Annotated in this window: 59 protein-coding genes (1 of these 59 running past the window's edge); 36 read left to right on the forward strand and 23 right to left on the reverse strand. The window is 71.0% G+C overall.

What is annotated here, in order from left to right; translation table 11 throughout:
- Together ACWD5F_RS35875 and ACWD5F_RS35880 are read left to right on the forward strand one after the other, a co-directional pair.
- Window positions 1-281: the end of an enoyl-CoA hydratase/isomerase family protein gene (locus ACWD5F_RS35875; RefSeq protein WP_451260496.1), read on the forward strand. Its footprint begins 439 nt before the window's first position; the window shows 281 of its 720 coding nt (coding positions 440-720); its start codon lies beyond the left edge, outside the window; it ends in the stop codon at window positions 279-281.
- Window positions 282-649: 368 nt separating this feature from the next.
- Complete coding sequence (locus ACWD5F_RS35880; RefSeq protein WP_451260497.1) at window positions 650-1,537, forward strand: LLM class F420-dependent oxidoreductase; 888 nt, start codon at window positions 650-652, stop codon at window positions 1,535-1,537.
- 44 nt (window positions 1,538-1,581) lie between these two features.
- On the opposite strand, the gene ACWD5F_RS35885 is transcribed toward ACWD5F_RS35880, so the two are convergent.
- From ACWD5F_RS35885 to ACWD5F_RS35895, 3 genes are all read right to left on the reverse strand, one after another.
- On the reverse strand, window positions 1,582-2,340 hold the full coding sequence (locus ACWD5F_RS35885) for an SDR family NAD(P)-dependent oxidoreductase (RefSeq protein ID WP_451260498.1): 759 nt from the start codon (window positions 2,338-2,340) through the stop codon (window positions 1,582-1,584).
- Window positions 2,337-3,173 (reverse strand): TauD/TfdA dioxygenase family protein, encoded by an 837-nt coding sequence (locus tag ACWD5F_RS35890; protein ID WP_451260499.1) that lies wholly within the window; start codon window positions 3,171-3,173, stop codon window positions 2,337-2,339. The genes ACWD5F_RS35885 and ACWD5F_RS35890 overlap by 4 nt, the downstream gene beginning before the upstream one ends.
- Window positions 3,174-3,292: 119 nt before the next feature.
- Window positions 3,293-4,543, reverse strand: a complete 1,251-nt coding sequence (locus tag ACWD5F_RS35895; RefSeq protein ID WP_451260500.1) for an MFS transporter — start codon at window positions 4,541-4,543, stop codon at window positions 3,293-3,295.
- Window positions 4,544-4,724: 181 nt separating this feature from the next.
- Here ACWD5F_RS35895 and ACWD5F_RS35900 point away from each other — a divergent pair, with 181 nt between their 5' ends.
- Entirely contained in the window at window positions 4,725-5,645 is a 921-nt protein-coding gene (locus tag ACWD5F_RS35900; RefSeq protein WP_451260501.1) for a LysR family transcriptional regulator, read from the forward strand.
- A 39-nt stretch (window positions 5,646-5,684) separates the two neighbouring features.
- Here the strand turns inward: ACWD5F_RS35900 and ACWD5F_RS35905 are convergent, their stop codons facing one another.
- Window positions 5,685-6,899, reverse strand: a complete 1,215-nt coding sequence (locus tag ACWD5F_RS35905) for a CaiB/BaiF CoA transferase family protein (protein WP_451260502.1) — start codon at window positions 6,897-6,899, stop codon at window positions 5,685-5,687.
- 276 nt (window positions 6,900-7,175) lie between these two features.
- Here ACWD5F_RS35905 and ACWD5F_RS35910 point away from each other — a divergent pair, with 276 nt between their 5' ends.
- From ACWD5F_RS35910 to ACWD5F_RS35940, 7 genes are all read left to right on the forward strand, one after another.
- Window positions 7,176-8,036 carry a mycofactocin-coupled SDR family oxidoreductase gene (locus ACWD5F_RS35910; RefSeq protein ID WP_401711047.1) on the forward strand — a complete coding sequence of 287 codons (861 nt, stop codon included), beginning with the start codon at window positions 7,176-7,178 and terminating at the stop codon, window positions 8,034-8,036.
- A 53-nt stretch (window positions 8,037-8,089) separates the two neighbouring features.
- Window positions 8,090-8,281: a ferredoxin gene (locus ACWD5F_RS35915; protein WP_450352806.1), complete on the forward strand. Its 192-nt coding sequence runs from the start codon at window positions 8,090-8,092 to the stop codon at window positions 8,279-8,281.
- A gap of 16 nt (window positions 8,282-8,297) precedes the next feature.
- Entirely contained in the window at window positions 8,298-9,695 is a 1,398-nt protein-coding gene (locus ACWD5F_RS35920; RefSeq protein WP_451260503.1) for a cytochrome P450, read from the forward strand.
- Window positions 9,696-9,807: 112 nt separating this feature from the next.
- The gene (locus ACWD5F_RS35925; protein WP_451260504.1) at window positions 9,808-11,454 is read left to right on the forward strand and encodes a thiolase C-terminal domain-containing protein; all 1,647 of its coding nucleotides are present in this window, start codon (window positions 9,808-9,810) and stop codon (window positions 11,452-11,454) included.
- On the forward strand, window positions 11,451-12,383 hold the full coding sequence (locus tag ACWD5F_RS35930; protein WP_451260505.1) for an alpha/beta hydrolase: 933 nt from the start codon (window positions 11,451-11,453) through the stop codon (window positions 12,381-12,383). Before ACWD5F_RS35925 ends, ACWD5F_RS35930 begins: the two co-directional genes overlap by 4 nt.
- Window positions 12,380-12,925 carry a DoxX family protein gene (locus ACWD5F_RS35935; protein WP_451260506.1) on the forward strand — a complete coding sequence of 182 codons (546 nt, stop codon included), beginning with the start codon at window positions 12,380-12,382 and terminating at the stop codon, window positions 12,923-12,925. Before ACWD5F_RS35930 ends, ACWD5F_RS35935 begins: the two co-directional genes overlap by 4 nt.
- The gene (locus ACWD5F_RS35940) at window positions 12,925-13,755 is read left to right on the forward strand and encodes an NAD(P)-dependent oxidoreductase (protein ID WP_451260507.1); all 831 of its coding nucleotides are present in this window, start codon (window positions 12,925-12,927) and stop codon (window positions 13,753-13,755) included. Before ACWD5F_RS35935 ends, ACWD5F_RS35940 begins: the two co-directional genes overlap by 1 nt.
- Here the strand turns inward: ACWD5F_RS35940 and ACWD5F_RS35945 are convergent.
- The 3 genes from ACWD5F_RS35945 to ACWD5F_RS35955 all read right to left on the reverse strand — a co-directional run bounded on the left by ACWD5F_RS35945 (window position 13,748) and on the right by ACWD5F_RS35955 (window position 16,498).
- Window positions 13,748-14,566, reverse strand: a complete 819-nt coding sequence (locus tag ACWD5F_RS35945; protein ID WP_451260508.1) for an aldo/keto reductase — start codon at window positions 14,564-14,566, stop codon at window positions 13,748-13,750. The two genes, ACWD5F_RS35940 and ACWD5F_RS35945, sit on opposite strands and share 8 nt — an antisense overlap.
- 68 nt (window positions 14,567-14,634) lie before the next feature.
- Entirely contained in the window at window positions 14,635-15,849 is a 1,215-nt protein-coding gene (locus ACWD5F_RS35950; RefSeq protein WP_451260509.1) for an MFS transporter, read from the reverse strand.
- A 190-nt stretch (window positions 15,850-16,039) separates the two neighbouring features.
- Entirely contained in the window at window positions 16,040-16,498 is a 459-nt protein-coding gene (locus ACWD5F_RS35955; protein WP_401711025.1) for a MarR family winged helix-turn-helix transcriptional regulator, read from the reverse strand.
- Between the two features lie 143 nt (window positions 16,499-16,641).
- On the opposite strand from ACWD5F_RS35955, the gene ACWD5F_RS35960 reads away from it, so the two are divergent.
- Window positions 16,642-17,172, forward strand: coding sequence for a 2'-5' RNA ligase family protein (locus ACWD5F_RS35960; RefSeq protein ID WP_451260510.1), 531 nt, complete (start codon window positions 16,642-16,644; stop codon window positions 17,170-17,172).
- Window positions 17,173-17,211: 39 nt separating this feature from the next.
- Here ACWD5F_RS35960 and ACWD5F_RS35965 read toward each other — a convergent pair whose 3' ends face one another.
- Entirely contained in the window at window positions 17,212-18,213 is a 1,002-nt protein-coding gene (locus tag ACWD5F_RS35965; RefSeq protein ID WP_451260511.1) for a helix-turn-helix domain-containing protein, read from the reverse strand.
- 139 nt (window positions 18,214-18,352) lie between these two features.
- The gene (locus tag ACWD5F_RS35970) at window positions 18,353-19,327 is read right to left on the reverse strand and encodes an alpha/beta hydrolase (protein WP_451260512.1); all 975 of its coding nucleotides are present in this window, start codon (window positions 19,325-19,327) and stop codon (window positions 18,353-18,355) included.
- A gap of 214 nt (window positions 19,328-19,541) precedes the next feature.
- Between ACWD5F_RS35970 and ACWD5F_RS35975 the strand changes: the two genes are divergently transcribed.
- Entirely contained in the window at window positions 19,542-20,513 is a 972-nt protein-coding gene (locus tag ACWD5F_RS35975) for a TerC family protein (RefSeq protein WP_451260513.1), read from the forward strand.
- Window positions 20,514-20,626: 113 nt separating this feature from the next.
- On the forward strand, window positions 20,627-21,508 hold the full coding sequence (locus tag ACWD5F_RS35980) for an LLM class F420-dependent oxidoreductase (RefSeq protein WP_451260514.1): 882 nt from the start codon (window positions 20,627-20,629) through the stop codon (window positions 21,506-21,508).
- On the opposite strand, the gene ACWD5F_RS35985 is transcribed toward ACWD5F_RS35980, so the two are convergent.
- The gene (locus tag ACWD5F_RS35985) at window positions 21,484-21,702 is read right to left on the reverse strand and encodes a hypothetical protein (RefSeq protein WP_451260515.1); all 219 of its coding nucleotides are present in this window, start codon (window positions 21,700-21,702) and stop codon (window positions 21,484-21,486) included. The genes ACWD5F_RS35980 and ACWD5F_RS35985 overlap by 25 nt on opposite strands.
- Before the next feature lie 114 nt (window positions 21,703-21,816).
- On the opposite strand from ACWD5F_RS35985, the gene ACWD5F_RS35990 reads away from it, so the two are divergent.
- Window positions 21,817-22,722 carry a LysR family transcriptional regulator gene (locus ACWD5F_RS35990; RefSeq protein WP_451260516.1) on the forward strand — a complete coding sequence of 302 codons (906 nt, stop codon included), beginning with the start codon at window positions 21,817-21,819 and terminating at the stop codon, window positions 22,720-22,722.
- Between the two features lie 134 nt (window positions 22,723-22,856).
- Entirely contained in the window at window positions 22,857-23,639 is a 783-nt protein-coding gene (locus ACWD5F_RS35995; protein ID WP_451260517.1) for a DUF899 family protein, read from the forward strand.
- A 51-nt stretch (window positions 23,640-23,690) separates the two neighbouring features.
- Here the strand turns inward: ACWD5F_RS35995 and ACWD5F_RS36000 are convergent, their stop codons facing one another.
- Window positions 23,691-24,254, reverse strand: coding sequence for an NAD(P)H-dependent oxidoreductase (locus ACWD5F_RS36000; protein ID WP_123996413.1), 564 nt, complete (start codon window positions 24,252-24,254; stop codon window positions 23,691-23,693).
- A gap of 103 nt (window positions 24,255-24,357) precedes the next feature.
- On the opposite strand from ACWD5F_RS36000, the gene ACWD5F_RS36005 reads away from it, so the two are divergent.
- On the forward strand, window positions 24,358-25,038 hold the full coding sequence (locus ACWD5F_RS36005) for a TetR/AcrR family transcriptional regulator (protein ID WP_451260518.1): 681 nt from the start codon (window positions 24,358-24,360) through the stop codon (window positions 25,036-25,038).
- Between the two features lie 7 nt (window positions 25,039-25,045).
- On the opposite strand, the gene ACWD5F_RS36010 is transcribed toward ACWD5F_RS36005, so the two are convergent.
- Complete coding sequence (locus tag ACWD5F_RS36010; RefSeq protein ID WP_451260519.1) at window positions 25,046-26,185, reverse strand: FAD-dependent oxidoreductase; 1,140 nt, start codon at window positions 26,183-26,185, stop codon at window positions 25,046-25,048.
- Between the two features lie 67 nt (window positions 26,186-26,252).
- On the reverse strand, window positions 26,253-26,924 hold the full coding sequence (locus ACWD5F_RS36015) for a TetR/AcrR family transcriptional regulator (protein WP_451260520.1): 672 nt from the start codon (window positions 26,922-26,924) through the stop codon (window positions 26,253-26,255).
- Between the two features lie 107 nt (window positions 26,925-27,031).
- Between ACWD5F_RS36015 and ACWD5F_RS36020 the strand changes: the two genes are divergently transcribed.
- Together ACWD5F_RS36020 and ACWD5F_RS36025 are read left to right on the forward strand one after the other, a co-directional pair.
- Window positions 27,032-28,066, forward strand: a complete 1,035-nt coding sequence (locus ACWD5F_RS36020) for a LacI family DNA-binding transcriptional regulator (protein WP_451260521.1) — start codon at window positions 27,032-27,034, stop codon at window positions 28,064-28,066.
- Between the two features lie 17 nt (window positions 28,067-28,083).
- Window positions 28,084-29,262 (forward strand): 4-hydroxybenzoate 3-monooxygenase, encoded by a 1,179-nt coding sequence (locus ACWD5F_RS36025; protein ID WP_451260522.1) that lies wholly within the window; start codon window positions 28,084-28,086, stop codon window positions 29,260-29,262.
- 3 nt (window positions 29,263-29,265) lie between these two features.
- Here the strand turns inward: ACWD5F_RS36025 and trxA are convergent, their stop codons facing one another.
- Window positions 29,266-29,652 carry a thioredoxin gene (trxA, locus tag ACWD5F_RS36030; protein WP_123996407.1) on the reverse strand — a complete coding sequence of 129 codons (387 nt, stop codon included), beginning with the start codon at window positions 29,650-29,652 and terminating at the stop codon, window positions 29,266-29,268.
- Between the two features lie 121 nt (window positions 29,653-29,773).
- Between trxA and ACWD5F_RS36035 the strand changes: the two genes are divergently transcribed.
- Complete coding sequence (locus tag ACWD5F_RS36035; RefSeq protein ID WP_451260523.1) at window positions 29,774-31,207, forward strand: dihydrolipoyl dehydrogenase family protein; 1,434 nt, start codon at window positions 29,774-29,776, stop codon at window positions 31,205-31,207.
- A gap of 83 nt (window positions 31,208-31,290) precedes the next feature.
- Here ACWD5F_RS36035 and ACWD5F_RS36040 read toward each other — a convergent pair whose 3' ends face one another.
- Window positions 31,291-31,935: a peptide deformylase gene (locus tag ACWD5F_RS36040; protein WP_451260524.1), complete on the reverse strand. Its 645-nt coding sequence runs from the start codon at window positions 31,933-31,935 to the stop codon at window positions 31,291-31,293.
- Between the two features lie 145 nt (window positions 31,936-32,080).
- On the opposite strand from ACWD5F_RS36040, the gene ACWD5F_RS36045 reads away from it, so the two are divergent.
- Window positions 32,081-33,475, forward strand: a complete 1,395-nt coding sequence (locus ACWD5F_RS36045; protein WP_451260525.1) for a PepSY-associated TM helix domain-containing protein — start codon at window positions 32,081-32,083, stop codon at window positions 33,473-33,475.
- 61 nt (window positions 33,476-33,536) lie between these two features.
- Here the strand turns inward: ACWD5F_RS36045 and ACWD5F_RS36050 are convergent, their stop codons facing one another.
- The 3 genes from ACWD5F_RS36050 to ACWD5F_RS36060 form a co-directional block, all read right to left on the reverse strand.
- Window positions 33,537-33,884 (reverse strand): tetratricopeptide repeat protein, encoded by a 348-nt coding sequence (locus ACWD5F_RS36050; protein ID WP_451260526.1) that lies wholly within the window; start codon window positions 33,882-33,884, stop codon window positions 33,537-33,539.
- A gap of 94 nt (window positions 33,885-33,978) precedes the next feature.
- Window positions 33,979-34,416, reverse strand: coding sequence for a MarR family transcriptional regulator (locus ACWD5F_RS36055; RefSeq protein WP_451260527.1), 438 nt, complete (start codon window positions 34,414-34,416; stop codon window positions 33,979-33,981).
- Complete coding sequence (locus tag ACWD5F_RS36060) at window positions 34,413-34,952, reverse strand: MarR family winged helix-turn-helix transcriptional regulator (protein WP_451260528.1); 540 nt, start codon at window positions 34,950-34,952, stop codon at window positions 34,413-34,415. Before ACWD5F_RS36060 ends, ACWD5F_RS36055 begins: the two co-directional genes overlap by 4 nt.
- Before the next feature lie 88 nt (window positions 34,953-35,040).
- Here ACWD5F_RS36060 and ACWD5F_RS36065 point away from each other — a divergent pair, with 88 nt between their 5' ends.
- Complete coding sequence (locus ACWD5F_RS36065; protein ID WP_451260529.1) at window positions 35,041-36,006, forward strand: pirin family protein; 966 nt, start codon at window positions 35,041-35,043, stop codon at window positions 36,004-36,006.
- Between the two features lie 73 nt (window positions 36,007-36,079).
- Here ACWD5F_RS36065 and ACWD5F_RS36070 read toward each other — a convergent pair whose 3' ends face one another.
- Together ACWD5F_RS36070 and ACWD5F_RS36075 are read right to left on the reverse strand one after the other, a co-directional pair.
- Window positions 36,080-36,550: a DUF3618 domain-containing protein gene (locus ACWD5F_RS36070; protein WP_451260530.1), complete on the reverse strand. Its 471-nt coding sequence runs from the start codon at window positions 36,548-36,550 to the stop codon at window positions 36,080-36,082.
- Window positions 36,547-36,966, reverse strand: a complete 420-nt coding sequence (locus ACWD5F_RS36075; protein ID WP_401710970.1) for a phage holin family protein — start codon at window positions 36,964-36,966, stop codon at window positions 36,547-36,549. Before ACWD5F_RS36075 ends, ACWD5F_RS36070 begins: the two co-directional genes overlap by 4 nt.
- Window positions 36,967-37,455: 489 nt before the next feature.
- Here ACWD5F_RS36075 and ACWD5F_RS36080 point away from each other — a divergent pair, with 489 nt between their 5' ends.
- Complete coding sequence (locus ACWD5F_RS36080) at window positions 37,456-37,806, forward strand: PRC-barrel domain containing protein (RefSeq protein WP_451260531.1); 351 nt, start codon at window positions 37,456-37,458, stop codon at window positions 37,804-37,806.
- A gap of 94 nt (window positions 37,807-37,900) precedes the next feature.
- Window positions 37,901-38,248, forward strand: a complete 348-nt coding sequence (locus tag ACWD5F_RS36085; protein WP_451260532.1) for a hypothetical protein — start codon at window positions 37,901-37,903, stop codon at window positions 38,246-38,248.
- Between the two features lie 40 nt (window positions 38,249-38,288).
- Here the strand turns inward: ACWD5F_RS36085 and ACWD5F_RS36090 are convergent, their stop codons facing one another.
- On the reverse strand, window positions 38,289-38,519 hold the full coding sequence (locus ACWD5F_RS36090) for a DUF5133 domain-containing protein (RefSeq protein ID WP_451260533.1): 231 nt from the start codon (window positions 38,517-38,519) through the stop codon (window positions 38,289-38,291).
- 290 nt (window positions 38,520-38,809) lie between these two features.
- Here ACWD5F_RS36090 and ACWD5F_RS36095 point away from each other — a divergent pair, with 290 nt between their 5' ends.
- Window positions 38,810-40,261 (forward strand): condensation domain-containing protein, encoded by a 1,452-nt coding sequence (locus ACWD5F_RS36095; RefSeq protein ID WP_451260534.1) that lies wholly within the window; start codon window positions 38,810-38,812, stop codon window positions 40,259-40,261.
- Window positions 40,262-40,325: 64 nt separating this feature from the next.
- Here ACWD5F_RS36095 and ACWD5F_RS36100 read toward each other — a convergent pair whose 3' ends face one another.
- The gene (locus tag ACWD5F_RS36100) at window positions 40,326-40,868 is read right to left on the reverse strand and encodes a GNAT family N-acetyltransferase (RefSeq protein ID WP_451260535.1); all 543 of its coding nucleotides are present in this window, start codon (window positions 40,866-40,868) and stop codon (window positions 40,326-40,328) included.
- Window positions 40,869-41,033: 165 nt separating this feature from the next.
- On the opposite strand from ACWD5F_RS36100, the gene ACWD5F_RS36105 reads away from it, so the two are divergent.
- From ACWD5F_RS36105 to ACWD5F_RS36140, 8 genes are all read left to right on the forward strand, one after another.
- On the forward strand, window positions 41,034-41,234 hold the full coding sequence (locus tag ACWD5F_RS36105; protein WP_451260536.1) for a hypothetical protein: 201 nt from the start codon (window positions 41,034-41,036) through the stop codon (window positions 41,232-41,234).
- A 137-nt stretch (window positions 41,235-41,371) separates the two neighbouring features.
- Complete coding sequence (locus tag ACWD5F_RS36110; RefSeq protein WP_451260537.1) at window positions 41,372-42,409, forward strand: LacI family DNA-binding transcriptional regulator; 1,038 nt, start codon at window positions 41,372-41,374, stop codon at window positions 42,407-42,409.
- 104 nt (window positions 42,410-42,513) lie between these two features.
- A complete protein-coding gene (locus tag ACWD5F_RS36115) occupies window positions 42,514-43,743 on the forward strand; it encodes a sugar ABC transporter substrate-binding protein (protein WP_451260538.1) in 1,230 nt (409 codons plus the stop codon).
- On the forward strand, window positions 43,736-44,716 hold the full coding sequence (locus ACWD5F_RS36120) for a carbohydrate ABC transporter permease (RefSeq protein WP_451260539.1): 981 nt from the start codon (window positions 43,736-43,738) through the stop codon (window positions 44,714-44,716). Before ACWD5F_RS36115 ends, ACWD5F_RS36120 begins: the two co-directional genes overlap by 8 nt.
- A gap of 7 nt (window positions 44,717-44,723) precedes the next feature.
- Window positions 44,724-45,590, forward strand: a complete 867-nt coding sequence (locus ACWD5F_RS36125) for a carbohydrate ABC transporter permease (RefSeq protein WP_451260540.1) — start codon at window positions 44,724-44,726, stop codon at window positions 45,588-45,590.
- A gap of 41 nt (window positions 45,591-45,631) precedes the next feature.
- Window positions 45,632-46,420: a ThuA domain-containing protein gene (locus tag ACWD5F_RS36130; RefSeq protein WP_451260541.1), complete on the forward strand. Its 789-nt coding sequence runs from the start codon at window positions 45,632-45,634 to the stop codon at window positions 46,418-46,420.
- Window positions 46,417-47,559 (forward strand): Gfo/Idh/MocA family protein, encoded by a 1,143-nt coding sequence (locus ACWD5F_RS36135; protein WP_451260542.1) that lies wholly within the window; start codon window positions 46,417-46,419, stop codon window positions 47,557-47,559. Before ACWD5F_RS36130 ends, ACWD5F_RS36135 begins: the two co-directional genes overlap by 4 nt.
- 77 nt (window positions 47,560-47,636) lie before the next feature.
- A complete protein-coding gene (locus ACWD5F_RS36140; RefSeq protein ID WP_401712857.1) occupies window positions 47,637-48,782 on the forward strand; it encodes a Gfo/Idh/MocA family protein in 1,146 nt (381 codons plus the stop codon).
- Window positions 48,783-48,885: 103 nt separating this feature from the next.
- On the opposite strand, the gene ACWD5F_RS36145 is transcribed toward ACWD5F_RS36140, so the two are convergent.
- Complete coding sequence (locus tag ACWD5F_RS36145) at window positions 48,886-49,692, reverse strand: ArsR/SmtB family transcription factor (RefSeq protein WP_451260543.1); 807 nt, start codon at window positions 49,690-49,692, stop codon at window positions 48,886-48,888.
- A gap of 322 nt (window positions 49,693-50,014) precedes the next feature.
- Between ACWD5F_RS36145 and ACWD5F_RS36150 the strand changes: the two genes are divergently transcribed.
- The 4 genes from ACWD5F_RS36150 (at window position 50,015) to ACWD5F_RS36165 (ending at window position 53,621) form a co-directional block, all read left to right on the forward strand.
- Window positions 50,015-51,346: a competence protein CoiA family protein gene (locus ACWD5F_RS36150; RefSeq protein WP_451260544.1), complete on the forward strand. Its 1,332-nt coding sequence runs from the start codon at window positions 50,015-50,017 to the stop codon at window positions 51,344-51,346.
- 141 nt (window positions 51,347-51,487) lie between these two features.
- Entirely contained in the window at window positions 51,488-52,189 is a 702-nt protein-coding gene (locus ACWD5F_RS36155) for a helix-turn-helix transcriptional regulator (RefSeq protein ID WP_451260545.1), read from the forward strand.
- On the forward strand, window positions 52,186-53,157 hold the full coding sequence (locus tag ACWD5F_RS36160) for a pyridoxal-phosphate dependent enzyme (protein WP_451260546.1): 972 nt from the start codon (window positions 52,186-52,188) through the stop codon (window positions 53,155-53,157). Before ACWD5F_RS36155 ends, ACWD5F_RS36160 begins: the two co-directional genes overlap by 4 nt.
- Before the next feature lie 101 nt (window positions 53,158-53,258).
- The gene (locus ACWD5F_RS36165; protein WP_401710921.1) at window positions 53,259-53,621 is read left to right on the forward strand and encodes a cupin domain-containing protein; all 363 of its coding nucleotides are present in this window, start codon (window positions 53,259-53,261) and stop codon (window positions 53,619-53,621) included.
- Window positions 53,622-53,697: the final 76 nt, after the last annotated feature.

Genomic DNA, 53,697 nt, shown 5'->3' on the forward strand with positions numbered 1-53,697 from the left:
TCGGCAGGGGGCGCGCCCTGATGCTCGCGGGTTCCGGCATGGTTCTCGACGCCGTCGAGGCACGGCAACTCGGCCTGATCGACCGCGTGTTGCCACGGCCCGCCTTCGAGGAGGGCTGGCGCGCACTGGCCCGGTCCCTGGCGACCGGCCCGGCCGGCGAGGTCAAACGCGTGGTCGGAGAGGGCGGTTCGGCGGACGACGCGGTGCGCGCGTTCGCGCGGCTGTGGGCGTCCGACGCCCACTGGGCGGCGGCGGAGCGGCTCACGGCCCGCCGGAGGTGAACGATCGGAAGCGGGCAGATAGGCAACCTCTTGCCGGGCGTACGGAACCGGCCGAGGCGGCACGGGCCATCGCCGTCGGAGCCCTGAGGAGATCGGACCGCGGTCCGACGGTCTGCGCCGTCCGCTTCAACGGCCTCGACACTCCCTGGTGTCACGCCGCCATCATCGACGTCGAGACGGGTGGGCGCGATGCCCTGGACGGGGTGATTGTGCTCGGCTGCGACGGCTGGGAGGCCGTCGATCGAGTCAAGTCCCCCTGGCCGACGCGGTGTTCGCCCCCGCAGTGGATGAATTTCCGGCAGCCCGCGAGAGCATGGACCCTCCACAAAGCGTCGCTCGCACCCGCCGAGCGGCCACGGAGGTGACCGATGCGCTTCATCTTCCACTACCCGGAGACGACCGGAACCGACGGAGACGTGCTCGACGCCGGCCCCCTGCACCAGGTCGCCGCCGCGGCCGAGCGGGCCGGCTTCGACGGGCTGTCGCTCAGCGAACACCCCGTGCCCGGCGCCCGCTGGCTCGCCAACGGCGGCCACCAGACCCTCGACCCGTTCGTCGCGCTCGCCTATGCGGCCGCCGCGACCGAACGCCTGCGCCTGCTCACGTACTTGGCGGTCGCCCCGTACCGCAACCCCTTCCTGCTCGCCAAAGCCGCCGCCACCCTCGACAAGCTCTCCGGCGGGCGCCTGATCCTCGGGCTCGGCGCGGGCTACCAGAAGAGCGAGTTCCACGCCCTGGGGGTCGACATGGACGAACGCAACGCCTTGTTCGACGAGGTCCTGGACGTCCTCCCGCTGCACTGGAGCGGTGAGCAGTTCAGCTACCAGGGGCGACACTTCAGCGCCCGTGACGTGATCGCCCGGCCGCGGCCCGTGCAGCAGCCGATCCCGGTCTGGATCGGCGGCAACTCGAAGCTGAGCCGGCGCCGGGTCGCCGAACGGGCGCAGGGCTGGATGCCGATGTCCGGAGGGGCGCAACTGAGCGCGACGGCACGGACGCCGGTGCTCGGGACGGTGGCCGAACTGGCCGTGCAGATCGCCGAGTTGCGTGAAGCGGCGGCCGGGCGCTCCGACGGGATCGACGTCGTCCACTCCTACGGCGACGTCGAACCGGCCGTCGAGCCCGACCGGCACCGGGAGGCGTTCGCCGAGTTGGAGAAGGCCGGCGTCACGTGGACAGTGGTGTCGTGCCCGGCGCGGGCGGCCTCGTTCACGCTGGAGTTCCTGGAGGGCTTCGGCTCGACCTGTCTGCGGTGACCTCGAAGCCCCGAACCTCCGAAGCCCCGAACCTCCGCTGAACGTCAGGTGTTGCGCCCGCCGTTGACGCCGAGCACCTGACCGGTGATGTAGCCGGCCTCCTCCGACACCAGGAACGAGCACGCGGCGGCGATGTCCTCCGGTCGCCCCGGTCGCCGTACCGGCGTGCGCTCCGCGTGGTGGTCCACCGAGCCGCCCAGCAGACCCCGTTCCTCGGAGGCGCGCAGCATCGGGGTGTCGACGAAGCCGGGCGGAATGGTGTTCACGGTGATGCCCGCCGGACCGAGCTCCAGCGCGAGGGACTTGGTGAAGCCGACCAGACCGGCCTTGGACGCCACGTAGTGCGTCATGAACTGCTGCCCCGAATGGGCGCTGGACGAGGAGATGTTCACGATCCGCCCCCACCCGGCTTCCTTCATGTCCGGCACGACCGCCTGGCAGCAGTAGAACGGGCCGTTGAGGTTCACGGCCATGATCCGGTCCCAGGTCGCGTCGGCGATCTTCAGGAACGGGTCGAAGCCGCTCACCCCGGCGTTGTTGACCAGCACGACCACCGGACCGCCCAGGGTTTCCCGCACCCGTTGCACCGCCGCGTTCACCTGCGCACGGTCGGACACGTCGACACCCCCGAAGGCGACCGACTCGCCCCCCTTCTGCCGCGACTCCTCGGCGACCCGCTCGGCCGAGTCCTCGTTCAGGTCCAGTACGGCGGTGGCGAAACCGTCCTCGGCGAGCCGCTGCGCGATCGCGCGCCCGATGCCCGACCCGCCGCCCGTGACGATCGCGGTGCGTCGCTCGCTCATGCCACCTCCTCCTCGCCCGCCAGGGAGGTGCGGTGCATCAGCCGGGCGGAGGCCTCTCCATAGGGCAAGGCCCGGTGCAGCATGCCGGTGTTGTCCCAGATGACGAGGTCGCCCTGGCGCCAGCGATGGCGGAGGGTGAACTCCGGCCGGGTGGCCCAGTCGAGGAGCCGGTCCAGCAACTCCCGGCCCTCCTTCGCCGCGCGGCCGACCACCTCGCCGGCCGTGGCCCCGATCAGCAGGGACTTGCGGCCGCTGCGCCGGGTCCAGACGAGGGGGTGCTCGCGGGCCGGGTTGCGGTCCCAGGCGGCCCGTTCCTTCGGCGAGGGGTCCGGGGTGACCAGCAATTGCGAGGCGGCGAAGCTGTGCACGACCCGCACGCCGTCCAGCTCCTTCCGCTCTGTCTCGGACAATGCCTCGTACGCGGCGAAGGTGTTGGCGAACGCGGTGTCGCCCCCGCCGTCGTCCGCGATCCGACGTGCCGTCAACAGCGTCGCCCTGTTGGGCACTTCCTCCGTCGTTCCGTCGATGTGCCAGTGGAAGGTCGACTCGCGGTAGGCGGCCAGCGGGCTCTTGGACGGGTCGCGGGTGATCCGCTGGATCTCCGGGTGGGTGGCGTGGCCGCCCATCGGCAGCGGGACGACCTCGCCCAACAGGCCGCTGAACGCGACCAGTTCGTCGTCGTCGACGTCGGCCTCGCGGTAGATCACCACCCCGCGCCGCTCCAGGGCGGACCGGCACTCCGCCGCGACCCCCGGGTCGACCAGCCGGCTCCCGGACAGGCCCGAGATCTCCACGCCGGTGGTGGGGGTGAGTTCGGTGACGGTGACTGCCATCGCTGAGGCCCTTCTCTCGAATTCGCCAGGGAGATTCTCTGAGATGGAGAACGACGTTTCCGAAGCGTCAGATTACCCCGAGGGCGCCCAGCCGCGCTATGCGCGCGTATCGACTCCTGTCACGGCGAAGCCGGCGCCGCCTCGGCCTCCCGCGCCGCCGGATCCCGGTCGACGCGCGGCAGCAACAGCGGTGTCGCCAGCAGCAGTACGCCGGCCAGCGCGATCGCGGGGCGGATACCGATGACGCCGGCCAGCAGCCCCCACACCGCGGTCATCGCCGCGATCGAGGCCTTGCTGGTGACCGACCAGGCGGAGAGCGTACGGGCGATCCGGTCGTTCGCCGTCCGTTCGAGGCGGAAGGTGGAGTACACCGGATTGAACACCGCCGAGCAGACGATCAGCCCGAACTCGACGGCCATGACGAGCGCCAGACCGGACACGCCGGGCCCGATGAAGGCCAGCCCGACCGGCCACAGGGCGCGCAGTGTCCCGGAGGTGAGCAGAACGCGCCGTCGGCCGTAGCGGGCGACGAGTCCGCGGGCCATCCGTGAGCCGAGGAGGCCGCCCAGACAGGGCACGGCGAAGGCCAGCCCGTACTGCCAGGGCGGGAACCCGAGGTCGCCGACCATCAGGACCGCGAGCAGCGGCGAGACCGCCATGATCAGACCGTTGTTGAGGACCGTGTTGAAGAACAGCGGGCGCAGATCGGGGTGGCCCAGGATGTACCGCCACCCGTCGAGCAGACCGCTTGCCGACGCCCTCCCGCCGGCCGACGCGGGCGGCTCCTCCTTGCCGCCGATCGCGCGGAGCCCCAGCGCCGACAGGAGAAAGCTGACCGCGTTCGTCAGCACCGTCAGCACCGGGCCGAACAACCCGATCGCGGCGCCGCCGAGCGGCGGGCCGAGCACGGTCGTGGTCCACATCGTCGCCTCGAAGCGGCTGTTGGCGACGAGCAGGTCCTCCGTCGGCACCAGGGCCTTCAGGTACGCCCCACTGGCCGCGGTGAAGCTGATGTCGGCCGCCGCGGTGAGGACCGCCACAACCAGAAGTTGTACGAAGGTGAGCGCACCGAACGCGTAGGCGGCCGGGACCGTGAGCAGCGCCCCGCACCGGACCAGGTCCATCGCGATCATCACCGGCCGCTTGCGCCGGAACTCCATCCAGGGCCCGAGCGGCACCGCGACCGCCGCCCCGACCGCCAGCCCGGCCGCCGCCAGGGTCGACACCTCCAGGGGTCCGGCATGCAGGACGAGCACCGCGATCAAGGCGAACGCGTCGAAGGCGAGCCAGGTGCCGAGCGAACTGACCGCATAGGCCCCCCACAACCACCTGAACCGCCGCCCCAGCGACCGTTTCTCCCCCGTGCCCACGAACAACCCCTCCCGCACCCGTTGCCGACCCGCACATCAAAGCGGGCAACCGGGAGCAGATCAAACAACCATCCTGCCCGGCACGCGACAACCGGTAGTTGTCACGCGCAGCCGCCCATGTGGGGCCGGCGAGCCCCGGAAGTGGCCGCCGAGCCCCGGAGTCGGCGGTAGAACTGACCCCGTGGATCTCGATGCCGTACGCACCTTCGTGGCCGTCGCCGACGCCGGACAGTTCCGGGAGGCCGCCCTCTCCCTGTCGATCACCCAGCAGGCGGTCTCCAAGCGGGTCGCCGCGCTGGAGCGGGAACTGGCCGTGCGGCTGTTCACCCGCACGGCGCGCGGAGCCGTCCTCACGGTGGACGGGCAGGTCCTCCTGCCGCACGCCCGCGACCTGCTGCGCGCCGAGGAGCGGGCCGCGGCCTCGGTGCAACCCGGCCGACGCGCGCTCCGCGTCGACGTGATCGGACGCCGGCTCGCACCCGCCGACCTTCTACGGGACTTCCACCGGGCCCACCCCGAGGCCGCCCTCGACGTCGTGACCCTCTTCGACGCCGAGGCGGCGATCGCCGCGGTCCGCTCGGGGACCGTCGACGCGTCGTTCCGCGCCCTCACCCGCCCCGCCCGGCAACTGCCCGACGGACTCTCGGCCGCCCGCGTCCACCACGAGCCGCTCCAACTGCTCACCGGCCCGCAGCACGCGCTCGCCGCCGCCCGCGAGGTGACTCCGGCACGGCTGGCCGGGCACCGGATCTGGATGCCCGGCAATGTCGCCGGCACCGAATGGGCCGTCTTCTACGACGACCTGGCCGCCGCCTTCGGACTCACCATCGAGGTGACGGGCCCCGACTTCGGCACCGAGCCGCTCCTCGACACGATCGCCGACTCCCCGCACCTGGCGACCCTCGTCGGTGAAGGAACGCGCATGGTCTGGCCCGCCGACCACGACCTGCGGCGCATCCCGCTGCACGGCCCGACACCGGCGTACCCGCACTCGCTCCTGTGGCGCGCCGACAACCCGCACCCCACGCTCGCCCTGCTCCGCGCCCACCTCGGCACCGCACGCTCGGGCGGCGACCTCTGGACGCCGAAGTGGGCCCGCTGACCCGCGCGTTGACAGCCGTACGGTGACGACGGCCGGTCACTAGGTGACGGCGCCCGCCGCCTTCAGCTCCAGGATCCGGTCCCAGTCCAGCCCCAGCTCCAGCAGGATCTCCTCGGTCTGCGCCGCGAACTCGGGTGCCGGGCCCAGGTGCGGGGCGGTGACGTCGAACTGCACCGGATTCGCCACGAGTTCGAGCTCGCCGGCCGGCAGGATGTACTCGTTCGCCCTGACCTGCGCGTCCACGCCCACCTGTACGGAATCCTGTACGGGCGCCCAGGGCCCGGCCAGAGTCGCGAGCCGCTCCGTCCACTCCGCGAGCGTGCGGGTGGCGAACACCTCGCGGAGGATCTTGACCGCCTCCTCGGTGTTGGCGGCGATCTGCTCGGCCGTCGCGAAGCGCGGGTCCTCGGCCAGTTCGGGCCGGTCGAGGTGACGGCACACGTCGGCCCAGAACTTGCCCGGCTGGAGCATCACCAGCGACAGATAGCGGCCGTCGGCCGTGCGGTACAGGCCCGTCAGCGGATTGGCGGGGGAGTTGTGGGCCCCGGGTGGCGAGGCGACCCAGCTCCGGTCGAGGTGGAGGGAGAGCGCGATGCCGTGGCCCATCGCCCACACGCCGCTGCCGAGCAACGACACGTCCACGACGGACGGTTCGCCGGTGCGCTCGCGCTTCAGCAGCGCCGCCGCGATGCCTCCGGCGAGGTTCGTGCCGGAGATGGTGTCCCCGTAGGCGGGCACGGGCGGCGTGATCATGCCTTCCGTGCCGGGCGGCGTCAGACTGGCCGCCGTGCCGGCCCGCGCCCAGAACGCCGTCATGTCGTACCCGCCCCGGTCCGACTCCCGGCCCCGCGGACCGAGCGCGCTGCCGCGGGCGTAGACGATGTCCGGGTTCACCTCGCGGATGTCGGCCACGTCGATGCCGAACTTCCGCCGGGCGGAGGGCAGGAAGCTGGTGAGGAAGACGTCCGCCCGCCGGGTCAGCTCGTACAGCACCTCCTTGCCCTCGGGCCTGGCCATGTCGAGGCCGATGCTGCGCTTGCCCCGATTGGCGTGCTCCACATTGGGGTTGGGGTCGCCCTCGACCTTGAACGTGCCGGTCTGCCGCAGCCCGCGCTGCGGATCGCCGGTGACCGCGTGCTCGACCTTGACCACGTCCGCGCCCCAGTCGGCGAGCACGGCACCGGCGGACGGCACGAAGCCGTACATCGCCACTTCCAGCACCCGGATCCCGGCGAGAGGCCCTTCACCGCTCATGCGATCACCTCTCCGAAGGTCTTGTGCTCCATGAACTCCTCCACGTCGTGTGGAAATGAGGTTCTCTCAGACTGAGATCGCGTGAGTATTCAGGCGAGAACCCTACCGTGGCGCCAGGGGTCCGTCACGACCCGAGCAGGGCATTTCCCAGGGCTGTCGCGCGATGACACAAAGTCCGGACACGGGCCTTCCGGCCGACGCATCGTTGAAAGTAAGGTTCTCGCATTCGGAAGGGTGATTCTTGCCCACTGCTACAGGACAGGAAAGGAACCCGCCATGGGACGAGTCGAGGGCAAGGTCGCGTTCATCACGGGCGCCGCGCGCGGACAGGGCCGCAGCCATGCCGTACGGCTGGCCGAGGAGGGCGCCGACATCATCGCGGTGGACATCTGCCGCGACTTCGAGACGGTCGGCTACCCCATGGCCACCCCCGAGGACCTGAAGGAGACGGCCCGGCTGGTGGAGGAGCGGGGCCGGCGGATCGTCGCCCGCCAGGCCGACGTGCGAGACGCGGCACAACTGCGCGAGGCGCTGGAGGCCGGACTCGCCGAACTCGGCGGCCTGGACATCGTGGTGGCCCAGGCGGGCATCGCCCCGCTGCACGGCGAACCCAAGCTGCAGGCGTGGTGCGACGCCGTCGACGTCGACCTGATCGGCACCATCAACGCCATCCAGGTCGCCCTGCCGCACCTGCGCGAGGGTGCCTCGGTCATCGCCACCGGCTCGACCGCCGCCCTCATGGAACACGGCATCGTCGACACCCCCGGCGCCAACCCCGGTGGCTCCGGCTACGCGTTCGCCAAGCGGGCCCTGTCGGAGTACGTGCACGAACTCGCCCGCAATCTTGCCCCGTTGAACCAGCGCGCCAACGTCGTCCACCCCACCAACGTCGACACCCGCATGCTGCAGAGCGACCCGATGTACAAGTCCTTCCGGCCCGACCTCGAACACCCCACCCGGCAGGACGCCGAGCCGGCCTTCTCCGTGCAGCAGGCCATGCCGGTCTCGTTCGTCGAACCGGTCGACATCAGCAACGCGGTGCTCTTCCTCGCCTCCGACGAGGCCCGCTACATCACCGGCACCCAACTGCGCGTCGACGCCGGCGGCTACCTCAAGTGGTACGACTGGCGCAAGTGAACCGACGCCGCCCGATGAAGCCAAGTCGCCCACGAACAGAAGGAGTTGAAGAAGTGAAGGTCCGGGTCGACCCGGAGCGCTGCCAGGGCCACACGCTCTGCGCCATGATCGCTCCGAAGGCGTTCGAGCTCGACGAGATCGACGGCCATTCCTCGGCCGTCAGCGAAGAAGTCCCGGCCGACCAGGAAGCGGAGGTGCGGGAAGCCGCGCACTCCTGCCCGGAACGAGCCATCCAGCTGTTCTGAAGGGAGGGCGGAACCCATGAGCGAGGCCGCCGACGACGAACGCGAGAACGCCAGCAGTCGCGAGCAGGACGACGAGCGCAAGAAGGACCGGGTGCATTTCGACCGGCACACCCCCGAATACCGCCACCGGTTCGAGGAGATCACCCACGAACTGCACGGCAAATGCCCGATCGCCTGGACCGACGCCCACGGCGGCCACTGGGTCGCCAGCGGCAACCGCGAGGTCTTCGAACTGGCGCGCTCCGCCGAGTACTTGTCCAACGACCACGACGTGCAGGGCATCCGGCGCGGCTACAAGGGCATCACCATCCCCTCGCCGCCCCGCGCCCGCGAAGTGCAGGGCGGATTCCTGGAGATGGACCCGCCCGAACAGCGCTACTACCGCCAGACGCTCAACCCCTACCTCTCACCGGCGGCCGTCGCCCGCTGGATCCCCGTCGTCGACGAGGTGGTCCGCGCCTGTCTCGACGCGAAGATCGAGGAAGGGCGCATCGACTTCGTCGACGACCTCGCCAACGTGGTGCCGGCCGTCCTCACGCTGGCCATGATGGGCATCCCGCTCAAGGACTGGACCGTCTACAACGAGCCCGCCCACGCCTCGGTCTACACCCCGCCCAACTCGCCGGACATGCCCCGGGTCGCGGACCTGAGCCGCGCCATGGGCCAGGCCCTGTACCTGTCCCTCGTGGAGATCCGCGAGCACCCCAGGCCCGGCCTGGTCGACGCGCTGGCGCGGGCCGAGATCAACGGGAAGACCCCGTCCGACCTGGAGTTGGTCGGCGTCCTCGCCCTGCTGATCGGCGGCGGCTTCGACACGACGACGGCGCTCACCGCGCACGCCCTGGAATGGCTGTCGGACAACCCCGGTGAGCGGAACCGGCTCAGCAGCGAGCGGGACACCCTGCTGGACCCGGCCACCGAGGAGTTCCTGCGCTTCTTCACGCCGGCGCCGGGCGACGGCCGTACGTTCTCCGCCGACTGCGAGATCGCAGGACAGGAGTTCAAGGAGGGTGAACGCCTGTGGCTGTCCTGGGCGATGGCCAACCGGGACCCGGCGGTCTTCCCCGACCCGGACCGGGTCGACCTGGAGCGCAAGGGCAACCGGCACAGCAGCTTCGGCCTCGGCATCCACCGCTGCATCGGCTCGAACGTCGCGCGCACCGTGTTCAAGCGGATGGTGACGGCCGTGCTGGACCGGATGCCCGACTTCAGCTGCGACCCGGCCGGCACCGTCCACTACGAGACCATCGGCATCATCCAGGGCATGCGCCACCTCCCGGCGACCTTCACCCCGGGCAAGCGGCTCGGCCCACCGCTCGACGAGACGCTGGAGATCCTCCAACGCGCCTGCGACGAACAGCGCTTGGCCGAGCCGGTGACCGTACGGGCGGGACAGGCGCGGATCGTCCGCTGATATGCGGGCCGAGAGACGAGTGCGCTGAGCCGCAGGCCGAGAGTCGCGTGCGCTGAGTCGCAGACCCAGAGACGCGTCCGCCGAGACACAGGTCAGAGACGAAGGAGTGCAGGTGGCCGGAGCCCCGGGACGTCCCGTCCCCCTGATCACCGACCAGAACGAGTTCTTCTGGACGTCGGGGGCGGACGGACGGCTGCGGATCCAGGAGTGCGCCTCGTGCGCCTCCCTGATCCATCCGCCCCAGCCCGTGTGCCGCTACTGCCGCGGCCACGACCTGGGCGTCCGGACCGTCTCCGGCCTCGCCACCCTCATCGGCTTCACCGTCAACCACCGCTTCGTCCTGCCAGGACTGCCACCGCCGTACGTCGTCGCCCAGGTCGCCCTCGAAGAGGACCCCCGGGTCCGGCTCACCACCAACGCCGTCGAGTGCGACCCCGACCAACTCGCCCTGGGCATGCGGATGGAGGTCGTCTTCGAGCCCGTCGACGACGACGTATGGCTGCCGCTGTTCCGCCCCGCGGCCGAACAGGGCGACCCGGCGCCGCTCCCCGAGGACGGGCCGCCGCCCAGGTCCCGGCCCATGGCCACCGTCGACAAGTTCGAGGACAAGGTCGCGATCACCGGCATCGGCAGTTCACGGCTCGGCCGCCGGCTGATGGTCCAGCCGATCTCGCTCACCGTCGAGGCCTGCGAGGCGGCGGTCGCCGACGCCGGACTCACCCTCGACGACATCGACGGCCTGTCCACCTACCCCGGAGCCGGGGCGTACGGCGGTTTCGCCGAAGGCGGTGTCACCGCGCTGGAGTCCGCCCTCGGCATCCGGCCGAGTTGGTACAACGGCGGTGGCGAGACCTTCGGCCCCGGCGGCTCGCTCATGGCCGCGATGCTGGCCGTGGCCGGCGGACTCGCACGGCACGTGCTCTGCTTCCGCACCGTATGGGAGTCCACGTACGGCGAGTTGGTGAAACAGGGCAGGATCCCGGCACCGAGCGGCTCCGACCCCGGCTGGCTCAAGCCCTTCGGTGCCGTCTCCGCCGCCCACACCCTCGCGCAGAACGCCCAACGCCACTTCCACCGCTACGGCACCACCCGCGAGACCCTCGGCTGGATCGCCCTCAACCAGCGCGCCAACGCGGCCCTCAACCCCAGCGCGATCTACCGCGACCCGATGACCATGGACGACTACCTCCAGGCCCGCCCCATCACCACACCCTTCGGGCTCTACGACTGTGACGTCCCCTGCGACGGATCCGTCGCCGTCGTCGTCTCGGCCGTCGACACCGCCCGCGACCTGGCCCGACCCCCCGTTCTCGTCGAGGCCGTCGGCACGCAGATCACCGAGCGCCTCGAGTGGGACCAGAGCACCCTCACCCATGAACCCCAGGTCATCGGCCAGTCCGCGCATCTGTGGACCCGCACCTCGCTGCGCCCCGCCGACGTCGACGTGGCCCAGCTCTACGACGGCTTCACCTTCAACTGCCTCTCCTGGATAGAGGCGTTGGGCTTCTGCGGGATCGGTGAGGCGAAGGACTTCCTGGACGGAGGAAAGAACATCGCACGGGACGGCGTACTGCCCCTCAACACCCACGGCGGCCAGCTCTCGCACGGACGCACCCACGGCATGGGCCTCGTCCACGAGGCGATCGTCCAACTCCGAGGAACGGCCGGAGTCCGCCAGGTCCCGGACGCCCGGGTCGCCGTCGTCAGCTCGGGCGGCCTCACACCCAGCGGGGTCATCCTCCTCAGGACGGACACGTGACCCGGCCGACGGCGGCGGACGGCGACCCGCGCGTCGTGCCCGGTGCCGTCGACATCGACGGCATCTCCCTCTCGTACCGGGCGAGTTGGATCCCCGAGCCGCGTGCCGTCGTCCTCGCGCTGCACGGCGGCGGGACCAGGTCGACGTACTTCGACTGCCCGGGACACCCGCGGCTCTCGCTGCTGCGCACCGGCGCCGTGCTCGGCTTCTCCGTCCTCGCCCTCGACCGCCCGGGCTACGGCGCCTCGTTGCCCGACGCGCGGCAACTCACCGACCCCGCCCGCCGGGTGGACCTCGCGTTCGGTGTCCTGGACCGGCTGCTGGCCACGCGCCCGCGCGGTGCCGGTGTCTTCGTCCTGGCCCACTCCGCGGGCAGCGAACTCGCCGTACGGATGGCCGCCGACGCGCGGGGCCGTGAACTCCTCGGCCTGGAGCTGGCCGGCACCGGCCGGCACCACCACCCCCGCTCCACCGGCTTCCTGGAGCTGAACGACGAGGAACTGCGTCCCGCCGGGCGGGCCCGGTCACTGCTGTGGAAGGTGCTGTGGGGGCCCAACCACCTCTACCCTGCGGACGTGTTGGGCGGCGCGAGCATCGCCGCCGCCTCTCCGGAGTACGAGTCGGCGGCGCGCGGCTGGCGTCATGAATTCCCCGAACTGGCCCCCCGCGTGAGGGTTCCCGTGCAGTTCAGCCTGGGCGACCACGAGGAGGTGTGGAGCTCCGGGCCCGAGGCGCTGGCCGACATCGCCTCCCTCTTCACCGCCGCACCCCGGGTCCGCACCAACGAACAGCCGGACAGCGGCCACAACTTGAGCCTCGGCCACTCGGCCCGCGCCTACCACCTGAAGGTGCTGTCGTTCGCCGAGGAGTGCGCCGTGGCCCACGAGACCGACATCGCCGCGCACTCACGGCAGGGGAGAGCCGGATGAGCCACGCCGACACCACCGCGCTGCTGCTGATCCGCCTGGTCCTGGGCGCCGTCATGATCGCGCACGGCCTCAACCACTGGCGCGGCGGCGGCCGCATCGAGGGCACCGCACGCTGGTTCACCGGCCTCGGCCTGCGCCACGGCACGCTCCAGGCGTGGGCCAGCGTGCTCACCGAAGTCGGCGCGGGGGTCCTGCTGTTGGCGGGCCTGGTCACCCCGTTGGCCTGCGCGGCCGTCATCTCCGTGATGCTGGTCGCCGGCCTCCTCGCCCACCGGCCCAACGGCTTCTTCGTCTTCAAGGAGGGCTACGAGTACGTCCTCACCCTCGCCGTCTTGTCCCTCGCCCTCGCGGTGCTGGGGCCGGGGGACGTCTCGGTGGACGAGGCGGCCGGCATCGCCGTGACCGGTTGGGCGGGAGGCGCCATCGCGCTGGGCGTGGCCCTGGCGGCGACCACCGGCCTGCTCGCCACGTGCTGGCGCCCGAACCCACCGGCACCGGAGCCGACCCCCACCCCCTCACCCCATGAACAGGAGACCCGCTGATGCGCGTCGGATTCATCGGCCTGGGCAGCCAGGGCGGTCCCATGGCCCGCCGTATCGTCGACGCGGGCTACGAGACCACCCTGTGGGCCCGCCGCCCCGCCACCCTGGTCCCCTTCGCCGACACCCCCGCCCAACGCGCCTCGTCCCCGGTGGAGTTGGCGGCCGACAGCGACCTGGTCTGCGTCTGTGTCGTGGACGACGCCGACGTGGAGGAGATCCTCACCGGCGAGCACGGGGTTCTCGCCGGCCTGCGCAAGGGCGGGGTGGTCGCCGTGCACAGCACCGTCCACCCGGACACCTGCCGGCGCCTCGCCGACCGGGCCCGGACCCACGGCGTCACACTGATCGACGCTCCCGTCAGCGGGGGCGGCCCTGCGGCGGCCGAGGGACGGCTGGTGGTGATGGCCGGGGGAGAGCCCGGCACGGTCGCCTACTGCCGTCCCGTGTTCGAGACCTACGCCGATCCCGTCGTCCACATGGGCCCGCTCGGCACCGGCCAGCTCGCCAAGCTCCTCAACAACGTGCTGTTCACGGCCAACCTGGCCACGGCCGCCGACACCCTCGCCCTCGGCCGGGACCTGTCCGTGGACGCCGACGCGCTCGCCCGGGTCGTCGCGCACGGCAGCGGCGCCAGCTTCGCCCTCACCAGGATCGCGTCGGCCGGCGGCACCCTGGACCGCATCGCCGCCCACGCCGGACCCCTGCTCCGCAAGGACGTCCGGCTGGTGACCGATGTGGCCGAGGCGGCGGGGGCCCGGCCGGACGTCGTCACCGCGGCCGCGAACGTGGCCCTGGATCTGATGAACCAGGGCCGCTCGACGGTCAGTTGAGGGTGTCGGGGTCCGGACCCGTGCGCAGCCCGCGGTCCAGCTCCGCGATCGCGGCCATCTCCTCGTCGGCGAGCACGAAGTCGAAGACGTCGATGTTCTCGCGGATACGGGCGGGCGTCACCGACTTCGGGATCACCACGTTGCCCAGCTGAAGGTGCCAGCGCAGCACGACCTGGGCCGGCGACTTGCCGTGCCGCCCGGCGATCTCGGTCAGCGCGGACTCGCCCAGCACCGCGCCCTGGGCCAGCGGGCTCCAGGCCTCGGTGACGATCCCGAACTCGGCGTGCAGCGCCCGCAGTTCGCTCTGCTGAAGGCCGGGGTGCAGCTCGATCTGGTTGACCGCGGGCGCCAGCGAGGAGTTGTCCACCAGCCGACGCAGGTGCGCGGGCTGGAAGTTGGAGACACCGGCGGCACGGATCCGGCCGTCGGCGGCCAGCTTCTCGATGGCGCTCCACGAGTCGAGGTACAGGTCCCGGGCCGGCGTCGGCCAGTGGATCAGGTACAGGTCGACGTACTCCAGGCCCAGCTTCGCGAGGCTCGCGTCGAACGCGCGGAGCGTGGCGTCGTGGCCCTGGTCCGCGTTCCACAGCTTGGTGGTCACGAAGAGGTCTTCGCGGGCGAGGTCCGAGGCGGCGAGGGCGGCGCCGACGCCGGCCTCGTTGCCGTAGATCGCGGCGGTGTCGATGCTGCGGTAGCCCGCCTGAAGGGCGTTGGTGACGGCGGCGGTGGTCTCGGCATCGGGGACCTGGAAGACGCCGAAGCCGAGCTGGGGGATCTCGACGCCGTTGTTGAGGGTGACGGTGGGGGTCATGTGCGCTGTTCCTTTGCGGTGTTGGCGGTGCGGGGTCGGTCGGTTCGGTGCCGGTCGGTTCGGTCGGTTCAGTGCCGGGCGGCGACGGGGATGTCGTCGGCCGGGGCGGACGCGGCCACGACATGGCCGGTGGCGGTGCGGGTACGGCGGTCCAGGGCCGCGGCCAGGAAGGACAGCAGCAGCGCGGAACCGGACAGCAGAGCGCCGATCCAGTTCGGCGACGTGTAGCCGAGCCCGGCGGAGATGACGACACCGCCCAGCCAGGCGGCCAGCGCGTTACCGAGGTTGAAGGCGCCGATGTTGACGGCCGAGGCGAGGGTCGGGGCGGCGGACGCCTGGTCGAGTACCCACTTCTGCAGCGGGGGAACGGTGGCGAAGCCGAGGGCGCCGATCAGCGTGAGCGTGATCGCGGCGAGGACCTTGTTGTGCGCGGTCGCCGTGAACAGCAGCAGCGTCGCGGACAGCGCGGCGAGCGCGGTGAACAGCATCGGCATCAGCGCGCGGTCCGCGAACCGGCCGCCCAGCAGGTTGCCCAGGAACATGCCGACCCCGAACAGCACCAGCAGCCACGTCACCGCGCCGGCCGAGTAGCCGGCCACCTCGGTCATCATCGGCGTGATGTAGGTGATCGCGGCGAAGACACCGCCGTAGCCGAGGACGGTCATCGCCAGCGCGAGCCAGACCTGGACGTTGCGGAAGGCGGCGAACTCGGCACGTACATCAGGGGACTTGGGCCGGCCCGCGTCGGGCACGAGCTTCGCCAGACCGAGCAGCCCGACGATGCCGAGCGAGGCGACGAGGACGAACGTGACGCGCCAGCCGGCGGCCTGGCCGATGTAGGTGCCCAGCGGAACGCCGACGATGTTCGCGACCGTGAGACCCATGAACATCAGGGAGATCGCGGAGGCCTTCTTCTCTGGGGCGACCAGGTCGGCGGCGACCACGGAGCCGATACCGAAGAACGCGCCGTGCGCCAGGGAGGCGATCACGCGGCCGATCAGCATCACGCCGAAGCTGGGGGCGAACGCGGACAGCGCGTTGCCGATCACGAAGAGCCCCATGAGGAACATGAGCATCTTCTTGCGGGAGACCTTGGTGCCCAGGACGGTCAGCAGGGGTGCGCCGGCGACGACACCGAGGGCATAGCCGGAGACCAGCCAGCCGGCGGTCGGGATGGAGACCCCGAAGTCACCCGCGACCTCGGGCAGCACGCCCATGATCACGAATTCCGTCGTGCCGATCCCGAAGGCCCCGATGGCGAGGGCCAGAAGGGCGAGAGGCATGGGAGGTACCTTCCAGGCGATTGCGTGTGTCGCTTACGAGCGTCGACAATAATTGCAGACGCGGGATAAATGCAAGTGCAGGGAAGGTCGGGGGCGGGTAGAGCGCGTCTGCAAGCATGTGGTCGAGCGAGAGCCCCCGCGGCGAAAGCACCTCGGGGGCTCGGCGTCAGAGGCGGAGGCGGGGCAGGGGTCAGGCGGCCACGCGGAGCGTCTCGACCGCCTTGACCAGCGGGGCGAGCTCGGGATTCGCCGCGGCCGAGTCGAGGGCCTCGCGCAGGGCGGCCTCGTTGGTCGGGCGGGCCGCCTCCAGCAGTGTGAAGCCGGACTCGGTGACGTTCGTATAGATGCCACGGCGGTCGGTGGGGCACAGGTAGCGGGTCAGCAGCCCGCGATCCTCTAGGCGCGTGACCAGCCGGGTCGTGGCGCTCTGGCTGAGTACGACCGCGTCGGCGACCTGCTTCATCTGCAGATGCCCGCCGTCGCCGTCGTGCTGCCGGCTCAGGACGTCCAGCAGCGAGTACTCGCGCACGCTCAGGTCGTGCGCCGCCTGCAGGGCACGCTCGATGTGGGCCTCGATCCTGCCGTGCAGCAGCGAGAGGGCGCACCAGCCCTGGGCGAGGGCGGTGAGTGCCGGGTCCGTCGCGGTCATGGCCTGGGTCCTCCGTCGCGTGATGACTGGGATCCAGGATAGGGGATCGGTGAAATTACCGGCGGAAGCATGTAGCGCGCGTATGCAACGAGTGACCGCCGGTGCGGGTCCGTGCCCGTCGGTGCGGCTGATATACACGTCGGGTGACGGACGACTCCCGCGGATTCCAGGCAGGACAGACAGGCCTCGTGGCGCTGATCCCGGAGGCCGAGCCGGTGGTCGGAACGTGGCGCGCGCGCCTCGATCCCGCCGCGCGCGCGGGCGTCCCGGCCCATGTCACCGTCCTCTTCCCGTTCCTGCACGCCGACGTCATCGACGACGGCACCCGCGCCGCCCTCGGCGAACTGGCCGCCCGGCAACCGGCCTTCGACCTCCGCTTCGAGCGCTGCGGCCGCTTCCCCGGCGTCCTGTACCTCGCTCCGGACCCGGACACCCCCTTCCGCCGCCTCACCGAGGCCGTCGTCGACCGCTGGCCGGAAGCCCCGCCGTACGGCGGCAAGTACGAGCCCGTACCCCATCTGACCGTCGGCCAGGTCCGGGACGAGGCGGCCCTGGACGAGGCGGAGGCGGACATCCGCCCGAACCTCCCTGTCACGGCTCATGTGTCGGCGGTCGACCTGGTGGTGTTCAGCGGCACGGAGTGGCGGCTTGAGGCGTCGTTCCCCCTCGGGTAGCCGGGCGGAACAGGGCAGGCGAGCGACGTCGGCTGACCGTTACGGACGCGCCAAGTGCCGCATCGCCAGCGCCAGTTGGAGCCTGAGTCGGCCCTGCGGTGTGCGAACCGGCCAGCCCAGGAGGTGCTCCGCCTGGGTCAACCGGTCCTGGAGCGTGGAGTGGTGGACGTTGATCTCGGCGGCGGCCGCCCGCTGACTCGCCGTCGCGGCCACGGCGTTGAGCGTGGCCAGCAGCCCGGGCACGGCAGCGGCGGCCGCCTCGATGGCGTGCACGTCGGCCGGTGGCTCGGCGCCCGGTGCGATCAGCCCGGCGAGCAGGGCGATGCCGCCCAGCTCATCGGCGTACACCACGCACGGGCCGGGGTCCTGCGCGGTGCCGTCGGCAGTGAACCGCAGGGCCGTGCGGGCCTCGGCCCAGGAGTGCGGCAGGTCGAGCACGGGGACGGCGGGGCCGACGCCGACGCGGCCGGCCGGGAGGCCCGCGCCGGCGGTCAGCAGGCGGGGTCTGCCGTCGGCCGGGGCGAGGGCGCGTACGCGGAGGGCAGGGTCGGCGGGATCGACGCCGATGAGCCGGGCCGCGTGCAGCCGGGCGTCCTGCGGGACCGTCGCGTCCAGCAGCGTCTCCACCAGGGCCGGGTCGTCGGCGAGCGAGGCGGGGGCGCGGCCCCGGGTGCGGTCCAGGACGAGCCGGACGGCGCCCGCGGCCCGTTCCACGATCACCGCGTCGACGACACTGGGCTGCCCGGCCGGACGCTCCAGCCACAGTGCCGGGACACCGCCCGGTTCCAGCGCGGCGGACGGCCAGGCGGGGTCCGGCGGGGTGTCGACGTCCTTTCGGGTGCCGTCGGGCTCGACCCGGACCCGTACGCGCCGGCTCCCGTCGACGAGCCGCGCCGGGCAGCCGGCCAGCACGGCGGCGCCCCGTACCAGGGTCTCCAGACCGGCCCTGGCCTCGGCCAGGTGATCGAAGTAGGAGATGACCTGCACCGCGGCTCCGGCGTCCGGATCCAGCGCGGTCAGTCGTCCGGCCAGCTCTTTCATACGTTCATGGTCCTGCATGGCGCCGATGCGGGGGAGTCCGCGTCGGCGCGGGATGTGGGGTCCTCGCCCGGGGAGTGGGATGTCGGCGCTTCGCCCGCGGTGGGGGAGGTCGGTTCCTCACCCCACCCGCCGGATCCCCTCACTCGCCGATGAGCCGCCGCAGCCAGTTCAGCCGTGCCGCCCCGGTCGCGCGGGACACCGCCGCCTGCGGCACGAAGCCGTCGTAGCCGTGGAAGCCGCCCGGCCATACGTGCAGCTCGGCGACTCCGCCGGACTGCCAGATCCGGGTGGCGTAGGCGACCGCCTCGTCGCGGAAGGTCTCCGCCGAGCCGACGTCGATGAAGGTGGGCGGCAGGTCGGTGACGTCGTGGGCGCGGGCGGGGGAGGCGTAGGGGGACACGTCGGGGCCGCCGCGCCGGTCGCCGAGCAGTGCCGTCCAGCCGGTCTCGTTGGCCGTGTGGTCCCAGACACCGAGGCCCGCCATCTGGTGGGAGGAGACGGTGTCGTTGCGGTCGTCGAGCATCGGGCACATCAGCACCTGGCCGATCGGCCGCGGACCCTTGCGGTCCCGGGTGAGCAGGCCCAGTGCCGCGGTCAGTCCACCGCCCGCGCTGGCGCCCGCAATCACGATCCGGTCCGCGTCGGCACCGAGTTCGGCCGCGTGTTCCGCCGTCCAGACCAGTCCGGCGTAGACGTCCTCGATCGGCGCCGGGTGCGGATGCTCCGGTGCCAGCCGGTACTCCACGGAGACGACGACCGCGTCCAGTTCCTTCGCCCAGTCGAGGGCCGCGGTCACGCCGATCCGGTTGTCGCCGATGACCATGCCGCCGCCGTGCACGTGGTAGAAGACGGGCCGCGGGCCGACGGTCGCGGGGGCGGTGGGACGGCAGATGAGCAGCGAGATGTCCGGCTCGCCGTCGGGACCCGGCACCGTACGGTCCTCGACCTCGAAGAACCCGTCGAGGGTCAGGTCGAGCTCGCCCAGGAAGTCGACCCCCATTCCCTCGCGCATCGTGGCGATGTCGTCCAGCGTGAGGCCGGGCGAGATCACATCCCTGACCAGCTCCAGCGCGGCGGCGAGCTCGGGGTCGAACGGGGGCGGAACCTGGGTCATGACGTCTCCTCACGCGGGGCGCGGCGGTTCTCGACAGCCATGGTCCGCGCGACGGCGCCGCCGGGCCCGCCGCCGTCCGGCGGAAGGTGCCCGCCGAATGGCGGGTGGACTCCCGAAACCGCCTCATTGCCCGTTGTTCACCTGTCCGTGGTGGAAGAGATCACACGTCCCGACAACGCTGACCGGACCCCCCACCGCACCAGGAGTCCCACCCGTGAACGTCTCCCTCACCGTCTGGCTGCTGACCGTACTGGCCCTGTGCCTGCTCGTCGCCGTCGACTTCTTCATCGGCCGCAAACCCCACGACGTGTCGGTCAGAGAAGCCGGGGTGTGGACGATCGTGTGGGTCGTCCTGGCCTGTCTCTTCGGGGTGGGCCTTCTCGTCTTCGGCGGGGCGGGGCCCACGGGCGAGTTCTTCGCCGGGTACGTCACCGAGAAGTCGCTCAGTGTCGACAACCTCTTCGTCTTCGTCCTGATCATGGCGAAGTTCGCGGTGCCCTCGCAGTACCAGCAGCGGGTGCTGATGGTCGGCGTCCTCGTGGCCCTGGTGCTGCGCGCCGGCTTCATCGCCGCCGGCGCGGCGATCATCTCCACCTTCTCCTGGGTGTTCTACCTCTTCGGCGCCTTCCTGATCTGGACCGCCTGGAAGCTCATCCAGGACGCGCGCAAGGAAGGGCACGAGGAGGACTACGAGGAGAGCAAGCTGCTGAAGGCGGTGGAGAAGCGGTTCGGCGTCGCCGACCGCTACCACGGCACCAAGCTCTGGGTCGAGCAGAACGGCAAGCGGGTCATGACCCCGATGCTGGTCGTGATGCTCGCGATCGGCTCCACGGACGTACTGTTCGCGCTCGACTCCATCCCGGCCATCTACGGGCTGACCCAGGACCCGTACATCGTGTTCACCGCCAACGCCTTCGCGCTGATGGGCCTGCGGCAGCTGTACTTCCTCATCGGCGGCCTGCTCAAGAAGCTGGTGCACCTCAGCTACGGCCTGTCGATCATCCTGGGCTTCATCGGCGTCAAGCTGGTGCTGCACGCACTGCACGAGTCCGGCGTGCACGTCCCGGAGATCTCCATCCCCTTCTCGCTGGGCTTCATCGTGCTGGTCCTGGCGGTCACGACGTTCACCAGCCTGCGGGCGTCGAAGAAGCAGGAAGCGCGTGAGGCGGCACGCCCCCCGGCGTGAAGCGGCACGCCCCAGGCGTGAAGCGGCGCGTCCTTGACTTCGAGAGTGCTCGAAGATCTAACGTCGCCGGGGTCGGCACGGATCGGTACGGGCCGGGGCGAACGGAGACGGACATGCGTGTGGGTGTGCACATCAACCGGTTCGACCACCGCGGGGGAGGCCCCGCCCTCGGGACCGAGCTCGCCGCGGCCGGCCGCGCGGCCGAGGCGGCCGGGGTCAGCTGGCTGTCGGTCATGGACCACTACTTCCAGATGGAGTTCAACGGCGGCGCCGAGGCGCCGATGCTGGAGGCCTACACGACCCTCGGCTACCTCGCGGGCCAGACCTCCACGGTGCAGCTCGGCGCGCTGGTCACCGGTGTGACGTACCGCCACCCCGGGCTGCTCGCCAAGATCGCCACCTCCCTCGACATCCTGTCCGGCGGCCGGGCCACCCTCGGCATCGGCGCGGCCTGGTACGGCCGCGAGCACGAGGGCCTCGGCGTGGCCTTCCCGCCGCTCGCGGAGCGCTTCGAGCGCCTGGAGGAGGCCCTGCGCGTCTGCCTCCAGATGTGGGACCCGGACAACAACGGCCCGTTCGAGGGCAAGCACTACCGGCTGGCCGAGACCCTGTGCGTACCGGCCCCGGTCAGCGCTCCCCGCCCCGAGATCATGATCGGCGGTGGCGGCGAGAAGAAGACGCTGCGCCTGGTCGCCCGCTACGGCGACGCGTGCAACCTCTTCACGACCTCCCCGGACGAGGTCCGCCACAAGCTCGACGTGCTCCGCGCCCACTGCGACACCGAGGGGCGCGACTACGACACGATCCGCAAGACCGTCGCCTACAGCGGAGAGGCGGTCAACGAGGGCGACCTCGACGCGGCCACCCGGGACATCGAGGGCTACACCGGGCTCGGCATCGACACGGTCATCCTCTCGCCGCGCCTCGGTGAGACCTCCGGCTGGATGGAGAGCTTCGTGGCACCGGCCGTTCAGCGGCTGGCCGGACTCGACTGAGCGGTGGCGGGGCGGCTGCGCGAGACGATCCGCACACCGCGGTCGTCCACGCTCCTGACCTGGAGCGAACCGCAGCCGCAGCGCGTCCAGAGGGTGAGGCCGCCGGCGGTGGCGTGCCGGGACAGCACCTGGAAGGGGTCGGCGGCGTCGGGCCATCCGCAGTGCGGGCAGGCGGCGCCGGTCGGGCCGGGCATGGGAACTCCTCGTATCTCGTGGCTGGTTGACCGTCGCGACACACCCAGCGTGCGGCCCGACCTCCGTACACGTCCAGGTTGACTTTCCGGACCCGACCTTGAAGCGTGGACTTCATGATTGATCTGCGCCGGCTCCACGTCCTGCGCGCGGTCGCGCACTACGGCACGGTCACCGCGGCCGCCCACGCCCTGCACTTCACCCCGTCCGCCGCCTCCCAGCAGATCCGCGGGCTCGCCCGCGAACTCGGCGTCGACCTGCTGGAGCCGCAAGGCCGCGGAGTACGCCTCACCCCGGCCGCCGAGAGTCTGCTCGCGCACGCCGACGCCATCGAGGCGCGCTGGGAACAGGCCGAGCTGGATCTCCGCGCCGAACACAGCGCCCCCGGCGGCCTGTTGCGGGTGAGCGGCTTCCCGACGGCCGTGTCGGTGCTGCTCGCGCCGATGGCGGCCCGGCTGAGGGAGCGGCATCCGCGGCTGTCGGTGCGCATCCGGGAGGCGGGCGTGCCGGACAGCTTCGACCAGCTCTTCGAGGGCGAGGCCGATCTGGCGGTCGTGGAGGCCACGCCGTTCAACCCGCCGCTGAGCGACGCCCGCTTCGACCAACAGCCTTTGCTGGACGACCCGTTCGACCTCGTCGTACCCGATGACCACCCGCTGGCGGGGCGTGAGCGCGTCGACCTCTCCGACGCGGCGCACGAGGACTGGATCGCCCCGATGCCCGACAGCCCGTGCAGCCCGCACGTGCTGTCGGCGTGCGGCGAGGCCGGGTTCAGCCCCGGCGTCGTCCACTACACGGTGGAGTGGAACGTCACCGCCCACCTGGTGGCCCACCGGCTCGGGGTGGCCCTGATCCCGAGGCTCTCCCAGCTCACCCCGCACCTGCCGATCACCCGCGTCCGCTGCACGGGCGACCCGCACCGCAAGCTCCTCACCTCCACCCGCACGGGCGGCCGGGAGCGTCCCGCGGTCGCCGCCGCGCTGCGCGAACTGCGGGAGCTGGCGCGGACGGTGGTGGCCTGAGGCCCCAGGGGACGGACCGACCCGAACCACAGCCCTCGGCCGCGATGAGTTCCGGCGCCTTCGCGAGTCTGTTCCGGTGTGCGTCGTAGCGCGTCGTACGACGACGCCCGGCATCGGACACCACGGAGGACACCATGACGACCACGCCCGGCAACGCGAGCGGCGGCCTTCCCGGCAAACCGCCGGTCGTCGACCTGGCCACCTGGCAGGCGGCGCGCGAGGAGCTGCTGATCCGGGAGAAGGCGCACACCCACGAGGGCGACGCGATCGCCGCGGCCCGGCGGCGGCTGCCGATGGTCGAGTTCGACGGCAAGGTCGAGGTCACCGGCGCCGACGGACCGGTCCCGTTCCTGGACCTCTTCCAGGGCCGCGACGAGCTCGTCGTCTACAAGCACATGTGGTACGACGGCGCGCCCCACCAGGGGCAGTGCGAGGGCTGCACCACCACGGCCTGGCACCTCCAGGACGCCGTCTATCTCCACGCCCGCGGCGTCTCGTTCGCCGTGCTGGCCACGGGCCCGTGGGACGAGATCGCCTCGTACGTCGAGTTCATGGGCTACACCCAGCCCTGGTACTCGGTGCGCGGTGTGGACGGGCCGGCCGGCGGCCACATGGGCTACCTCGCCAGCTACCTGCGCGACGGCGACCGCGTGTTCCTCACCTACTCCACGACGGGTCGCGGCAACGAGCGGGTCAACGGGTCCCTCGGCCTGCTCGACATGACTCCCTACGGCCGAGGCGAGACCTGGGAGGACAACCCCGAGGGCTGGCCCGAGGGCGCGCACGCCTGCTGGTCCTGGCGCACGGACGCGGACGGGAACGCCACCTGGGGCGGCACCAGCCGACCGGTGCCGCAGTGGAACCGCCCCGGCGCGGGCCCTGTGGAGACCCTGGGCCGGAAGGGCCCGCACCACTGAAAAGGGGCCGGAGCTCAGAGCTCCGGCCCCTTCGGGTGACGCGTGCGCCGATCAGGCGGCGACGGTCTCGCCCGCGTGACCGTGCAGACGGGTGAGCACCTCGGTCACCTGCGCGGCGACCTCGGCGTCGTCGGCCGGGTGGGTCTCGGCGAAGCGGACCACGGAACCGGGGATGGAGAGCTTGAGGTCCTCGATCACCTTGCCGCCGGCGATGCCGACGGCCTTGCGGGCCTCGTCCTGCGCCCACACGCCGCCGAACTGGCCGTAGGCGGTGCCGACCACGGCGACGGGCTTGCCGCCGAAGCCGCTGGCACCGTACGGGCGGGACAGCCAGTCGATGGCGTTCTTCAGGACGGCCGGGATGGTGCCGTTGTACTCGGGGGAGAAGAGCAGGAAGGCGTCGGCGGCCTGGGCGGCGGCGCGCAGCTTGGCGGCGGCGGGCGGCACGTCGCCCTCGACGTCGATGTCCTCGTTGTAGAACGGGATCTCGGCCAGGCCCTCGAACAGCTCGATGTCCGCGCCCTCCGGGGCCAGCTTCACAGCGGCCTCGGCGAGCTGGCGGTTGTGCGAACCGGCGCGAAGGCTGCCGACGAGCGCGAGGATGCGAACAGACATGGGGGACTCCAGAGGGGGTGCTGAAACATTGCCGTTACGATCCGGACCGAGGTCCGTTTCAAGTTCTAGCACCCTAAGCGGACTGCGGTCCAGTTTTGTTCCCATGCTTTACGCTGTCTTCATGTCCGCTACCCTGCCGCCCATACCGGCGCCTCAGGAGCCCGTCGGCGAGCCGGAGTTGTTGCAGCTCAGCCCCGTCGAGGACGAGCCCTGCCTGCGGGCCGACGCCGCGCGCAACCGGGCCGCGCTGCTGGAGGCGGCCACCCGGCTGATCGCCGAGCACGGCGCGGCCGGGGTCACGATGGAGGCGGTGGCCGCCGCGGCCAAGGTGGGCAAGGGGACCGTGTTCCGTCGCTTCGGCGACCGGACCGGACTGCTGATGGCCCTGCTGGACCACTCGGCGAAGAAGCTCCAGGCCGACTTCCTCGGCGGACCGCCCCCGCTGGGACCCGGGGCTCCGCCTCTGGAGCGGCTGCGGGCGTTCGGCGTGGCGGTGCTGTACCGCACGCAGGAGCAGCTGGATCTGCAACTGGCCGCCCAGCCGGAACCGACCCGCAGGTTCGACCTGCCGCCGACCCGGGCGCTCACGATGCACGTCACCGTCCTGCTGCGGCAGCTCGTGCCGGACGCCGACTGCGAACTGCTGGCGCGGACGCTGATGGGCTACCTCGACCCCGCCCTGATCCACCACCTGACCAGGCAGTGCGGGATGCCGATGGCCCGCCTGGAGGCCGGGTGGGTCGACCTCGTCGAGCGCGTGACCTCCGTACCGCCGTCCCGCTGAGTCCGGCTCAGCCGTGGTGCGAGCCGAAGAAGTCGACCAGGCCCTGCGGGGCGTCGTCGCGGAACATCAGGATCCCGTTCGCGGCGGAGTCCGCCGCCGCCTCCTCGCTGCGCGGGAACAGCCTCGCCTCGTAGGCGGCCAGCGCGGCTTCGGTGTCGCCCGGGTGCGCGGCCAGCGCCAGGCCCAGTTCGGCCCCGTCGAGCATGGCCAGGTTGGCGCCGACGCCCGCGAACGGTGACATCAGATGGGCCGCGTCGCCCAGCAGCGTGACCCCGGGCACCCGGTCCCAGCGGTGCCCGATCGGCAGGGCGTGGATGTGCCGTGGCACCAGCGGTCCGTCGGCGTCGCCGACCAGCGCCCGCAGACTCTTGTCCCAGTCGCCGAAGTGCTCCAGCGTGTACGCCTTCGCCGCCTCGGTGTCCGTGAAGTCGACGCCGTCGAACCCGTCCTCGGGGATGCTGAGCGCCACGTAGATGTGCAGGCTGCCGTCGGTCTCGCGGTGGCCCAGGAAGCCCTTGCCCGCGCCGAGCGCCATCAGCATGCCGCCGCCGACGACCTCGGCGCTCACGGGATGCCGCAGGTCGGCGTCCGGGAGGTCCACCTCGACGAACGAGATGCCGGTGTACTGGGGCCGCGCGTCCGAGAGCAACGGCCGCACCCTGGACCAGGCGCCGTCCGCGCCGATCAGCAGATCGGTCGTGAAGGAGGAACCGTCCGCGAGCGTCACCTCGTGCCGGCCGCCGTCGAGCGGGCGGGCGCCGGTGACCTTCGCGCCCCAGTGGACGGTGCCCTCGGGGAGGGAGTCGAGCAGCAGGTCGCGCAGCTGGCCGCGGTCGACCTCGGGGCGCCCGCCGTTGCCGTCGTCGGGGCTGTCCACGAGGACCGTGCCGTGCCGGTCGAGGACGCGGGTGGCCTCGCCGCCCGGGTGGACCAGGGTCAGGAACGCCTCGTACAGACCTGCCGCGCGCAGCGCCGGCTGGCCCGAGTCGTCGTGGATGTCGAGCATGCCGCCCTGGGTGCGTGCGGCGGGGGAGTCGTCGAGGTCGAGGACGGCGGCCTCGATGCCGTTCACGTGCAGGACCCGGGCGAGCGTGAGCCCGCCGAGTCCGCCGCCGACGACGGCGATGGGGTGGTGGGGGGTGGTCATGGTGAACCTCTTTGAAAGGGGCGGGACTTGAAGAGGTGGCAGGTGGGGGAGGGGAGGGGGAGCGAGGTCAGTCGGGTACGGCGGTCCGCTCTATGCCGTTGATCACTGCCCGGAGCGCCCACGACTGGCGGGCCTCGGGTGGCCCCGACAGCAGGTCGTCCGCGAGTGCGGCGATGCGTGGATGTGTGCGGTCGGACGCGTCTCGCACGGCACGGCGCACGGCATCCCACTCCTCGTCGGACGTGTCCTCCACGTGCTCGGCGGCCTGCGCGGTGGAGTGCTGGAGCAGCAGGTCCACGCCCCACGCGGCCTGTGCCGGCGGGACGCCGCCCTCGTCGAGCAGGGCCAGCAGCGTCTCGATCAGGGTCAGGTAGTGCGGGCCGCTCGGCCGGGCGGTGAGCGCGGAGCGGGCCAGGCTCGGGTGCTCGAAGAGCATCGCCGTGTACGCGGTGAGCACCCGCTCCAGCCGCTCGCGCCACGAGCCCTCGGTCGGGGCGGGTCCGATGGTGCCCAGCAGTTCGTCCAGCACGGCCGCGTGCAGCTCCGCGGTGTTGCGCACGTAGACGTACAGCGAGGCCGGGCCGGTGTCGAGCTCCTGCGCCAGGCGCCGCATGGTCACCTTCCGCAGGCCCTCGGCGCGCAGCACGGCCACGGCGGCGGCCACGATGCCCTCCCGGGACAGGGCGGGCTTCGCCGGACGCTCACGGCGGCTGCGGGGGATGTCGGGGCGGTCTGTCATGTCTCCACGGTAACGAACATGTTCGTTGAGAACAAGTTCGTGACGAACATGTTCGTTGTGGACCGGGTGTGGCCTCGGACACAGGTTCTGCAAAGATGCCTCACGTCATGGTGCAGATACCGAACACGCCCGCGCTCGCGTCCCCCGCCGCGCGCCCCGTGCCCACGAGCGCCGATGTGGCCCGTCTGGCCGGAGTCTCGCGCGCGACCGTCTCCTACGTCCTCAACAACACCAGCGCCGTACGCATCAGCGAGCCCACGCGCCGCCGCGTCCACGAAGCCGCGAAGGAACTCGGGTACGTGCCCCACGCGGCCGCCCGCAGCCTGCGCGCCGGACACAGCCGCCTGGTCCTGATGCCCGCCCCCACCATCCCGATCGGCCCCCTCTACAGCCAGTTCATCAACGAACTCCAGTGGGCGCTCAGCCGCCTCGACTACACCGTCGTCCAGTACGGCACCGTCGGACTGCAGGGCGACGAGGCCGCCCGCGCGTGGGCCGAACTGCGGCCCGTCGCCGTCCTGGTGCCCGGCGCGAGCCTGGGCCCGCAGGGTGTGACCGTGCTCAAGCGCTCCGGCGCCCGGGCGGTCGTCACCCTCGGCCCCGATTCCGTCGAGGGCGCCCACGCCCTGCTCATGGACCACGAGGCCGTCGGCTTCTGCGCGGGCCGCCACCTGTACGACCGCGGCCGGCGCCGCATCGGTGTCCTCGTTCCCGAGGAGGACGGCCTGGAGCTCTTCTCGCTGCCCCGCCTCAAGGGCGTGCGCCGGGCCCTGGACGGCACCGACGCGGCGGTCACCGACCTGCCCCTCGCCTACGACGAGCAGGCCGCCGCGCGCCTCGCCGCCCGCTGGCACGCCCTCAAGCTCGACGCCGTGTTCGCCTACAACGACGAGTACGCGATGCTGCTGATGCGCGCCCTCCAGGACGCGGGCGTACGCATTCCTCAGGACACGGCCGTGATCGGCGCCGACGACCTCGTCCTCGGCCGGCTGCTGCGGCCCCGGCTGAGTACGGTGCACATCGAGCTCCCGTCCGGCCGTGACCTCGCCGAACTGGTGGACCGCGCGGTGCGCGACCCGGGCGCCGGGCCCGAGACGCACGAGGTACTGGGCGCCACGGTCGTCCACCGAGAGTCCAGCTGAACCCTCAGGAGGCGCCCATGCGCACGACGGTCGGCATCATCGGCGGCGGCCCCGCCGGGCTGCTCCTCGCCCGGCTGCTGCACCGCGCGGGCATCGAGTGTGTCGTCCTGGAGGCCAGGACGCGGGAGTACGTCGAGCAGCGCCAGCGTGCCGGAATGCTGGAGCAGGGCACGGTGGACGCGCTGCGCGAGGCCGGCGCCGCCGACCGTCTCGGCGCCGAAGGGCTGGTGCACCAGGGCATCGAGCTGCGCTTCGACCGCGAACGCCATCACATCGACTTCCCGGCCCTCACCGGCGGGCGGACGGTCACCATCTACGCCCAGACCGAGATCGTGAAGGACCTCGTCGCCCTCCAACTGGCCGAGGGGCCACCGCTGTTGTTCGAGGCGGAGGCCCTGGCGGTGGAGAAGCCGGAGAGCGGGACACCCGTCGTCCGGTTCGTGCACGAGGGCCGTGAGCAGACGCTGAGCTGCGACTGGGTGGTCGGCTGCGACGGCTTCCACGGCATCTCGCGGGGCACCTTCCCGGCCGAGGTCGCCCGGTCGTACGCGCACGACTACCCGTACTCCTGGCTCGGTGTCCTGGCCGATGTGGCGCCGTCCTGCGACGAGTTGATCTACGCGCGCGGAGAGGACGGCTTCGCGCTGCACAGCATGCGCTCCCCGCACGTCTCACGCCTGTATCTGCAAGTGCCCAACGACACCGACCCCGACGACTGGCCGGAGGACCGGATCTGGGACGAACTCGCCGCGCGGTTCGCCGTCGACGCCGACTGGAGCCTGAAGCGCGGCCCGATCACCGCCAAGTCCGTGACACCGATGCGGAGTTACGTCCACGAACCGATGCGCCTGGGCCGACTGCTGCTGGCGGGCGACGCCGCGCACATCGTGCCGCCGACCGGCGCCAAGGGACTCAACCTCGCCGTCTCCGACGTCCGCGTCCTCGCCCGCGCCTTCGCCGAACTGCACCGCACGGGCTCCGAGCGGCTCCTGGACACCTATTCCGAGGCATGCCTCGCACGCGTGTGGCAGGCCACGCGTTTCTCGTACGACATGACCCGGATGCTGCACACCCAGCCGGACGGGGACGCGTTCGAGAACCGGGTGCAGCTCGCGCGTCTCCGCCGGATCACCTCGTCCCGGCACGCGGCCGCCGAACTGGCCGCCAACTACACGGGACTTCCGCTCCTGGGCTGAGACCTACTCGCCGTTCTGCTCGGCCTGCGCCTGCTGCTCGGCGACGGACTTGCGGACCTCGTCCATGTCGAGCTTGCGGGCCTGGCCGATGACGTCCGTCAGGGCGGCCTCCGGCAGGGCGCCCGCCTGGGCGTACACGGCGACCTGGTCACGCACGATCATCAGCGTCGGGATCGACTGGATGCCGAAGGCCGCGGCGAGCTCGGGCTGCGCCTCGGTGTCGATCTTGCCGAACACCAGGTCCGGGTTCTCCTCGGCGGCCTTGTCGTAGATCGGGGCGAACATACGGCACGGCCCGCACCAGGCTGCCCAGAAGTCGATCAGGACGAATTCGTTGTCCGTGACCGTCTGGTCGAAGTTCTCCTTGGTGAGCTCCACGGTGCTGCTCATGACGTGTATCCCTACTTCCTCGTGTCGGGGCGAAGCCGTCGGCACAACGCGGCCGGCCGGTCACGTATTCCGCGCCCCTACCCGTGTGGCCTCCGGTCACACCACCGAGCAGACTGGCCCCATGACGGAAACGGAAGACATCGCGTACGACGTAGTGGTGCTCGGGGCCGGGCCCGTGGGGGAGAACGTCGCGGACCGCACCCGTGCGGCCGGACTCTCCACCGCGATCGTGGAGAGCGAGCTTGTCGGAGGCGAATGCTCGTACTGGGCGTGCATGCCCAGCAAGGCCCTGCTGCGCCCGGTGATCGCCCAGGCGGACGCCCGCCGGCTGCCGGGTCTGAGTCAGGACGTGCAGGGCCCGCTCGACGCGGCCGCGGTCCTCGCCCGCAGGGACTACTTCACCTCCCACTGGAAGGACGACGGGCAGGTCGGCTGGCTCGACGGCATCGGCGCCGACCTCTACCGCGGCCACGGCCGCCTCGCCGGACCCCGCACGGTCACCGTGACCGGCCCCGACGGCACGGTGACGACGCTGACCGCCCGGCACGCGGTCGCCGTCGCCACGGGCACCGGCGCCGCACTGCCCGACCTGCCCGGACTCGCCGAGGTCCGCCCGTGGACCAGCCGCGAGGCCACCAGCGCCCAGGAGGTGCCCGGCCGGCTCGTGGTGGTCGGCGGCGGCGTGGTCGCCACCGAGATGGCCACCGCCTGGCAGGCCCTCGGCTCGCGCGTCACCCTCCTGGTCCGCGGCAAGGGCCTGCTCAACCGCATGGAGCCCTTCGCCGGCGAACTGATCGCCGAGGCGCTCACCGCGGCGGGCGTCGACGTGCGCACCGGCGCCTCGGTCGAGTCGGTCACCCGGGAGAACGGCACGGTCGTGGTCGTCACGGGCCAGGGCGACCGCATCGAGGCCGACGAGATCCTCTTCGCCACCGGCCGCGTCCCGCGTACCGAGGACATCGGCCTGGACACGGTCGGTCTGACCCCCGGCTCCTGGCTCACCGTCGACGACAGCCTCCGTGTCACCGGCAGCCAGTGGCTCTACGCGGTCGGCGACGTCAACCACCGCGCCCTGCTCACCCACCAGGGCAAGTACCAGGCCCGGATCGCGGGCGCCGCCATCGCCGCCCGTGCCTCCGGCGTACCGCTCCTGGAGACCGACCCCTGGGGCGCGCACGCGGCCACCGCCGACCACAGTGCCGTCCCGCAGGTCGTCTTCACCGACCCGGAGGCCGCGTCCGTCGGTCTCTCGCTCGCGGAGGCCGAACAGGCCGGGCGCCGGGTGCGCGCCGTCGACGTCGAGTTCGCCTCGGTGGCCGGCGCGGGGCTCTACGCGGACGGTTACCGCGGCAAGGCCCGCCTGGTCGTCGACCTCGAACGCGAGATCCTGCTCGGCGTCACCTTCGTCGGCCCCGGCGTCGGCGAACTCATCCACTCGGCGACCGTCGCCGTCGCGGGCGAGGTCCCGATCAGCCGGCTCTGGCACGCGGTGCCGTCCTACCCGACGCTCAGCGAGGTGTGGCTGCGCCTGCTGGAGGCGTACCGGGACAACTGACGTGCGGGACAGGGAAGTTCACGCGGGGACCATCGACTTCAGGTGGTCCCCGCGCCGCGTGTGAAAGGCAATGCTCGGGCGGGCTACGGCAGTTCGAAGCCGAGTTCCCGCGCCGCCTCCTCCGGGGTCGGCCGGGTCCACCGCTCCGCCATCGCCTCGTTCGAGGACAGCGAGCGCAACTCGGCGCGGTCCAGATACAACAGGCCGTCGAGATGGTCCGTCTCGTGCTGCACGATCCGCGCCGGCCAGCCGCTGAACACCTCGTCCACCGCGCGCCCGTGCTCGTCCTCGCCCGTCAGCCGCACCTCGGCGTGCCGGGCCACCACCGCCTGCCACCCCGGCACACTCAGACAGCCCTCGAAGAACGCGGCCCGCTCGCCGCCGACGGGCTCGTACGACGGATTGACCAGCACCCGGAACGGCTGCGGCACCCGGCCCCGGGCGATGCGCACCTCGTCCGGCACCGGCGCCGGGTCCTCGATCACCGCGATCCGCAGCGGTACCCCGACCTGCGGCGCGGCCAGGCCCACGCCCGGTGCCGCGTGCATGGTGACCCGCAGTGCCTCGACGAGACGGGCCAGCAGCGCCGGGTCCAGCTGACCGTCGAAGCGCTCGGTGCTCTTGCGCAGGACCGGGTCACCGGCGGCCACGATCGGCAACGGGCCATCGGTCGCGAGGAGTTCCTCGACCAGGTCGACAAGGGGTGCGAGGTCACGGGGAGTTGCCATCGGGCCAGGATGCCATGACGTTCCGCCACGACCGCCACGCCCTGTGACGTACGCCACTTGTGTCGCCGGGAACTCGACGCCCTCCGCCCCCGACTACTGGACCGCCACAGTCACACACCGTCCCCGTCCCCCGGAGATCCCGCCGATGTCCACCGCGCCACCGACCACCACGGACGAGGCCCCGCAACCCGCCGCCGTCCCCGCGCCGACCCCCTCCAGATGGGCCCCGCTGCGCCCCCTGGTGCTGCGCCTGCACTTCTACGCCGGAGTGTTCGTCGCACCGTTCCTGCTCGTCGCCGCCGTCACCGGTTTCCTCTACGCCGGCTCGTTCCAGGCCGAGAAGCTGGTGTACGCCCATGAGATGACCGTCGCGAAGGTCGGTGACACCAAGCTGCCCATCTCCGAGCAGGTCACCGCCGCCCGCGCGGCCCACCCCGAGGGCACCGTGTCCGCCGTACGCCCCTCCCCGGAGTCCGACGCCACCACCAGGGTGCTGCTGTCGGGCGTCGCGGGCGTCGACGCGGACCACACGCTCGCGGTCTTCGTCGACCCGTACACCGGCAAGGTGCGTGGGGCCCTCGAACAGTACGGCTCGACCGGCGCGTTGCCCCTGCGCACCTGGATCGACGACTTCCACCGGGACCTGCGGCTCGGCGAAACCGGCCGGCTCTACAGCGAGTTCGCCGCGAGCTGGCTGTGGGTCATCGCGGGCGGCGGTCTGGTGCTGTGGTTCTCCCGCCGCCGTGCGCTGCGCAAGGTGCGCGGCACCAGCGGCCGGCGCCGCACGCTCGGTCTGCACGGCACCGTCGGGGTCTGGGCGGCGGCCGGGTTCATCTTCCTCTCGGCGACCGGCCTGACCTGGTCGACGTACGCCGGCGCCAACATCGACGAACTGCGTACCTCGCTCGGCCAGTCCACCCCGTCGGTCTCCGCGGCGGCCGGCGGCGAGCACGCCGGGCACGGGGCGGCCACCACCACCGGGGACGCCGACCACGGCGTCGGCCTCGACACCGTGCTCGCGGCGGCCCGCGCGAAAGGCCTCGGCGACCCCGTCGAGATCGTCCCGCCCGCCGACGAGAACTCCGCGTACGTCGTCCGCCAGGTCCAGCGCAGCTGGCCCGAGAAGCAGGACTCCGTCGCCGTCGACCCGAGCACCGGCAAGGTCACCGACGAACTCCGGTTCGCCGACTACCCGTTGCTCGCCAAGCTGACCCGCTGGGGCATCGACCTGCACACCGGTTCCCTGTTCGGCCTGGTCAACCAGATCGCCCTGATGCTGCTCGCGGCCTCCCTGATCCTGCTGATCGTCTGGGGCTACCGCATGTGGTGGCAGCGCGGCCGGGGCTCCTCCTTCGGCCGCCCCATACCGCGCGGCGCCTGGCAGAACGTGCCCCCGCAGATCCTCGTCCCGTGCGTCGCCGTCATCGCCGTCCTCGGCTACTTCGTCCCGCTGCTCGGCATCCCCCTGGCCGCCTTCATCGCGGCCGACATCCTCCTGGGCGAGATCGCCCACCGGCGGGGGACAGTGGCGGCCAAATGACGGACGACCCCCGGGCCACCTCGATACGGAGGCGACCCGGGGGTCGGTCGTGCGGTGTGGCTCAGACCTGCTCGAAGTCACCCGCGAGCGCCGAGGCGATCCGCAGGTGCGAGTCGGCCTCCTCGTCCCGGCTCTGCCGCTGGAGCGTCCGGCCGAGCAGTAGCCGGGCGTAGTGCTCCACCGGGTCGCGCTCGACGATGACCCGCAACTCGCTCTCCGCGCGCTTCAGTTGGGCCGAGTGGTAGTAGGCCCGAGCCAGCAGCAGCCGGGGCCCGGTCTGCTCCGGCACCTCCTCGACCAGCCCGTCCAGCACCCGTGCGGCGGCCGTGAAGTCCTTGGCGTCGAAGAACAGCTGCGCGCGCTCCCAGCGCTCCGCCGGTGTTCCGTGGTCGTAGTACGTGGTGTCCACTCGTTGCCTCCTTCGGCCTGCTCAACTGGAGGAGTTGATTGAATATTCCACTACCTCGGGAGGGGCGGTACGTATCCCGGGAGGGGTGGGTGCGTCAGGAGCGGCGCGCGGCCAGCTCCGCGTTGGCCCGCTCGGTCACCTGGGCCAGCACGCCGCCGGCCACCGCCAGGTCCTCGGCCGGGATACCGGCGTAGAGCCGGGCGGAAATCTCCCCGACCTCGGCCGACACCTCGGCGTGGAACGCCTTCCCGGTGTCCGTGAGCCGGACCTGCGAGGCCTGGGGCGCCAGCGACCCCTTGGCGATCAGCTCGGCGACGACACCCTGTATCTCGGCGGTGCCGACCTTGAGCGCGTCGGCGACCTCCTCGACGAGGGCGTCCCGTTCGACCGGACCCCCGGTGACCCGGTTGAGGGTGATCTGCTGCTGGAAGGTGGCGCCGTGGAGGGCCAGGACGCTCTCCAGGACGGCGCGACCCGCGTAGTGGGCGAGGCCGATGACCTGGCCGTTGACGGTGGGTGCGGTGGTGGTCATGACTGCTCCGTCTCGATGTCGTCATGCTCGATGTCGTCGTGCTCGTTCTCGTCGTGCGCGGAGGACGCGAAGGGGTCCAGGGGTGCGTCGAGCAGGGTCGCCAGGTCACGCGAGAACTCCTTGGCGCGCGGACTGTCCAGACCGCCGAGCGGCGCCAGCAACTGCCGCAACAGCCCCTGTACGACCTTGATCGCGCGCCCGGTGACCTCGCGGCCCTGCTCGGTGAGTGCCAGTTGTACGGCGCGGGGATCCCGGGGATCCCGGTCCCGCTCGACCAGGCCGGCCGCCTCGAGAGCGCGCGCCAGCTTCGACACGTAGAGCGGCTCGAGTCCCGTGACGTCGGCGAGGCGCCGCTGGCTGGGGCGCTCCCCGGCCCGCCGCAGCCCGTACAGCGAGGCCACCATGACGTACTGCGCGTGGGTGAGCCCCAGCGGGGCCACCGCCCGGTCGACCGCGACCCGCCACTTCATCGACAGGCGCCACACCAGCGCACCGGGTGTCGCCTTCTCGGAATCTGTACCGGAACCCTTGCTCATGGCGGATACAGTACATGGCTACTATATACATGGCTACTATTTTCGCCCTGACTGACGGAACGGCTCCGACGGGGCTAGGTTGTGGGACATGAGCAATCTTGATCGCGAGGCGGTTCCCGCCCTGTGCGGTGGTCGTGGCTTCGTGGTGGCGGAGCCCGTGCGTGAACTTCTCAGCCCTCGCCGGGTGCAGCTCGGCGCGTCGACCGAGGTCCGTCGTCTGCTGCCCAACCTGGGCCGCCGGATGGTCGGCGCCTGGTGCTTCGTCGATCACTACGGCCCCGACGACATCGCCGACGAGTCCGGCATGCAGGTCCCGCCGCACCCGCACATGGGTCTGCAGACGGTGAGCTGGCTGCACGACGGCGAGGTGCTGCACCGTGACTCGACCGGCAGCCTCCAGACGATCCGCCCGCGCGAGCTCGGTCTGATGACCTCAGGGCGCGCGATCAGCCACTCCGAGGAGAGCCCCCGTCCGCACGCGCGGTTCCTGCACGGCGCGCAGCTGTGGGTCGCTCTTCCGGACGGTCACCGCCACACCGATCCGCGCTTCGAGCACCACGCCGAACTCCCGGTCGTCACGGCACCGGGCCTCAAGGCGACCCTGATCCTGGGCGACCTCGACGGCGCGACCTCGCCCGGCACGACGTACACCCCGATCGTCGGCGCCGACCTGACGCTGGCCGGCGGAGCGGACGTACGCGTCCCGCTGGAGCGGGACTTCGAGTACGCCGTGCTCGCCATGTCCGGCGAGACCCGCGTCGACGGTGTGCCCCTGCTGCCGGGTTCGATGCTCTACCTCGGCTGCGGCCGCGACGAACTGCCGGTGCGGGCCGAGTCGGACGCCGGGCTGATGCTCCTGGGCGGTGAGCCGTTCGAGGAGGAACTGATCATGTTCTGGAACTGGATCGGCCGCACCCAGCAGGAGATCGAGCAGGCCCGCACGGACTGGATGACGGGAACACGCTTCGGCGAGGTGAAGGGCTACGACGGTGACCCGATCCCGGCGCCCGAACTGCCGCCGGTGGCCTTGAAGCCGCGGGGCAGGGTGCGCTGACCTGGGCGATTCAGAAGGTTGAGGACGCACAGGACCATGCTGAGTGGCTCTGTGCGCCCTCTTCCCACGTTTCTCAACGGCGCTTCCTGGACCGGCGGATGAGCAGCAGCGCGATGAACGCGCCGGCCGCGGCGAGCAGCGGGACGCGGTTGGCGCGTGCCGCGCGCATGCCCTGGTCCGCCTTCTCGAGCACCGGATCCGGGGTCTTCTCCCGCGCGAGCTGCCCGGCCTGAACCGCCTTGTCGCGGACCTGTTCCGTGGCCGCGCCGGCCTTGGCCCGCACCGTCTCCGGGGTCTTGTCCTGCACCACCTGGGCCACGTGTGATGCCTTGTCCCGCAGTTGGGCCTTGGCCTGTGCGGTCTTCTCCTCGACCTGCTGCTTGACGGCGTCCGTCTTCTCCTGGGCGCGGGCCTTGACATCGGCCTTGGCCGCGAGCGCCTCGACGGTCTCGCCGAGTTCCTCTCGGGTCGCTTCGACCTGCTGGCGCAGTTCCTCCGGGGAGGGTGTTGCCTCATCGCCCGTGTGCGGCTTGTCCTGGGTCATCGGTGTGCCTTCTCCTTGATTTCGGCCACGTCGGCCTTGACGCTGTCGATGGTCTGTTCCGGCGTCGGCGGGGATGCCTTGCTGATCTGCTGCCTGCCGAGAGTCGCCATCAGCGCGGAGACCGCGGCCAGGACGGCCGTGACGATCAGCGCCGCCGCCCACACATCCATGACGAGCGAGAGCGCGGCGATCACGGTGACCACCAGGGCCTGGAGGGTGAGAACACCCATCAGACCGGCGCCGCCGAACAGTCCGCCGCCCTTGCCGAAGCGTTTGCCCTTCTGGACCATCTCCGCCTGAGCCAGGCGCATTTCGTCGCGGACCAACTGGGACAACTGCTGCGAGGCACGTTGGACCAGGTCGCCGACCGGTTCCTGTGCTCCGTTGCCGGTGCGGGGGGTGCCTTCTGTCGTCATGGGTACTCACCTGTCCTTCTGGGCGATCAACTGGTCTTCTCCTGCCACCGCCTGATCGTGTGCCGGGTACCCGGACAACGACTCCTCACCGCTCGGTGGATGGATATCCCGCCCGCGGTGCCCCAGAAATGGCATCAGGAAGTGTGAGGGCTGAAACGCGTTATCCGGGGCACTCGGTACTCCGCGGCACCGATGGGCGCCGCTTCCCGAAGGAAAGAGAAAATCGTGTACATAGGTCTGGGTACCGTCGTCCTCATCATTGTCATTGTCCTCATCGTCATGATGCTGCGCCGTCGCTGACCTGTGCCTTTTGACCGCACGATCAGCCATGACCACAGCCCGCCCCGATATTCGGTGGCGCAGGGTTCGCCATCAATAAATGGATGAGTGTGGGACGGGCAACGAGGGGCACCCGTCCCGCCGAGGGTCGCCCACCGAAATATCGGACGGGCTTCCTCGGTATTCACGCATTGCAAGGGGAGGTTTTGTATGACGGACAACATGTGGGGCTATCAGGCCGAGACCGGCCACCAGACGGGGATGGATCTGACCGGCTTCAAGGTCGAGGCGAGCGACGGCTCGATCGGCAAGGTCGACAAGCACTCCGAGGACGTCGGGGCGGCGTACATCGTCGTCGACACCGGAGTCTGGATCTTCGGCAAGCAGGTTCTGCTCCCCGCCGGCGTCATCTCGTCCATCGACGTCGCGGAGCGGACGGTCCACGTCGGCCGCACCAAGGACGAGATCAAGAACTCCCCCGAGTTCGACAAGGACAAGCACGTCGGTGACGCGGGTTACCACGAGCAGGTCGGCGGCTACTACGGAGACGGACGCGTCTGATCGTCACTCCGCAGTACACGTGGGCGGGCACCGGCGTTCTGCCGGCGCCCGCCCACGGCTGCGCCAGTCAAGCCATTCAAGGAGAGTGAGCCCGATGGCCACCGTGTCTCTCACCGGAGCCTCCAAGGAGGACGCCGCCACCGTGTTCGGCGTCCTGCGCATGGCGTTCCCCACCGACCGACCCCCCGAGGACGTGCCCCAGGACCAGCCGGGAGACCGATCAGCCGTCTGGACCGCGGAGTTCGAGCCGACGCAGGAGTGGATCCCGACCGGCCCGATCCCGCTGGAGGGCCTGGTCTCCGCCACTCTGCAAGGCAGTTACGTCGCCGTGGACCGCCTCCGCGAGGCCCTGGACGTGGCGTTCGCCGTACAGGAACGTGGCTCGGCGTCGGGGGACCAGGAGAACGAGGTCGACCTACGGCTCGGCACGAAGCAGCGATGACCTGAGCGGAGGAGTGACGGAAGACCGCGGAGGTACGACGTCAGCCGGCGGTGAGTACGGAGTCGTCCTGGGGGCGGGCGCCGGACAGTCGGTGCCGGGCGACCACGAGAGCGGCGTCGACGTCCCGGGTACCGGTGGACACACACAACGTGTAGGCGACGTCGTCCATCCGGCGTCGTGCGGCGGGGCTGCCGTTCTCGGCGTGCAGCGCGCGCAGGGTCTCGTACTGCTCGACCAGGTCCTTCAACACGGCGGGGTGGGCCATCAGCACCGGCGATCTCCATTCACGTGAGCCTGACATCACCGATGCGGGTACCCCCGACCTGCGCGCCTATGCGGTCGATCGGGGTTGCGGCGAGTCCGGCCTTGTCAGCCGATGAAGGTGGGCCGACACGCGTCGGGATCGCCCCGCCCGCGGGGTCGTGAGGCGACCACCACGGGCCCACCCGGCCACCCGCATCTCGTAGCTCCGGCACATGCTGCCGCGCCGACGTCGCCACCTGATCACCGGACAGTCGTTACCCGTCCAGAGAGTCGTTCTTAGGTGGCGGGAGAGCCAGCATGAGGCAGTTTCCCTTGGAGGCACTCGACTTGGCGCCCGGGCGCCTGGTGGAGTGGCAGCTCGGGCGGACGGGGGAGCAGGCCGGCAGCGGCGGCGACGGGCCGGTCAGACGGGCCTCGTTCAATCAGGACAAGCATTTCAGCGTGGCCGAGGAAGGCCGCAAGGCGGACGATCTGTTCTCCTCCTGGCTCGCCGTCGCGTTCGAGGTGTCGGGGACCCTCGACCGGAGCGCGCTGGAATCCGCGCTGCTGCATTTCGTGCGGCGGCACGAGGTGCTGCGGTGCGAGTTCCGGCGGCTGGCGGGCGAGTTGGCGTGCGAGCCGCTCGGCCCGCGGGACATCGGCCTGACGCCGGTCGAGGTGGGGGAGTTCGAGTCCACGGACGAACTCCGGACGTTTCTGTCCGAGAGCTTCAAGAAGCGGATCGACACGCTCTCCTGGCCGCTGTTCCTGATGGGAGCGGTGGTCCGGGACGAGTCGTCGACGGTGTACCTCGCCTTCGACCACATCGTCTGCGACGGCATGTCGATGCCGAACGTCGTCAGCGACATCCAGACCGCGTACGCCGCGTACGCGGCCGGCGGTGACGTCGTACTTCCCAGTGTCGGCAGCTACTTGGACTTCGCGCAGGAGCAGCGCCGGCGGTACCTGTCGATCAGCGAGTGCGACAGGCGGCTGGACTACTGGAAGTCCTTCATCGCGCGCAACGGTGAGTTCTTCCCGCGGTTCCCGCTCGATCTCGGTATCGATCCGGGACGTACGTATCCCACGGTGAACGAGGCGTTCCCGCTCCTGGACGCCCGGCAGACCGCCGAGTTGGAGAACCGTTGCCGCGCGGTCGGCGGGAAGGCGTTCATGGGGGTGCTGGCCGCGGTCGCGATCTCGCTCCGGCAGGCTGGCGGTCCCGGTGTCTACCGGGGGTTGATGCCGGTCAGCGAGCGCGGCAAGGGCGACTGGCTGGGCTCGATGGGATGGTTCGTCAACACCATGCCCATCGAGTTCTCCGCGGCGGAGGAGGAGAGTTTCGCCGAGGTGGTGGCCAATGTGCGGGCCGGCTTCGCGGACATGCTGCGCAGCATCGACGTGCCGTTCGTCAGGGTGTGGGAACTGCTGGCGCCGGACGACTTCGCCAAGCGCACCTGGCCGTTCCCGGTGAACTTCTTCTCCTACGCCGACATGCGGAAGTGCCCGGGAGCGGAGAACCACGAGAACTGGCGGCCCACGACCCACGTATGGGCATCACGCTCCAACGGAACCTCCTCCTGGTTCCAACGGGACACCGCCGGCCTCCACATGAACTCGATCTACGCCGACACGCCCCAGTCGCGCCGAACGATGACGGACCTTCGCCGCAGGCTCCAGCAAGTGCTGCTGGATATCTCGGACTTCGGCACGATCCCGGCACCACGGAGCGAGACGGCGGGCCCGCGCGTGGCGGTGTCGACGAGGTGAGGCGGGCGCCGGCAGAACTCCGCCCCCGAACCCTTCGCCCCTGCCCCGACCCTTCGCCCCCGCTCTAGCCCTTCGAGTCCGGCTTCCACTCGTGGACGAGGAGACCGAGCAGCACCTCGTCCACGAACTCGCCCATCACCCAGCCCGCGGAGCGCAGCACGCCCTCACGGACGAAGCCGTTGCGCTCGGCGGCTCGCAGCATCGCCTCGTTGTCCGACAGCGTCTCGATCTGCAGTCGTTGCAGGCTGCGTACGACGAAGCCGTACGTGCACAGCACCGCGACCACGTCGGTGCCGTACCCCTTGCCTCGGGCGGAGGGCAGCAGCCCGAGCCCGAGGTGCGCGGACCTGTTGTGGGTGTCGATCTTCCACAGCGTCGCGTCGCCGACCAGCGTGCCGCCCTCCAGCTCCACCACGGAGAACGGGGCGTACGCCTGCTCCTTGTCGTCGACCGCGAACGGCGAGTCCTTCGAACCCGGCGTGATCGGCCGCCACGGCCGCCCGTTGGACCGGGAGAAGTTGGCCACGTCGTCGTGGAGTTCGGCCTGAAGGATCGGAATGTCGTCCTCGTGCCGGGCCCTGAGCCCGACTTTGCTGCCCGTTAGCATGCGAGCTTCCTATCCGAGCGGCCCGACCGGCGGCAAACGAATAAGCGGGCGCGATCATGCCGCCCGGCCATGGAGGCGCCCGATGGTCGCGAGCCCAGAGCCCGGGCTGATCCTGCTGTGCGGGCTGCCCGGGTCCGGCAAGACGACCCTCGCCAGGCGAAGCGTATGCGAGCCCGGTTAGAGGGGCGGTTGTGGGCGCACGCCCACGAGTTGTGCCGACGCCTCGATGCCCGTGCCCGCGCGGGCGACCCGGCGGCGGCCCTGGTCGGCCGCGCGTCGCTGGAGGAGTACGCGAGGCTCTTCCAGGCCCCCGACGCCGACGAGCTGGGGCTTTACGACGTTCCGTCCCCGAGCCGACGCGGTTGACACGGCGATCGTGGGCGACCGGGGCCGATTCTTTTCCTGCACGACCCTTGCCGTCGTTCGCGGCGCCTCCCTACAGTCTCGTCCCAGTCAGTCGATACGCATCGACACCGCGATCGACGCCGAGGGAACCGAGGGAGGTGCTCCGCATGGTCACGAGCCGGGATGTGGCCCGGTTGGCGGGGGTCTCGCAGAGCACGGTCTCCTACGTCATGAGCGGGCGCCGCTCGATATCCCCCGAGACCCGTCGCCGGGTCGAGGAGGCGATCGAGACGCTGGGGTTCCAACCGAACGCCGGTGCGCGGGCGTTGGCGAGTCAGCGCAGCCAAGTCATCGGCCTGGTGGTGCCGTTCGCGCCGGGTGCCGATATGACGGGCGTGCTGCCCTTCATCGAGACGATCACCAAGTGCGCCCGGGAAGAGGACCACAACGTCATCCTGGCCACCGAGGACGAGGGCGCCGAGGGCCTCACCCGGCTCAGCGACCAGTCCCTGTGCGACGCGATCGTGCTGATGGAGGTCGGCTCCAAGGACCCGCGCATCCCCGTGGCGGCGAACCTGAGCGTGCCGGTCATCCTGATCGGCGTGCCGGACGATCCCGCGGGCCTGTACTGCGTCGACCTGGACTACACACTGGCCGGACGCATGGCGGTGGACGAGCTGGCCGCCTCCGCGCACGACCGTGTCGTCCTGCTCGGCTACCCACGTGATGTCATGGCGCGCGACGTCAACTTCGTCCGACGCTTCCTGCGGGGAGCCGAGGAGTCGGCCGCCGCGCACGGCATCGCCTACGCCGAGGTGAGCCCGCCCGACACCAGCCGGGCCGGGGCCGAGGCGGCCCTGGACGAGGCGCTCGCGCAACCGCTGCCCGGCGGGGGCGAGCGGCTCGGACTCGTCGTCCCCGACCCGCAGTTGATCCAGCCGACCCTCCAGAGCCTGCTGGACCGCGGTCTGGTGCCGGGCCGCGACCTGTCCGTCATCGGACTGTGCACGGACCGCACGGCCGAGACCTCCACACCCCCCGTCACCAACCTCTCGCTGGAACCCAGGGACGTCTCGCGCCGCGCGATGCGGATCCTGTTCCGGCTGCTGAACCGCGAGAGCGTGCCCGCCCCTTCGACCGTCGAACTGGTCACCCCGCGTCTGACCCTGCGTCAGACCAGCATGTCCGCCCGCTGATCCCCACTGCTTCGTGTCAAAGGGGATGACGCGTCATTGCTGTCGATACGCATCGACACCCCGCGCGGTCCGCCGAGACAGCGCCGACCGAGGAGAGAAAGAACATGGCTCGACGACGAGCGATCTCCAGCAGAACGACACTGACGGTGACCCTCGCGCTCATGGCGCCGCTCGCGCTGAGCGCCTGTGGCTCGAACAGCGGATCGTCCGGCGGCGCCGACACGCTGCGGGTGATGGACTACTACGCCGATCAGCCCGACAAGGGGATCTACGCGAAGGTCCTGGACGCGTGCGGGCGGCAGAACGGCGTGACGATCAAGCGCGAGGCCGTGGCCGGCCCCTCCCTGATACCCAAGGTGCTGCAACAGGCCTCGTCGCGGACCCTGCCCGACGTCCTGATGCTCGACAACCCCGACCTGCAACAGATCGCCGCCAGCGGCGCCCTCGCGCCGCTCGGCGACTTCGGCCTGAAGGCGGACGGATACGCCAAGGGCGTGGTGGACGCCTCGACCTACCAGGGCAAGCTCTACGGCCTGCAACCGGTCACCAACACCATCGGCCTGTTCTACAACAAGGACATGCTCGACAAGGCGGGAGTCAAGCCGCCCACCACCTGGGCCGAGCTCAAGTCGGCCGCCAAGAAGCTCACTTCGGGCAAGCGGTACGGCATCGCCTTCTCCGCGCCCGCCACCTACGAGGGCACCTGGCAGTTCCTGCCGTTCATGTGGTCCAACGGCGGCGACGAGAAGGACATCGCAACTCCACAGACGGCGCAGGCCCTTCAGCTCTGGGTGGACCTGGTCAAGAGCGGATCGGCCTCCAAGTCCGTGGTCAGCTGGGGCCAGGCCGACGTCAACGACCAGTTCGCGGCGGGCAACGCGGCCATGATGGTCAACGGCCCCTGGCAGTTCCCGGTCCTCGACAAGAAGACGAGCCTGCACTACGACGTCGTCCAGATCCCCGTGCCCAAGGCGGGCGGAACTCCCGTCGTCCCGCTGGGCGGTGAGACCTGGACCGTCCCGCAGACCGGCAACGCGCAGCGCCAGGACAAGGCGGCCAAGGTCGTCGCCTGCCTCAACTCCGACAAGAACCAGCTGGCGCTGGCCGAGCAGCGCCAGACCGTGCCGACGAAGACCGCGCTGATGGACAAGTTCGCGGCGGACCAGCCCAGGATGAAGGCCTTCACCGACCAGGTGCGCAACGCACGTGCCCGCACGGGTGAGTTGGGCAAGGACTGGCCCAAGGCCGCCACCAAGATCTACACCGCCATGCAGACCGCGCTCACCCAGGGGGCGACTCCGGCGAAGGCACTGAAGCAGGCCCAGGATGGCTGACGTACTGCGCCGAGCGGTGCGGGCCAAGGAGCATGCCGTGCAGGCCACGGACAGCGCCCCGGCGGGCCGGAGGCTCGGGAGCCTGCGGAAACGCGGTCGGCGGGGCCAGTCCCACCTGCTGTTCCTGCTGCCCGCCGTGGCCTACATGGTGGCCTTCTTCGGCTACCCGGTCGTGAAGAACGTCGTCATGGGGTTCCAGCACTACACCACGAGCACCTTCTACACCGGCGAGGCGCCCTGGGTCGGCCTCGCCAACTACCGGGCCGTCATCTCGTCCTCCGTCTTCGACAAGGCACTCCTCAACACCGTGCTGTTCACGGTGGGTTCGATCGCGGGGCAGTTCCTCATCGGCCTGGCCATCGCCCTGTTCTTCCGCCGCAGGTTCCCGCTGAACGGTGTACTGCGCTCCCTGCTGCTGTTGCCGTGGCTGGTGCCGCTGATCGTCTCCAGCGCGGTGTGGCGCTGGATCCTCGACCAGGACAACGGCGTCCTCAACCGCTTCCTCGGCGCCCTGCACCTCGTACAGGACCGCCCCGGCTGGCTGACCAGCACCTCGCTGGCGCTGTTCGCGGTAATCGTGGTGAACATCTGGATCGGGATCCCGTTCAACGTCGCGATCCTCTACGGCGGACTCCAGGACATCCCCGAGGAGTTGTACGAGGCGGCGGCCCTGGACGGGGCCACGGGCTGGCGGGCGTTCCGGCACGTGACCTGGCCGCTGCTGCGTCCCGTGGTGAGCGTGGTGCTCGTGCTCGGCGTCGTCTACACGGTCAAGGTGCTGGACGTCATCCTCGGGCTCACCAACGGCGGACCGGCGAACGCGACGCAGACCATCGCCAGCCAGTCCTACCAACTCTCCTTCCAGCAGTTCGACTTCGGACAGGGTGCCGCGCTCGGCAACATCCTCATCGTTATCTCGCTGGTCTTCGCCGTCCTCTACCTGCGCGCGAACCGTCGCGCCGTCGAGCAGTGAGGCCGCCATGGCAACTGTCACGCACACACCGGTCCGACCCGTCACATCCGCACCCGTCCAACGGCGGCGCTCCCGGCGGCCCTGGCGATACACCGCGATCGGCGCGCTGATCCTGGCCGTGATGCTCTTCCCGGTCTACTGGATGGTCAATGTCTCCCTCCAGCCGGCCAACACCGCAGTCAGCACACCCTGGTTCCCGACCCACCTGAACCTCGACGGCTACACCACCGCGCTGAGCCAGCAGGGGTCGAACCTCCTGACCAGCCTGCTCGTCGCGGTGGGGAGCGTGGTGTTCAGTCTGATCATCGCCAGCCCGGCCGCGTACGCGCTCGCCCATGTCGACGCGCGCTGGGTCGGACCCGTGCTGTTCGGGATCCTGATCAGCCAGATGGTCCCCGGCATCGTCGTGGCCAACGCCCTCTACAGCGCGTACAACGATCTCGGGCTGCTCAACTCGATCCCCGGCCTGGTCCTGGCCGACTCCACCGCGGGCATCCCGTTCGCGATCCTGATCCTGCGGGCCTTCATGGGCAACATTCCGTCCTCGGTGATCGAGGCGGCGCGGGTGGACGGGGCGGGTAGGGTCCGGGCGTTCGTTTCGATCGTCCTGCCGATGAGCAGGAACGCCCTTATCACCGCAGGGCTGTTCACGTTCCTGTTCACCTGGAGCGACTTCCTCTTCGCGCTGACCCTGACGACGACCGAGGACGTCCGCCCCGTCACCCTCGGCCTCTACCAGTACCTCGGCGCCCACGTCAGCGACTGGAACGCGGTGATGGCCACCGCGACCCTCGCCTCGGTCCCGGCTCTCGTACTGCTCCTGGTGGCACAGCGCTACATCGCCACCGGCGTGACCGGCGGAGCCGTCAAATGACCCGCCCCCAGGGCGACTTCGGAGAAAGGCAGAACACTCCTGTGACCACGTCTTCCGCACCGCCCCCGGCCCCGATCCGCGTGACCGTGTGGGGGGAGAACCGCCACGAGAAGATCGAGGAGCACGTGGCCAAGATCTACCCGCAGGGCATGCACACCACGATCGCCGAGGGCATCAAGGAGAACCTCGGCGATGCCTGCACCGTACGCACGGCCACGCTGGACGACCCCGAACACGGCCTGACCGAAGAGGTGTTGGCGTCGACCGACGTCCTCACCTGGTGGGGACACGCGGCCCACGCCGAGGTGTCGGACGAGGTCGTCGAACGGGTGCACCGGCACGTCCTGTCGGGCATGGGCCTCGTGGTACTGCACTCCGGCCATTGGTCGAAGATCTTCGTCAAGCTCATGGGCACCAGCTGCACCCTGCGCTGGCGCAACGAGCACGACCGCGAGCTGGTGTGGACGGTGAACCCGACTCACCCCATAGCCCAGGGAGTTCCGCATCCGCTCGTCGTCGACGAGGACGAGATGTACGGCGAGTTCTTCGACATCCCCGTCCCGGACGAACTGGTCTTCGTCAGCTCGTTCACGGGCGGCGAGGTGATCCGCAGCGGCTGCACCTTCCGTCGCGGCCACGGCAGGATCTTCTACTTCAGCCCCGGCGACCAGGACTACCCCGTCTACCACAACAAGGGCATCCGACGGGTGATCGCCAACGGCGTCCAGTGGGCGCGTACGGACCGGCCCGAGCGCGCCGTCCCGGTGCTGTTGCGCTACGACACCGACGACTTCTTCAACGGCGTGGACTACTCGGGGCCGCTTCGATGACCCACCGGACGATTCCCTGCGGGCCCGACAACCCCCTGCGCGTGATCGTGGTCGGCGCCGGCTCCATGGGACAGCAGTGGCTGACCACCGTCACCGCCGCACCCGAGGCCGAACTCGTCGGCATCGTCGACCTCGACCTGGACGCGGCCCATCGGTCGGCCGCCGCTGTGGGCCTGCCGGACCTCCCGGTCGGCGCCGACGCGGTCGCGCTCGCGGCCGACACCGGCGCCCAGGCACTCGTCAACGTGACGGTCCCGGTGGCCCACCACCCCGTCACCACCGCCGCGTTGTTCGCCGGACTGCCCGTCCTCGGCGAGAAACCGATCGCCGACACCCTGGCCCACGCCCTGTCCCTGGCCGCAGCATCCGAGGTGAGCGGCGAACTGTTCATGGTGAGCCAGTCCCGGCGCTGGAACCCCCAACTCTTCGCCCTGCGTGGGATGTTGGGGGAACTCGGCGCGATCGGCACGCTGACGACCGAGTTCTTCAAAGCACCGCACATGGGCGGTTTCCGCGAGGAGATGGCGTACCCGCTGCTGATCGACATGGCCATCCACGCCTTCGACTCGGCCCGCTTCCTGCTCGGAGCGGATCCGGTCTCCGCCTACTGCCAGGCGTACAACCCGCCGTGGAGCTGGTACGCCGGCGACGCCGCCGCGAGCGCCGTCTTCGAGATGGAGGGCGGTGCGCGCTATGCGTACAACGGGAGTTGGTGCAGTCCGGGCGCCGAGACGTCGTGGAACGGGGTGTGGCGGGCGAGCGGCGAGAAGGGCTCGGCGCAGTGGGACGGCGACCACGAGCCCGTGCTCGTCGCCGACGTACAACCCGCCGAGCGGCCCCGCTCCCCGTACTCCGACATCGCCGGGGCGCTGCGCGTCTTCGTCGAGTCGCTGCGGACCGGCAGCGTGCCCATGGGCGAGGTGCACGAGAACACCATGAGCCTGGCGATGGTCGAGGCCGCGGTGGAGTCGGCCAGGACCGGCCGTCGCGTACTCGTCGACGACGTGCTCGACCAAGCGTACGCGGCGGCCCTGCGTGAGGAGAGCCGCCCCGACGTACGCGCCGCCCTCGCCGCCTGGCCGTCGGTCCGCGGCGCCCTCGCCCCGCACCGGACACCGCCCGCCGCCGCGTCCGCCTGACGCCCTACCGATACGGAGATCCCGTGCCCCGCCCTTCGCCCGACCCCGTGCCCGGCCGCCCCCGCCTCGGGGTGGCGATGATCGGCCACTCGTTCATGGGAGCCGTGCACTCCCAGGCCTGGCGCACCGCACCCCGAGTGTTCGACCTGCCCTTCGACGTCGACATGACCGTCGTCTGCGGCCGTGACCCCAAGGGCACGGCGCGGGCCGCCGAGCGGCTGGGGTGGGGCGACTGGGCGGTCGACTGGCGGCAGGTGGTGTGCCGCGACGACGTGGACGTCGTCGACATCTGCACGCCCGGCGACTCGCACGCCGAGATCGCGATCGCCGCCCTGGCCGCCGGCAAACACGTGCTGTGCGAGAAGCCCCTCGCCAACACGGTGGAGGAGGCCGAGCGGATGGCCGCGGCAGCCCAGGAGGCCGCGGAGGCGGGCGTCCGGTCGATGGTCGGTTTCAACAATCGGCGCGTGCCCGCGCTGGCCCACGCCGCGTGGCTGATCGCCGAGGGCGTGATCGGCAAGGTGCGGCACGTCAGAGCCCAGTACCTCCAGGACTGGATCGTCGACCCCGAGTTCCCGCTGGTGTGGCGGCTGCGGAAGGAGAAGGCCGGTTCCGGCGCGCTGGGCGACCTCGGCTCGCATGTCATCGACCTGCTCCAGCACCTGACCGGCGAGCGGCTCACCGGGGTGTCGGCGGTACAGGCCACATTCGTCACCGAGCGCCCGCTGCCGACGGAGTCCAGCGGGCTGTCGGCGAGCGCAGGGGAACAGCGCGGCCAGGTGACCGTCGACGACGCGACCGCGTTCACGGGTCGGCTGGAAGGCGGTGCCCTCGTCGTGGTCGAAGCGACGCGTTTCGCCACGGGACGCAAGAACGCCATGCGGATCGAGGTGAACGGGTCACGAGGGTCGCTCGCCTTCGACTTCGAGGCGATGAACGAGCTCCAGCTGTACGACGCCACCGATTCGGAGACGGAGGCGGGATTCCGCCGGATCCTGGAGACGGATCCCGAACACCCGTACCTGAGCGCCTGGTGGCCGCCCGGTCACGGCCTGGGCTACGAGCACGCGTTCGTCCACCAGGTCCACGACTTCCTGACGGCGCTGGCGGAGGACGGGAGCCGGCCGAGCCCCTCGTTCGCCGACGGCCTCCAGGTCCAGTGCGTGATGCGGGCCGTCGAACGCAGTGCCGCGGACTCCTCACGCTGGACGAGCGTCGACTGATCGACGGGGGTGCCGTGCGGGAGTGTTCACCACGCGCGCGTCGCGGACCGAGCAGTACGCGCACGGGGGCTGCAAAAGCTCCACGCGCGCGTGGGCGGCACCTTCACCCCGCGTCGAGCAGCCGCAGCCCCAGCGGGGTCGCCGAGTGCAGGACGTACTTGCCGGCGCGTCGGCTGTCGACCAGGCCACCCTCGCGCAGCACGCCGAGCTGGTGGCTGACGCTCGGCAGGGAGAGGCCCACCGCCTCGGCGACCTCGGAGGTGGTCCGGCCCTCCCGCTCGGCCACGTCGGCCAGGACCGCTGCACGCGTGCGTCCCAGCAGACGTACGAGCGACTCCCCGGTCCGGCGGGAGACGTCCAGCGGGGTCTTCGACACCGGGTACACGAGCACCGGCGCCAACTCCGGGTCCGCCAGCGCCGTCGGCCTCCCCCAGCAGAAGTACGACGGGACCAGCAGCAGCCCGCGCCCTTGGAGATGCAGGTCGCGGTCCACGGGGTAGTCCACCTCGAGGACCGGGGAGCGCCAACGGGCATGCGGATGCAGCCCGTTCAGGAGCGCGACGGTGCCGCCGTCCAGGAGCGTCTTCGTGCGCCGGTCGAGGTCGTCGCCGACCATCGCGCGCACCTGGGACCAGTGCGGCTCCACCAGGGTGCGGAAATAGACCCCCAGCGCGCGCGTGAGGGCGGCCAGTCCACCGTCGCCGGGGCGGCCGAGCCCGGTCGTCCAGGCGGGCAGCGAACGAGTCCCGCTCAGCCGCGTCAGCTCGCGCACCACCCGTCGGCGCGGAGTGGCACGCACCTCGTCGAGGCCTGCGGTCAACTCCGCGCCGGAGATCGGGGGAGTGAGGAAATCGGGGATGTAGCCCGCGCTGGGGATCAGTGACCGCAGCGGCTGCAGGGCCTCTCTCAACGCCGGTTCACCGGCGATTCTCGAACGTGCCGAACGACGCCACTGACCGAATTCGAGCGGTCCCTGTCCGGTCTTCAGTCGACACATACTGCAGACCAGCTCCCACAGCGGGTCCGGGCGCCGCAGGATCCGGATGCTCTGCAGGTCGTGGGGGGTGAAATGAATACGGAGCATTACGTCCTCGTTCGCTAGGAACATGCCGGACGCGAGCCGCCCTGCTCTTGCCCGGCGATTCCCGTTATATCAACGAACGCAATTCCGTGGCCCCTTCATGCCCGGCCGCCCGAACCCCGTTGTCAGTGGCGCGTCCTACGCTCGAAGCATGACCTACAGCGTCTGGCACAGGGGCCTCGGAATCACGCTCGACCTCACCGAGGCCGATCTCGGGCACCCGGAATACCCGGGGCTGCTCGACGAGATCTACGGCAATTACCAGCCGGATCTTCTGTACTGCCTGGAAGCCCATGAGGACGAGGGCTTCATCTGCCCCGGCTTCATGGCGATCCGCAAGGTCGACGGCCGTCCGCACGGGATGCATGTGGCCAAGGGCGAGCGCCCCGAGACGAAGGCCGAGAGCGATCTCCACAAGGCACTCGAGGAATACACCGCTCAGGTCGCCGGGGGAGAAGGGTTCCGCGTCACCCGCCCGGACGACGGCCGGCGCGGGAAGCGGCGCACGGACGTGACCGTGGAGGGCACCGACAGCAGGCGGTTCGGCTACGAGATCCAGCTCTCGGCGATCGCGGGCGGATCCGTCGACGAGCGCACCCGCGGCGCGCGCGAGGCCGGGCTCACCCCGCTGTGGCTGGTCAACAACGAGAACGCGATCCCCATCGACCGCGCCCCCTGGGCCCGGCTGAACGTACAGAGCTGGCGTGACGTGACCGACCGCGCGGCCCTGCCGGTGCGCGGCGGCATCAAGCAGCTGCACATGTCCCGCTGCGACTGGACCAACCCGGTCCCGTGCCCACGCCAGGGCACCAGCAGGTGCGGCGGCCGGCACGGGCTGTGGGAACCGGTGCGCGGTCTCTACTACGACGACGTCATCCGGCGCACGGCCACCGGTGAACTCGTCTCGCTCTACCTGCCCCACCCGGCGGGCCGCCGAGGCTGGCACATGTGGGTCACCCCGGCGGACAAGGAGGAGTTCCTCGAAGGCCGCCCGGAACCCCTGCCCGGGGTGCCGACGCAGCGCCGGGGAGGAGCGGCGGATCCCGTACGCCGACCGCTCGACCCGGGGACCGGGGACGGCACGGAGGCGGACGTCCGGGCGGAGCTCGCGCGGGCGCGTGACGACGAACGGCCCCTCGACGCCTCGCTGTGGCACACGGAACCGCCGTCCTGGGAGTTCTCCCGGCCGTTCACCGTGGGCGAGTTCGTCATACCCGGCGACCTGGTCGCCGCCCGGCGCACCTTCACCAGGGCGCTGGCCCACTGCCAGGACATCGCCTCGCACCTGCCCAGCGGCGCCGATGTCGCGGCGGGGCGGGCCGAGATCACCGGCGAGCAGCGGGAGCGGCTGTCGGACGCGCGTGAGCGGTGCCGCCGGCTGGCCGAGGAGATGCACACCCACACCTGGTGGGAGACGGTCGGCGACCGGCACGCGGCGAGGGAGGCGCTGGTGCACGCGGCGACACACGACTCGGTGTCCTAGGCGGACGGCGTCCCGAGTGCGGCGGCGCCGTGGACTCTGGACTTTTAGTCCAGAGATTGGACATGTAGTCTAGGTCTCGGGCGCGGCCCGGAATCACCGAAGCCGCCGAATCACAGAGCCGCGAAAGAACGGGGGCACGTCATGGTCGCCGACAAGGCACGGGCGCTCACCGCCGAACGCGACGCGATCATCGCCGCCCTCGGACCGGTCGTCGACGGCCTCGTGGCGACCTTCGGGCCGATGTGCGAGGTGGTCCTGCACGACTACCGGCGGCCCGAGAAGTCCGTCGTCGCCCTCGCCGGCTCGGTCACCGGACGGGCCGTGGGCGGGTCGATGAGCGAGATCGGCCTGCGGATCGTCGCCCGCGGCGACGCGGCGGCAGACGACCTCAACTACGTCACCCGCACCCCGACCGGCCGACTCGTGAAGTCGTCCACGATGGTCCTGCGGGACTCCACGAGCGCGGTCTTCGGCGCGCTGTGCGTCAACGTGGACATCACCGCCGTAGGAGAGGCCCACGCACTGCTCGGCGCGCTGGCCGGCCTGGGACAGGGCGCCACGGACGCACCGGTCACCACCTTCGGCAACGACGTCGACTCCGTCGTGGACGCCATCCTCGACACCCACCTCGCCGGACAGCACCGGACCTGGGCCGGGTTGGACCGCGCGGGACGGCTCGACCTGTTCCGGGGTCTGGACGAGCACGGCGTGTTCGCGGTGCGCCGCGCCGTCGAGCAGGTCGGCGCCCGCCTCGGCATCTCCCGCGCCTCCGCCTACAGCTACCTCTCCCAGGCCCGCGCCGCCGCGGCCCCGACGCCCGACCCCGATGGAGGACCCGCGTGACGACCACCACCCCGCCGATCACCCTCGACGCCGTCCGTGACGCCGCCGCACAGATCAAGGGCATCGCCCACCGCACCCCCGTGCTCCGCTCCCGCACCCTCGACGCGCTGGTCGGCGCCGAGGTCCACATCAAGTGCGAGAACTTCCAGCGGATCGGCGCCTTCAAGTTCCGCGGCGCCTACAACGCGGCCTCCCGGCTCACCCCGGAGGAACTGGCCCGCGGCATCGCCGCCTACTCCTCCGGCAACCACGCCCAGGCGGTCGCCCTGGCGGCCCGGGAGCTGGGCAGCACCGCCGTCATCGTCATGCCCGAGGACACCCCGCGCTCCAAGCGGGACGCCACCGCCGGATACGGCGCCGAGATCGTCACGTACGACCGCTACACCGAGGACCGTGTCGCCGTCGGCGAGGCACTGGCCGCCGAGCGCGGGCTCGCCCTCATCCCGCCGTACGAGCATCCGCACGTGATGGCGGGACAGGGCACCGCGGCGCTCGAACTCCTCGAGGAGACCGGGGAGTTGGACGCGCTGATCGTGCCGGTCGGTGGCGGTGGCCTGATCGCCGGGAGCGCCACGGCGGCCAAGGGTCTGCACCCCGGGATCCGGGTGATCGGTGTCGAGCCGGAGGCAGGGGACGACACCAAGCGGTCCCTGGAGGCGGGGAAGCGGGTCAGCATCCCGGTGCCCCGCACCATCGCCGACGGCCAGGCCGCGGACATCCCCGGCGAGCTGACGTTCTCGGTGAACCAGCGGCTCGTCGACGAGATCGCCCTGGTGTCCGACGACGAGATCCGGGCCGCGATGCGGTTCGTGTTCGAGCGGCTGAAGATCGTCGTGGAGCCGAGCGGGGCGACTCCGCTGGCCGCGCTGCTCAGCGGGCGGGTAGGTGCTCTGCCGCGCCGGATCGGCGTGATCGTCTCCGGCGGCAACATCGCCGCCGACCGCTTCGCGGAGCTGTGCGGCCACTGATCGACAGCCGGGAGGCACCTGCCGACATCCCCCGAATGGCGCCATCCGTTTGACAGACCGACGATGGAGTGGTGGGCGGGTTCGAACGGAAGGGAGCCGTCATGATCGAGATCAAGTCGGTGGACAAGCCCGACGAACGGCGCGATTTCCCGCGCGGCCACCTGGAAGCGGTCCATCTCACCGGGCTCGACTTCGCGGTGGGCACTTTCGAACCCGGCTGGCGCTGGTCCGAGTCCGTGGCGCCCATCGCCGGCACGGAGAGCTGCCAGGTCCATCACAACGGCTACGTCGTCCAGGGACGCATGGGCATGCGCATGGAGAACGGCGGTGAGAGCGAGGTCGGACCCGGCGACGTCTTCGTGGTTCCGCCCGGGCACGACGCCTGGGTCATCGGCGACGAACAGGTCATCGTGTACGACTTCGCCGGCGGTATGGCCCAGGAGTACGCGAAGGCCAAGGACTAGGCGCCGCGTTCATCGCGTTCCGTCCGGAAGGTCGGAGAAAAGGTCGGGAAATAGGTCGCAGAACAGGCGCTCTCGC

The organism is Streptomyces sp. NPDC002499, from assembly GCF_053595415.1.

Excerpts from the sequence above, each read along its gene's own strand:
- ACWD5F_RS35880 (WP_451260497.1), top strand. The coding sequence starts at position 650 with ATGCGCTTCATCTTCCACTACCCGGAGACGACCGGAACCGACGGAGAC.
- ACWD5F_RS35885 (WP_451260498.1), bottom strand. The coding sequence starts at position 2,340 with ATGAGCGAGCGACGCACCGCGATCGTCACGGGCGGCGGGTCGGGCATC.
- ACWD5F_RS35890 (WP_451260499.1), bottom strand. The coding sequence starts at position 3,173 with ATGGCAGTCACCGTCACCGAACTCACCCCCACCACCGGCGTGGAGATC.
- ACWD5F_RS35905 (WP_451260502.1), bottom strand. The coding sequence starts at position 6,899 with ATGAGCGGTGAAGGGCCTCTCGCCGGGATCCGGGTGCTGGAAGTGGCG.
- ACWD5F_RS35910 (WP_401711047.1), top strand. The coding sequence starts at position 7,176 with ATGGGACGAGTCGAGGGCAAGGTCGCGTTCATCACGGGCGCCGCGCGC.
- ACWD5F_RS35920 (WP_451260503.1), top strand. The coding sequence starts at position 8,298 with ATGAGCGAGGCCGCCGACGACGAACGCGAGAACGCCAGCAGTCGCGAG.
- ACWD5F_RS35935 (WP_451260506.1), top strand. The coding sequence starts at position 12,380 with ATGAGCCACGCCGACACCACCGCGCTGCTGCTGATCCGCCTGGTCCTG.
- ACWD5F_RS35940 (WP_451260507.1), top strand. The coding sequence starts at position 12,925 with ATGCGCGTCGGATTCATCGGCCTGGGCAGCCAGGGCGGTCCCATGGCC.
- ACWD5F_RS35945 (WP_451260508.1), bottom strand. The coding sequence starts at position 14,566 with ATGACCCCCACCGTCACCCTCAACAACGGCGTCGAGATCCCCCAGCTC.
- ACWD5F_RS35950 (WP_451260509.1), bottom strand. The coding sequence starts at position 15,849 with ATGCCTCTCGCCCTTCTGGCCCTCGCCATCGGGGCCTTCGGGATCGGC.
- ACWD5F_RS35955 (WP_401711025.1), bottom strand. The coding sequence starts at position 16,498 with ATGACCGCGACGGACCCGGCACTCACCGCCCTCGCCCAGGGCTGGTGC.
- ACWD5F_RS35965 (WP_451260511.1), bottom strand. The coding sequence starts at position 18,213 with ATGAAAGAGCTGGCCGGACGACTGACCGCGCTGGATCCGGACGCCGGA.
- ACWD5F_RS35970 (WP_451260512.1), bottom strand. The coding sequence starts at position 19,327 with ATGACCCAGGTTCCGCCCCCGTTCGACCCCGAGCTCGCCGCCGCGCTG.
- ACWD5F_RS35980 (WP_451260514.1), top strand. The coding sequence starts at position 20,627 with ATGCGTGTGGGTGTGCACATCAACCGGTTCGACCACCGCGGGGGAGGC.
- ACWD5F_RS35985 (WP_451260515.1), bottom strand. The coding sequence starts at position 21,702 with ATGCCCGGCCCGACCGGCGCCGCCTGCCCGCACTGCGGATGGCCCGAC.
- ACWD5F_RS35990 (WP_451260516.1), top strand. The coding sequence starts at position 21,817 with ATGATTGATCTGCGCCGGCTCCACGTCCTGCGCGCGGTCGCGCACTAC.
- ACWD5F_RS35995 (WP_451260517.1), top strand. The coding sequence starts at position 22,857 with ATGACGACCACGCCCGGCAACGCGAGCGGCGGCCTTCCCGGCAAACCG.
- ACWD5F_RS36000 (WP_123996413.1), bottom strand. The coding sequence starts at position 24,254 with ATGTCTGTTCGCATCCTCGCGCTCGTCGGCAGCCTTCGCGCCGGTTCG.
- ACWD5F_RS36005 (WP_451260518.1), top strand. The coding sequence starts at position 24,358 with ATGCTTTACGCTGTCTTCATGTCCGCTACCCTGCCGCCCATACCGGCG.
- ACWD5F_RS36010 (WP_451260519.1), bottom strand. The coding sequence starts at position 26,185 with ATGACCACCCCCCACCACCCCATCGCCGTCGTCGGCGGCGGACTCGGC.
- ACWD5F_RS36015 (WP_451260520.1), bottom strand. The coding sequence starts at position 26,924 with ATGACAGACCGCCCCGACATCCCCCGCAGCCGCCGTGAGCGTCCGGCG.
- ACWD5F_RS36020 (WP_451260521.1), top strand. The coding sequence starts at position 27,032 with ATGGTGCAGATACCGAACACGCCCGCGCTCGCGTCCCCCGCCGCGCGC.
- ACWD5F_RS36025 (WP_451260522.1), top strand. The coding sequence starts at position 28,084 with ATGCGCACGACGGTCGGCATCATCGGCGGCGGCCCCGCCGGGCTGCTC.
- trxA (WP_123996407.1), bottom strand. The coding sequence starts at position 29,652 with ATGAGCAGCACCGTGGAGCTCACCAAGGAGAACTTCGACCAGACGGTC.
- ACWD5F_RS36035 (WP_451260523.1), top strand. The coding sequence starts at position 29,774 with ATGACGGAAACGGAAGACATCGCGTACGACGTAGTGGTGCTCGGGGCC.
- ACWD5F_RS36040 (WP_451260524.1), bottom strand. The coding sequence starts at position 31,935 with ATGGCAACTCCCCGTGACCTCGCACCCCTTGTCGACCTGGTCGAGGAA.
- ACWD5F_RS36045 (WP_451260525.1), top strand. The coding sequence starts at position 32,081 with ATGTCCACCGCGCCACCGACCACCACGGACGAGGCCCCGCAACCCGCC.
- ACWD5F_RS36055 (WP_451260527.1), bottom strand. The coding sequence starts at position 34,416 with ATGACCACCACCGCACCCACCGTCAACGGCCAGGTCATCGGCCTCGCC.
- ACWD5F_RS36060 (WP_451260528.1), bottom strand. The coding sequence starts at position 34,952 with ATGAGCAAGGGTTCCGGTACAGATTCCGAGAAGGCGACACCCGGTGCG.
- ACWD5F_RS36065 (WP_451260529.1), top strand. The coding sequence starts at position 35,041 with ATGAGCAATCTTGATCGCGAGGCGGTTCCCGCCCTGTGCGGTGGTCGT.
- ACWD5F_RS36070 (WP_451260530.1), bottom strand. The coding sequence starts at position 36,550 with ATGACCCAGGACAAGCCGCACACGGGCGATGAGGCAACACCCTCCCCG.
- ACWD5F_RS36075 (WP_401710970.1), bottom strand. The coding sequence starts at position 36,966 with ATGACGACAGAAGGCACCCCCCGCACCGGCAACGGAGCACAGGAACCG.
- ACWD5F_RS36080 (WP_451260531.1), top strand. The coding sequence starts at position 37,456 with ATGACGGACAACATGTGGGGCTATCAGGCCGAGACCGGCCACCAGACG.
- ACWD5F_RS36085 (WP_451260532.1), top strand. The coding sequence starts at position 37,901 with ATGGCCACCGTGTCTCTCACCGGAGCCTCCAAGGAGGACGCCGCCACC.
- ACWD5F_RS36095 (WP_451260534.1), top strand. The coding sequence starts at position 38,810 with ATGAGGCAGTTTCCCTTGGAGGCACTCGACTTGGCGCCCGGGCGCCTG.
- ACWD5F_RS36100 (WP_451260535.1), bottom strand. The coding sequence starts at position 40,868 with ATGCTAACGGGCAGCAAAGTCGGGCTCAGGGCCCGGCACGAGGACGAC.
- ACWD5F_RS36105 (WP_451260536.1), top strand. The coding sequence starts at position 41,034 with ATGCGAGCCCGGTTAGAGGGGCGGTTGTGGGCGCACGCCCACGAGTTG.
- ACWD5F_RS36115 (WP_451260538.1), top strand. The coding sequence starts at position 42,514 with ATGGCTCGACGACGAGCGATCTCCAGCAGAACGACACTGACGGTGACC.
- ACWD5F_RS36120 (WP_451260539.1), top strand. The coding sequence starts at position 43,736 with ATGGCTGACGTACTGCGCCGAGCGGTGCGGGCCAAGGAGCATGCCGTG.
- ACWD5F_RS36125 (WP_451260540.1), top strand. The coding sequence starts at position 44,724 with ATGGCAACTGTCACGCACACACCGGTCCGACCCGTCACATCCGCACCC.
- ACWD5F_RS36135 (WP_451260542.1), top strand. The coding sequence starts at position 46,417 with ATGACCCACCGGACGATTCCCTGCGGGCCCGACAACCCCCTGCGCGTG.
- ACWD5F_RS36140 (WP_401712857.1), top strand. The coding sequence starts at position 47,637 with ATGATCGGCCACTCGTTCATGGGAGCCGTGCACTCCCAGGCCTGGCGC.
- ACWD5F_RS36150 (WP_451260544.1), top strand. The coding sequence starts at position 50,015 with ATGACCTACAGCGTCTGGCACAGGGGCCTCGGAATCACGCTCGACCTC.
- ACWD5F_RS36155 (WP_451260545.1), top strand. The coding sequence starts at position 51,488 with ATGGTCGCCGACAAGGCACGGGCGCTCACCGCCGAACGCGACGCGATC.
- ACWD5F_RS36165 (WP_401710921.1), top strand. The coding sequence starts at position 53,259 with ATGATCGAGATCAAGTCGGTGGACAAGCCCGACGAACGGCGCGATTTC.